Here is a 57671-nt window from a genome sequence, read left to right on the forward strand (position 1 = left end):
GGCATTGTTGACCAGCACGTCGATGGGGCCGACGTCCGCTTCGATCGCGGCGACAGCGCCATCGATGGCGTCGAAGTCCGTGACGTCGAGAATTCGTCCAAACGCGGCGTTTGCGGACAGGGCCTCGAATTCCCGCCTGGCCTCGGCACTTCTTACCGTGCCGACGACTTTGTGACCTGCCGCCAGCGCTTCGCGCGCGAGTGCGCGGCCAAAGCCGCTGCTGACGCCGGTGATGAGCAACGTTTTGCCGGATGTCATGAGAACCTCTCCCAAGTGTTGATTGGAGATTGCATGCTACGCTGATGGGAGCGGGGATTTAATCCGAATTCCTCGATATTTCTTGCATAAAACTATGAAAACCCGGGCCGCTTCGACGTCAGATTCAGATCTTCCTTTTCGCAGCCAGGAACGCATGGTGGCCTTGTTGGAAGCGTTGGCGCCTGACGAGGGCTACAACCTGACGGCGCTGCCCAGCGTGCGAATCTTGCGCTCGAACCGGTCGCTTTCGCGCACCCCTGTCTTGTATGACCCCGGCATCGTCATCGTCTGTCAGGGGCGCAAGCGAGGCTATTTCGGCGGCCAGCTTTACTTGTATGACGAGCGTCACTATCTGGCCGTATCCGTGCCGGTGCCGTTCAGCATGGAGACCGACGCAACCGAAGCGCGTCCGCTGCTCGCGCTGTATCTGCATCTGGATTTCGCATTGGCTGCGGAAGTGGCGGAGCGAATCGATCGCGAGTCCGCACCGGAACGCCCCCCGGCGCCGCAAAGCATGATGTCGACGCCGATGGACGATGTGATGCAAGCGTCTGTGCTGCGTTTCCTCGAGGCGATGCATCGGCCGCTGGAGGCGGCGGTGCTGGGCACCGGCCTGTTGCGTGAGCTGTATTTCCGCGCGTTCACGGGTGCCCAGGGAAACGCGTTGCGCGAGGCGTTGGCGATGCGAGGGCAGTTTGGCCAGATCGGTCGTTCACTTCGCCTGATTCACGCGAACTACGCGCAACGCCTGGACGTGACGCAACTCGCGAGCGAAGCGGGCATGAGCGTTCCGAGTTTTCACAGCCACTTCAAGGCAATTACGCAGGTCTCGCCAATGCAATACGTGAAGTCGACACGCCTTCATCAAGCACGCCTGCTGATGGTGCGCAGCGGGCTGAGCGCAGAGGCGGCCGGGCATGCGGTCGGCTACACGAGTCCGTCCCAGTTCAGCCGGGAGTTCAGGCGTCTGTTTGGTTCGACACCGGCGGCAGAGGCACGGCGCATGCGAGAGAGCTTCGCCATTCCCCCCGCGTTTGCGGATACGGCCTTTGTCTCGTCGCATTGATCTCGTCGGTCTCGCGCTATTTCGGTCACTTGGGCTGACGAAGCGCCGACGCATGGGCATGCGGACATGCGGTCATGCGGTCATGGACAGTCAGCGCAATGGCCGATGCATGCATCGGCCATTGCGCTTTACAGGTCCCAGTGCCGCAGATCGGGAGTGACGCGTCCCGGGGCCTGCAGCGCAGGTGCCAGCGCTGCGGCAACGGCCAACAATTGACGGTCAGCCAGCGGTGGTGCCATCAGTTGCACGCCAACGGGCATGCCGATGTCGTCAAAGCCGGCGGGTAGGGCGATGGCGGGCGTGCCCAGAAAGTTACCCGCGCGGCAGAAGCGGCCGATGCTGACGTGGGCGCTGTCGGCCGGATCAAGTGGCAAGGCGCCGTGGCCGGTGGCGGGCATCAGCAGTGCACCGCCGGGGCCGATGGCCTCCGTGAAGGCAGCGGCCACCAGCAAGCGGCGTGCAATGGCCGCTTCGTACTCGGCGCGGGAGGTTTTGCCGCCGGCCAGGATACGCTGGCGCACGACGTCCCACAGTGGCTGGGTCGCGTCTTCGGCGAGGTGGCCGTGCAGTTGAAAACCTTCGTATCCCAGGATCACCGAGTTCGCTTCGGAGAGTTCGCCGATGTCCAGTTCCGTTGACGGCATCCAGGGCTGCAACGTCCACCCCGCCGCCGTCAGGCGGGCGAGCGCTTCGTCCCAGACGCGCTGCGCGCCGTCGGACAGCGTAGCGGGAAAGGCGCGCGCGTCCAGCACACGCAGGACAGGTTGCGTCTGCGGTGTGACGGTCGGTAGCGCGTCGCGCAGGCCTTCATTGATGGCTGCGGGGACCTGCTGCGTCAACGTGTCGGCGGCGTCGGGGCCGGTCAGGATCGCGGTGAGCGCATGGGCGTCGGCGACATTGCGCGCGATCGGCCCGAGCACGTCCAGCGTGGGCGCGAGCGGCACAACGCCCGCACCGCTGATCACGCCGCTGGAGGGTTTGAAGCCCACCAGATGATTGAGCGTGGCCGGGGCGCGCACCGAGCCGCCGGTGTCACCGCCGATGGCGATTGGCGCCAGACCGGCCGCGACGGCGGTGCCGCAGCCCGACGACGAGCCACCCGGCGCGCGATGCAATGCGGCGTCCCAGGGATTCCACGGCGTGCCGCGCGTGGGATTCTGGCCGGCCAGACCGAAGGCGAATTCGGTCATGTGCGTCTTGCCCAGCACGACCATGCCGGCGTCGCGCATGCGCTGCACGGCGGTGGCTGTGGTTTCGCTGGTGATGGCCAGTCGACTGAGCGATCCGGCGGAGGCCGCGCTCCCGGCGACTTCGACGCTGTCTTTTATCGCTACCGGCACGCCATGCAGGGGGCTGGACGGACCCTTGCCGCCGGGGCGCAGGGCGGCATCGGCGGCGTCCGCCTGGGCAAGCGCCTGTTCGACAAACACCTCCGTGAAGGCATTGAGCGCGTCGGCGCGAGCGATGCGATCGAGGAAGTGCTGAGTGACTTTACGCGAAGTGATCTGTCCGCTTGCGATCTGGCCGGCGAGACAAAGGGCGCTTTGAAAATGAAGAGGTGCGGGAGATTCGCGCATAACAATTGGCAGGAAATCGAAACCCATCGCCCCGACGACGCGGGGCGATGGGCGGAAGGCTGATGCTGACGCGGGTTACTTCAGCGGTCGACCGTTGGTCTCCGGCATGCGGATGAAGGTGATCAGCGTGATGACCGCACCTGCCAGCACGTAGAAGAAGAACCAGCGCTCCTGCCCGATGCTTTGCAGCCAGGTCAGCAGATACGGCGTTGTGCCGCCCAGCAGCGCCACCATGAAGTTGTACGGTGCGCCGATGCCGACAGCACGCACGCGGGTCGGGAACTGTTCCGACATGATGGCGGGCGCAATCGACGTATAGAGTGCGTACAACACGAGGCCGAACAACTCCACCGCGAGGATGGAGGCGAAGGTCGGCTGCATGCTGGTGATGACCGGGTAGAAGAACAGCAGGTAGCCGGCGGCGAACACGATGAGCTGCGGCTTGCGGCCAATGCGATCGGAGAGCATGCCAAGCAGCGGATGCAGGAGCATGAACACGATCATCGCGATGGTGTTGGCGCCGAAGGCGACGCGGGAGTCGGCGTGCAACGCGCGGATCGCATAGGTCGGCACATAGGCGACGAACAGGTAGAAGGCGAACGTCGTCAGCACGGAGAAGCCGACGATGCGCAGCGTTTCACGCGGGTACTCGCGCAGCAGCGTGCGAAGCGGTTGCTTGACGGGCTGCTGCTTAAGCTGCTCGGCCGAGGCTTCGGTCTCGGGGATGGAGGTGCGAAGCCACATGCCGGCCACGCCGCCCAGTGCACCCAACAGGAACGGTATACGCCAGCCAAACTCCTTCATCTGCTCGGCAGAGAGATAGGTGGTGAGCCCCCAGCCGATTGCCGAGGCGATGAGAATGCCGGCGGCCGAGCTGAAGAAGGCGAAACTGGAGAAGAAGCCGCGGCGGTGATTGGGCGCCATCTCGGCGAGGAAGGTCGAGGCCGAAGCGTACTCGCCGCCCAACGACAGGCCCTGGATCAGACGCGCGATCACCAGCATCACGGGGGCTGCCAGGCCGATACTTTCATAGGTCGGCGTAACGCCGATGATCAGCGAGCCGCCCGCCATCATTAGAATAGTGGCGGCAAGCGCGGCCTTGCGACCGTAGCGATCGGAGAAGATGCCCAATGCCCAGCCACCGATGGGGCGCATGAAGAAGCCGACGGCGAAGATGGCGAAGGTGGCCAGCAGTGAAGCGGTCTCGTCGGTCTTGGGGAAGAATTGCCCGGAAAAGAACACGGCGAAAGACGCGTAGATGGTCCAGTCGAACCATTCCACGGCGTTGCCGATGCTGCCTGCGGCAATCTTGCGTGCGTTGGATGCCTCGGCCCGCGCCGGGAGAGCCATCGAGGTAGGTTGGGTCATGGGAAGGCCCTTGTCTCTGTGTGGTTGTTGAATTTTGTGCTAACAATGCCAAAATTCGTTGAATATCGACATTTGAACTGAATATTACATTGAATATGGACAACTGTGTGCGCTCCATGGCGGAAGACGGACATATCGACATCGACGCCACCGATCTGGCGTGCCTTGCTGCGCTGCAGGTCAACCCTCGCGGGACGTGGCGCGATCTGAGTTCCGCTTGCGACGTGCCGGAGCGCACGCTGTCGCGTCGGCTGCAGCGGTTGATGGAGGGCGGTTATGCCAAGGTGATCGGCGAACTGGACCCGGTGGCGGGCGGCAGCGGTCCGGTGCTACACGCCTGGCTGCAGGTGGAAAACGGCAAGGAGCAGCAGGTCGCCAGCCATTTGGCCAGCCTGCCGCAGACGCAGGTGGTATTGGCGACGACGGGGGCGTCGGACCTGTTTGCCGAAATCAATGCGCAGACGCAGGATCAGTTGTCGGATCTCGTGGTGCGCGTGCTGCCGCAAGTGCCGGGGCTGCGGCAGGTGGAGTCACGCGTCGTGATGCGTTCGTTCCGACGCGCGAGCCGCTGGCGAATCGACGGCTCGGTGCCGACGGAGCCGGTGCCGCCGGGGGATGGCCGTTACGTGCTCAATGACGATGAGGCCAGTTTGCTGGCGGTGTTGGCGTCCGACGGACGGGCCAGTCTTGGCGTGTTGGCAGAAGCCTGCGGGGTGAGCGAGCCCAAGGTGCAGCGGCTGATCAGCGGTCTGGTCGAGCGCCATGTGCTGACCTTCCGGGTCGAGCTCGAGCCTTCGTTGGTCGGCTATGGCGTCGAGGCCATCCTCTCAGTGCAGACTCGCCCGGGGCTGGCCGAGTCCATCGCGCGGGAACTGGCGCAGGACAAGCACACGCGTTGCCTGTTCGGCACCAGTGGTCACACACAGTTGTTTTGGCACGTGCTGTGCCGCGACATCCATGATCTGTGGACGGTTTCGACCGAGCGCATTGGTGCGCTGGAGGGTGTGCTGTCCTGCGATGTCAGCACGGTGGTCAAGGCCTACAAGCGCGCTGGGCGTTTGCGGCACGGGTTGCGGGTGGAGTAGGGCGGTTGGGGGCGGCAAGCAATGGCGCCCGCTTTCTCTCCGAAGCGATCATCCGAAGTCGGCGCGCTTAGGGGCAGCGCCAACCGGGGGCGAATGCCTCACCACACGCTTGCGTTAGGAAGCCTGCTGCCAAGACGGTTCTTCTTCACCGAATTCCCAAGTCTTGAGCAATACGTGCTGCTTCGTTTCATCAATTTTGTAGGCCACAAAGAAACCTTCCCATAACTGACTCCTGATCCAGCGAATCGCCATGGCGAAATCTTCCGGCGCCCATCCGGGGATCAAGTAGACGTAGTTGGCAGCGTTCGTGCCCACTTCGTGCGTAAACTTCGTAATGAATGTCTCTGCTTCTTCTTTGATCGACATGGCCATGCTCGGTTAAAGAGTCAAAAAAGCATTTTCCGTTATCGGACGGATCTGTTTGCGAACGATAGTGGATTCGACTGATCGATCACCACTCGCCGCTCACCGGGGGAAGTAATTTGGTCTTGAGAAAGTCGAAGTACTTCGAATCCTCGCGATCGAATATTTCCTTTCCGGCGCCCATATACGCACGTGCCAGTTCGTCTGCTGCTCGATCCACGTTTCCTAACTCGAAGTGGGACTGCCCGAGGCGCAAGTGCAGGAACGGATTGCCAATCCCGCCCACGCAGTGCATGGCGTCGCTCATCACGTCGCAGCACTGCTCGAAGCTTTTTGCGAAGAAATAAACATCACCCAGCCCGGCGAGAATGCCCACCGTTGCGGAGCACTCCTCTTTGGGCTCGGGAACGATGGACAGTGCCTGCGCGAAGCGCTCGAAAGCCCCCGTAAACTCTCCACCTTCGATCAGCGCATCGCCTTCGCCACACAGCGCTTTGATTTGGTTGTTCTGGTCTGGATTCAGGTCCATGTATTCAGGTGTCCAACGTTGAAGTTTGAATGCCTTCACCCGGTACGGCCGTTCAGGTGTGCAATAGTCTGCTATTCACTCACTGGCGCCGGTGTCCATCGAGGCGCGTCCCAATCGTCAACCGAGATCATCCACTCCAGGGCCCGGCGCCGCTCAGTTACCACGGAAAAATCGAAGTTGTCCGGGAGCGATTGTTTTGAGATCAGGCACTTATCCATTGCCCAGTGCAGGCAATATCCCAAGTCGAGAGACGCAACGATTTCGCCTTCATGAATTCGCTTGGCGCCACGTCGAAATCGCATTGACGATTCGGACGTCCGGAGGTCGGGTGTCAGTCGAACGAGGTCACTCGGACATGCGGACGCGAAATCGAGCGACGGATAGTATCCAAGGCTCCACGCCAGCGCATAGAGTGCCTCGACCTGAATCTGAAAGCGACGTGCATTTCCGCGAGGGGGCGCGTTGAGGAATTCGGATTCGGCACCCGTCAACGCACTATTGAGTTTTTCCTGGGCCAACCATTGCAATGCGTCGGATCTGGGGAAGCCGTAAGCCGTTGCGACGACGGCGCAAAGGGCAAGTGCGCGCTCGACGATCTCGTCTTCACTCCGAAACGAAGCCTTCGCAACTGCAAGAAGTGGCAGACCATCGGGAGACGGAAAACCCACTTCCCGCATGGTATCGGCCGTCGCATCACGAATGGTCTGAAGATTCATTAGCGCAAGCTCCCCGAACCGCCTATTCGAATCGAGTCGTCGGCTGCGGCGCCTACGCTCACGGATTTTTGTGGATCGTACCATCTGACGACACGCCGGAACCCCGTAAAACGACGGGGCCGAGGATCGTCCGGGGAAAAGACCCCTATCGCCCCTTCGGCGCCGTACCGCTCAACTTCATCCCAAGGCCACGCAGGAACACGCGGATGCCGTCGCACTTCCCCAGTTGCGGGCGATGGCGGAAGACGTCGTAGTTGGCCGCTTCGATCATGTCCAGAATACGCAGGCCGCCGTGGACCACGCAGCACAGTTCCAGCCCGAAGCGCCCCGGCACGCGGTTGGCGAGTGGTGCGCCACGCAGCATCATCTCCCTTGCAAAGTCGACTTCGTAACGCATGAGGGCGCGCCAGCGGTCGTCGAACGTCTGTGCGCCGATGTCGGCGTCGCTCACACCGAAGCGGGCCATGTCGTCCTGCGGCAGATACACGCGCGCCTTGCGCCAGTCGACTTCCACGTCCTGCCAGAAGTTGATGAGTTGCAGCGCCGAACAGATATCGTCGGAGCAGGCGATGTTCTCGGGGGTGTCGAGCTTGAACAGCGCGAGCATGATGCGCCCGACCGGATCGGCCGAGCGGCGTGTGTAGTCGCGCAGGTCGGCAAAGGTCGCGTAGCGTTTGGTCTCGATGTCCTGATCGAACGCGGAGAGCAGGTCGGAGAACGGCTGGACGCTGAGCCCATGCTCGGCGATCACGCGCGCCAGCGCAGCGAACAGCGGTTTGTCGGGCGACGTGGGCTGTCCGGCGGCAATCTTGTCGAGCTCGGCCTGATAGGCGACCAGGCCCGAATGACGCTCGGCGTTGGTGGCATCGCCTTCGTCGGCAATGTCGTCGGCCGTGCGGGCGAAGTTGTAGATCACGCCCACCGGCGCGCGCATTTCGGGCGGCAACAGAATACTGGCGACCGGGAAGTTCTCGTAGTGCTCGATCTTGGCGTCGGAAGTCATCAGGCGGGTGAGGCAAAGAGGCGGCGCCGTCGGGATCGGCGCGGGGCGCCGGAGATCCCGGACAGGCTCGGATAGCGGAAACCGGGACGAGCCGGAACCCCCGAGATTCTATGCTATCGTTCCAAATCCTGGCGGGAAAGTCGCGCCAATCCCCGGTATACTTCCCTCCTTGCAAGAATCCCCAGAGTTTTTCCGTGGTGTCACCCTGTTCCCCTGCACGACGAGGAGCCTCGTGAGCGTCGCCGAACCGATCGAAATTTCGCCTGAGCAAAGCAGCGCTCGTGTGGCCTCGGGCAGCAGTTTCTATGCTGCCATGCGCATTCTGCCGCCCGCACAGCGTGAAGGCATGTTCGAGATCTACGCCTTTTGCCGCGCCGTGGACGATATTGCCGACGACGGCGACGACACGTCCGCCAGCCGCATGGCGCGCCTGGCTGTCTGGCGCCGCGACCTGGCCGACCTGTACGACGGTCGCCCGACGCCGTCGCTCGCCAACCTTGCCCGCGTGGTCAAGCAATTCGGTCTGAAGCACGACGACTTCATCGCCGTCATCGAAGGCATGGAAATGGACGCCTGCGGCCCCATCGTCGCGCCCGACCTGCCTACGCTCGACCTGTATTGCGACCGCGTCGCGAGCGCCGTCGGCCGCCTGTCGGTCAAGGTGTTCGGCATGCCCGAGCAGGACGGCATCGATCTGTCCTATCACCTCGGTCGCGCGCTCCAGTTGACGAACATTCTGCGCGATATCGACGAAGATGCCGGCATTGGCCGCGTCTACCTGCCGCGTGAAACGCTGGCCGACGCCGGTATCGTGGGCGCCACGCCCGCCACCGTCGTCGCCGCGAATCTCGACCGGGCTTGCGCGCCACTCGTGGCCGACGCACATGCGCATTACGCCAAGGCACGCGCCATCATGGCGCGTTATCCGCGCCGCGTGGTCATTGCCCCCGCCGTCATGGGCAAGGCTTACGGTGCGATTCTCGACAAGTTGACTGCGCGCGGCTTTGCCGTGCCTCGCGAGCGCGTGCGTGTGCCGCGCTGGCGTCTCATTCTGATGCTGCTGCGGCAGATGGCCTTCTGATGGCGGGCACGGTTCACGTCATCGGCGCCGGCCTCGCAGGGTTGGCCGCCGCGGTCAGGCTTGCCTCGCGCGGCGTGTCCGTGGTGCTGCACGAAGCGGCACCGCAGGCCGGCGGCCGCTGCCGCTCCTATTTCGACCGCCAGCTGAATGCCGTGATCGACAACGGCAATCATCTGGTGCTCTCGGGCAACACGACGATGCGCGACTTCACGCGCATCATCGGCTCGGAACACACGCTGACCGGCCCGGATCGCGCCGAGTTCGCCTTCGTCGATCTGGAGAACGACGAACGCTGGACGGTGCGCCTGTCGGAGGGGCGTCTGCCGTGGTGGATTTTCGACAAGGGCGCACGCGTGCCCGGCACGACATGGTCGGACTACCTGTCGCTCGCGCCGCTGCTTCGCGCGGGGCCGGACGCGACGATGACCGACGCGATGAACTGCCCGCCCGCGCTGTACAAGCGGCTGATTCATCCACTGTTCCTTGCCGTGCTCAACGCAGATCCCGCCGAAGGGTCGGCGCAGATGGCGGCCGCCGTGATCCGCGAGACGCTCGCGGCGGGCGGCAAGGCGTGCCATCCGCTGATCGCCAGCGAAGGGCTCGACGTGTCGTTCGTCACGCCTGCGCTGGCCCATCTGGAAGCCAGGGGCGCGCGCGTGATGATGCAGCACCGGGTGCGAGCCATGCAGTTTGCAGCGGACGGCAGTCGTGTCGAGGCCATCGATTTCGGCGACGGGCCGCAAGCGCTCGCGGCGGACGACGCCGTGGTGCTCGCCGTGCCGCCGAATGTCGCGGCCTCACTGGTGCCGGATCTGACGACGCCGGACGAGTACCGTGCCATCGTCAATGCGCATTTCCAGGTGCCGCCGCCGCCGGGCTGCCCGCCGATGATCGGCGTGGTGAACGGTGTGAGCGACTGGATCTTCGCCTTCGACGGACGCCTGTCGGTCACGATCAGCGGTGCCGACCATTTGCTCGACGAGTCGCGTGAATCGCTGGCGCTTCGCATTTGGGAAGAAGTGGCGCGCGCCTGCCGGGTGCCGTCGACGCCGATGCCGGTGTGGCAACTGGTGCGCGAGAAGCGCGCGACGTTTGCGGCCACGCCGGCGCAGGACAAGCGTCGGCCGGGCGCACGCACACGCTGGCATAACCTCGCGCTGGCGGGCGACTGGACCGCCACCGGCCTGCCCGCGACGATCGAAGGGGCGCTGCGCAGCGGCAACCGGGCCGCCGATCTGCTGCGACCGGCCTGAACACGACGCGAACGCCGCGAAGTCGGCGACGCTTCTCGCACGAGCCGGGCAGAAGAACCCGGCACTATCGCAAGTCTGAATGTTTAACCGGCGCGCACGTCGCGCCGTCGATACGCCTTGAACGCCTTGAACAGGCAAGAACGCCATGGATACGATACGCGATGCTTCCGAAAAGGAAGCGCGACGCACGGCCACTGCCACGGCCGTGGACCTCAAACTGCATACTGAGCTTGCCCAGAAGGTGAGCACGGCAATGGCCACGCAGACGCTCGAGACGGGCATCGAGCGCTCGATCACCGCGCTGCTCGACCTGCAACAAGACGACGGTCACTGGCTTTTCGAACTCGAAGCCGATTCGACGATTCCGGCCGAATACGTGCTGCTGCGCCATCATCTGGCCGAGAAGATCGACCCGGAACTCGAAGCGAAGATCGCTGCATACCTGCGTCGCATTCAGGGCGAGCACGGCGGCTGGCCCCTGTTCCACAACGGTAAATTCGACATGAGCGCGAGCGTGAAGGCGTACTTCGCGCTCAAGATGATCGGCGAGCCGATCGACGCGCCGCACATGGTGCGCGCCCGCGAAGCCATTCTCTCGCGCGGCGGTGCACAGAATTCGAACGTCTTCACGCGCATTCTGCTCGCGCTGTACGGCGTGCTCGAATGGAAGGCAGTGCCGATGATGCCCGTCGAGATCATGCTGCTGCCGCAGTGGTTCCCGTTCCACCTCTCGAAGGTGTCGTACTGGGCGCGCACCGTGATCGTGCCGCTGCTCGTGCTGCAGGCCAAGCGTCCGCGCGCGCGCAATCCCAAGGGCGTGGGCATCGACGAACTGTTCATCGGCAGCCCGAAGGATGTCGGTCCGCCCAAGCGTGCGCCGCATCAGAGCCGCTTCTGGTTCACGTTCTTCTCGGGCGTCGATCACGTGCTGCGTGCGCTCGATCCGTTCTTCCCGAAGTCGCTGCGCGAGAAGTCGATCAAGCGCGCCGTCGATTTCGTCGAAGAGCGTCTGAACGGCGAAGACGGCCTCGGCGCGATTTATCCGGCCATGGCGAACGCGGTCATGATGTACGACGTGCTCGGCTATCCCGAAGATCATCCGAGCCGCGCGATCGCGCGCAAGTCGGTCGAGAAGCTGGTGACGCCCGCCGATCACGAAACGTATGTGCAACCGTGCCTGTCCCCGGTGTGGGATACGGCGCTCTCGGCGCATGCGCTGCTGGAGACGGGCGACAAGCGCGCCATCGAACTGGCGGGCAAGGGGCTGGAGTGGCTCATCCCGTTGCAGATCCTGGACGTGCGCGGCGACTGGATCTCGCGCCGACCGAATGTGCGTCCGGGCGGCTGGGCGTTCCAGTTCGCCAACCCGCATTACCCGGACGTGGACGACACGGCTGTGGTCGCGATGGCGATGGATCGCTACGAGAAGCTCGCGGGCACGTTCGAGAACGACAAGGTCGACGCGAGCGCGCGTCCGATGCGCCATGCGATCGATCGCGGCACCGAGTGGGTTATCGGCATGCAGAGCAGCAACGGCGGCTGGGGCGCTTTCGAGCCGGAAAACACGCACCTGTATCTGAACAACATTCCGTTCTCCGATCACGGGGCGCTGCTCGATCCGCCGACCGTCGACGTCTCCGCACGTTGCCTGTCGATGCTCGCGCAGTTGCCGACATCGCCGGAGCGCCGTGCGTCGGCCGATCTGGCGCTCAAGTACATCCTCGACGACCAGGAAGCCGACGGTAGCTGGTACGGCCGCTGGGGCATGAATTTCGTGTACGGCACGTGGTCGGCCATGTGCGGCCTTCAGGCGGCAGGGTTGCAGCCGGAGCATCCGGCGCTCGCCCGTGCGGCGCAGTGGCTCATCTCGATCCAGAACGCCGACGGCGGCTGGGGCGAGGACGGCGACAGCTACAAGCTCGAATACAAGGGCTACGAGTCGGCACCGAGCACGTCGTCGCAGACGGCCTGGGCATTGCTCGGCCTGATGGCGGCGGGCAAAGCCAGCGATCCGGCGGTCAAGCGCGGCGTCGACTACCTGCTCAATACGCAGAACGACGAAGGTCTGTGGGACGAGGAACTCTACACGGCAACGGGTTTCCCGCGCGTGTTCTATCTGCGCTACCACGGTTATCGCAAGTTCTTCCCGCTGTGGGCGCTCGCGCGTTACCGGAACCTGACCGTGCGCAACGATTGCCCGGTGCCTTGCGGCATGTAATGTCCGACCTCGCGCCCACTTCCATGACGCCACCCATCATCGTAGTGACCGGTATGCCGTTCGAGGCGCGCATTGCGCGCGGCGACGGCGTGCGCGTGGTTTGTGCGCAAAACCTCACGCTGGAAGCCGATCTGGAAGCGGCCATCGCCGAGAGCGGGGCGCGCGGACTGGTGAGCTTCGGTACCGCCGGTGGCCTGATTCCCGGCGTGAAGCCGGGGCAGTGGGTCATCGCGCACAAGGTGCTCGACATGCCGCAGCACGCGCGTGAGTCCGTCACGTCGATCCCTTGGGCCGAAGCGTTGCATCGCGCGATGCCCGGCGCATTGCGTGCCGATATGGCAGGCGTGACGGCGCCGGTCGTCAGTGCCGCAGACAAGGCTGCGCTGTTCCGCGAGAGCGGGGCGGCGGCGGCGGATATGGAGTCGCATATCGTGGCGCGCGTGGCGCAGGCGCACGAGTTGCCGTTCGTCGTGGCCCGCGTGGTGATCGACCCTGCCGAGCGGTCTTTGCCGCCGGCGGCGCTCGCCGGCATGCGCAGCGACGGCTCGACCGATATCCTCGGCGTGCTGCGCTCGCTGGCCGCGAATCCGATGCAGTTGCCCGCGCTGCTGCGTGTCGGTCAGGATGCCGGCCGTGCCAAACAGGCCATGCGTCATGGCCGCCAGATCGTGGCGCTGAAGCTCGGTGACGGGTTCGGTGCGGTGGCGGCAGGCATCTGAGCGCTGATTCGGTGCGAGGGCGGCAAGCGCCCGAAGCCGGTTGGCGGGAACGGTCGTACCAAGAAAAATGCCAGCATGTCATGACGGACAAGCTGGCATTTTCGTTTTCGCGGGATGTCGTTCGCTACGGGTTCAGGTGTCCGACGACTGCTGCCCGCGCGCTTGCGCGCGCCCCTTCCACATGCCGCCGCGACCGCGCCAGTGCTGCAGCGCCGAGTCGAACGTGAAGACGGTGTAGAGCGCTGCGACCAGCGGCAGCAGCGGCCCGAAACTCGACGGCTGGCGATAGAAGCGCAGCATTGGCAGGTACGACAGCGTCATGGCGAGCCATGCGAATAGCCCCAGCCACTGCGCGATGCCCGTGGCGAAGATCGTCATGGCCGGCGGCACGATGAAGGTGAGCAGCAGCGAGACGATCGTGCCCGCGAGCAGCACCGGCGAATATTGCAACTGCGCGTACGCCGTGCGCGAAACCATCTTGCGGATCTCACCGAGATTGTCATAAGGACGCACGCTCACCGCGCGTTCCGTCAGCCCCAGCCAGATGGCGCCTTGCTTCTTGAGCAGGCGTCCCATCGCGCAATCGTCGATGATCTCGTCGCGAATCGCTTCGATACCGCCGCCCGCTTCGAGCGAGGCGCGATGGATCAGCATGCAGCCGCCGGCGGCCGCTGCCATGCGCTTCTTCGGATCGTTGACCCACGCGAACGGGTAGAGCATCTGGAAGAACAGCACGAACGCCGGAATCAGCGTGCGCTCGAACCATGCCGTGCAGCGCAGCTTCGCCATGAGCGAGACAAGCACGCGGTTGTCGCCCGTGGCACGGGTGACCAGGCGGCGCACGTTCTCCGGCGTGTGGGCGATGTCGGCGTCCGTGTGCAACAGGTACTCAGGGGCGATGCCGTCGTCGTTCGTCGACGGATCGCTCGCGAACGCCACGCCTTGATTGACCGCCCACAGCTTGCCCGTCCAACCACCCGGCAACGGCTGTCCGGTGAGCACGTCGACACGGCGCGTGAAGCCGTCGGCGGCGGCGCGCGCCGCCGCGGCACGTGCGAGGTTGGCGGTGCCGTCGCTGCTCTGGTCGTCCACGACGACGATGCGCAGGCGTCCGGCGTAGTCCTGGCGGCACAGCGACTCGACGACCTGTCCGATCGACTCGGCCTCGTTGCGAGCAGGAATGACCACGGCGACAGCGGGCCAGACGTCGGGCGCGGGCAGGCGGTCTTCGTCGAGATCGTCACGCTCGCGCGCACGCCAGAAGCCGCCTTGCGAGCTCAACAGATAGATCCAGATGGCCAGCGAGAGCGCAGCGATCCAGGTCAGAACAGTCATGAGAGGTATCCAGCAGATCCGAACCAGGCGAGCGCGTCGCGCAGGCCGTCGGCATAGGGGCGAGCCGTGTAGCCGAGGTCGCGTCGGGCCTTCTCTGACGAGAAGAACATGTGATAACGCGACATCTTCAGACCGTCGACCGTGACGAACGGCTCCTTGCCGGTGAAACGCGCCACGCCTTGCGCGGCCATCGCGAGCGGATAGAGCGGCCAGCGCGGCAGGGCGACCTTGGGCGCCTTGCGTCCGACCATGCCGGCAATGCTCGCGAGCATGTCGCGCAGCAGGACATCGTCGCCGCCCAGGATGTAGCGCTCGCCGATGCGTCCACGCTCGAGTGCCAGCAGATGGCCTTCGGCGCAGTCGTCGACGTGCACGAGATTCAGTCCCGTATCGACGAACGCCGGGATCTTGCCTTGAGCGGCTTCGACGATGATGCGCCCGGTCGGCGTGGGCTTGATGTCACGCGGGCCGATCGGAGTGGACGGGTTGACGATGACGGCAGGCAGGCCGTCGCTGGCGATCATGCGCTCGACCAGGCGCTCGGCCGCGACCTTGCTGCGCTTGTACACGCCAATGGTCGTGGCTTCATCGTTCGGGGAGGTCTCGTCGACGGGGCCGGTGGCGTCGTGCACACGCAGCGTTGCCACGCTGCTCGTGTACACCACGCGCTCGACGCCGGCGCGCAGCGCGGCTTCCATCACCGTGCGCGTGCCGTCGATATTGGCCCGCATGATGTCGTTGGGATCTTTCGCCCAGAGGCGATAGTCGGCGGCGACGTGGAGCAGGGCATTGCACCCGGCGAGCGCACGCTGCATCGACGCGGCGTCGCGCATGTCGCCTTCGACGACTTCGACGGGCAGGTCGGCGAGGTTCGCGCGAGGGCTGGTGCCACGCACCAGCAGGCGAACCTCATGACCGCGCGCGAGCGCCGTACGTGCTACCGCAGAACCGACGAACCCGGAGGCGCCGGTGACCAGCACTCGCGACGGCATTTACGCCTTGGCCCGGCGCAATTCGTCGAGCTTGATCTCGACGTGCTTCGAGAAGACAAACTCCGCCGGACGCTGCTTGGCGAACGAGATGTCTTCGGCCATCGGGCCTTCGGTGCGAACACCCTTGAGCGCCACGCCAAGCGCGCGCAGCGGGTGCGACATGGTTTCGTTCACTGCGGTGGCTTCGAAGCCGCTGTGGACCATGCAGTCCGCGCACTTCTCGTAGTTGCCCACGCCGTACTTGTCCCAGTCGGTGGTGTCCATCAGTTCCGTGTACGTCTTGGCATAGCCTTCGCCAAGCAGGTAGCACGGACGCTGCCAGCCGAACACGGTACGCGTCGGGTTGCCCCACGGCGTGCAGTGGTACGAACGGTTGCCGGCCAGGAAGTCCAGGAACAGGCTCGACTGGCTGAACGTCCAGTTCTTGCCGCCGTCGCCGCGCTTGAGAATGTCGCGGAACAGTTGCTTGGTCTTCGAGCGGTTCAGGAAGTGCTGCTGATCCGGGGCACGCTCGTAGGCATAGCCCGGCGAGACGGTAATGCCGTCGAGTCCCAGATCCTTCGTCGAATCGAAGAACTTGGCGACCTTCTCCGGATCGGCGTTGTTGAACAGCGTGCAGTTGATGTTCACACGGAAGCCGCGCGACTTGGCCAGCTTGATGGCAGCCACGGCACGGTCGTACACACCTTCCTGCGACACGGCGGCGTCGTGCATTTCACGGTCGCCGTCGAGGTGGATCGACCACACGAAGAACGGGCTCGGCTCATAGTCGTCGATCTTCTTTTCCAGCAGCAGGGCGTTCGTGCACAGGTACACGAACTTCTTGCGCTCGATGATGCCCTTGACGATCTGCGGCATTTCCTTGTGCAGCAGCGGCTCGCCGCCGGCAATGGAAACCACCGGTGCGCCGCATTCGTCCACGGCGTCGAGCGAGTCCTTGAGCGAGACGCGCTGATTCAGAATCGGATCCGGATAGTCGATCTTGCCGCAGCCCGAGCAGGCGAGGTTACAACGGAACAACGGTTCGAGCATGAGCACCAGCGGGTAGCGCTTGTTGCCCTTGAAGCGTTGCTTCATCAGGTAGGCGCCAACATACGCCTGTTGCAGGAAGGGGATGGCCAAGTTCGGCTCCTGTTCGTGTTGCGTTAGCCAGCGACCGCGTGGCGCGCGGCGACCGGCTCGTCTTTGGTCAATTCCGACGGCAGGCGAAACTGAATGGTTTCTTCGATGCCGTCCATGAGAGTCACTTCGACGGTGTCGATGCGACGCAGCGCGTCGATCACGTCTTCGACCATGCGCTCGGGCGCGGACGCCCCAGCGGTAATGCCGATGCGGGCCTTGCCGCGCACCCAGTCCGGATTTAGCTCGGAGCCGTCGGCCACGAGGTAGCTCGGCAGCCCCATCTCGGAGCCGATTTCACGCAGGCGATTCGAGTTCGAGCTATTCGTCGCCCCGACCACGAGCAGCACGTCCACGCGTTCGCACAGTTCGCGCACGGCGGTCTGGCGGTTTTGCGTGGCGTAGCAGATGTCCTTGGTGTTCGGGCCGACGATATTGGTAAAGCGACGCTGCAGCGCAGCAATGATACCGCGAGTCTCGTCGACCGACAGCGTGGTCTGCGTCACGTACGAGAGCGGCGTATTGATGGCGAGCGGCAGCGCGTCGACATCCTCTTCGGTCTGCACGAGATGCACCGGACCGTCGATCTGGCCCATCGTGCCCTCGACTTCCGGGTGTCCCGCGTGGCCGATCAGAATGACTTCCCGTCCGGCGGAGACGTAGTTCTTGCCCTGGATATGCACTTTGGTGACGAGCGGGCAGGTGGCGTTGAGCACCTTCAGGCCGCGAATCTCGGCTTCCTGCTCAACGACGCGTGCGACGCCGTGCGCGCTGAAAATGGTGACAGCGCCGGCCGGGGCTTCGGACAACTCGTCGATAAAGCGCGCGCCCTTGGCCTTGAGGGAGTCGACCACATGCTTGTTGTGGACGATCTCATGGCGTACATAGACCGGGGCGCCGTATTTTTCCAGGGCACGCTCAACGATCTCGATGGCACGTATGACACCCGCGCAAAACCCGCGGGGTTGGGCAAGTAAGACTTGCATTCAGCTCTCCGGCTCAGGTCGGCCGGGATGGCGGTTCTATGAGGGTTCCATGCCGCGCACTGCTGGCTTCATGGAGCACGCGGCGCCAGTTGTGTTGGCAATTCGCATGCACCCGCGGGGGGACCGCCGTCCGGTCGTTTGACAAGCAGCGATTGTAACCGCCGCGGCCAAATATTGCTGGTCACCCCCTCGTAGGAGGCGGCAGTGTGTGTTGCAAAAAAGTTGACGATCCGGCCCGCATCCCGACGGGATTCGGGCCCTATCTGTCGTCAAATCCCTGCAGAAGCGGAAAACCTGTCGTCGTTGACGCCCGGGACTGGCAGTCCCATTTTTGGCGTTCGCCGCTAAGTCGTTGATTTTACTTGCCGAAACGCGCGTTCTTCTCGCGCAAATAGGTGATCAGGCTGTCGATGCCACCCTGGGCAATGCGCGCCTTGAACTGCGGCTGATACAACTGGATGAGCCATGCGTCGGCCACGTTCTCGCCCATCATGTTGATGTCGTAGATCTTCCAGCCCTTGTCCGTCTTGGCCAATCGATAGGCCACCGACAGATTGTCGCCCGTGCCGCTGACCGTGGCGCCAACCACGACGTCGGTGCTGCCTGCCGTGAGCTTGGCCGGGTCGAACTTGAACGAGATCTGGGTGCCGCGCACCTGCGAGAGCTGCAGGGCGAAGGTGTTCACGAGCAGTTGCTGGAATTGCTCGAAGACTTGCTGCTGCTGGGCGGGCGTGGCGCTGTCGAACGCCTTCGAGCCGACGGCGTAGCGCGTGGTGCGCAGGAAGTCGGTGTACGGCAGGAAGTCGCGCGCGACCACACGGGCCGTGGCGGTCACATCGCCGTCGCGGGCTGCAGGATCGGCCTTGGTGGCCTTGACGACCGTCTCGACCGCCGTCTTCACCATGTCGTTCGGATTGGCGCTGCTCGCCTGTGCCCAGGCGCCCGAGGTGCCAATGCCGCTGATTGCGACGGCAGACACCGCTGCCACCAGGAATTTGTTCATACGTCGCTTGTCTTCATGGGTTTGAATCAGGTAGGCCGTAGTGTAGTCCACGTGGCCTTCGCCGGGCCTTGTATACTGCTGCGATTTTGTAAATTCACCGTTTCTTCGTGATTCACTGGCTGATCGACGGACGCTGTCTGCGATTGGTTCCCCGGCATGCCCTGTCCCTGACGATTCGTTACAACTGTCGTGGGGCGGCAAACGGGGGCGGGGAGACCTCATTACCTTCCGGAACCGCTACATGCTGACTTCGCTCGTCGTGCGCATCGTCCGTTTTTCGGCGAAGCACGCGTACCCGGTCATCTTCGCTTCGCTGCTGCTCGTGATTGCGAGTTGTGTGTATGTCGCCAAGCACTTTGCGATCAACACCGACATCTCGAGCCTGATCGATTCGAATACGCCCGCCGCCGAGCGCGGCCGCGAGATCGATCGTGCCTTCCCGCAGAAGACCGACATGACGCTGGCCGTGGTGGACGCCCCGGCCGTGGAGTTTGCCGACAAGGCGGCCGCCGAGCTGGCCGCCCGTCTGGCGACGGAGACGGACGTGTTCCGCGCCGTGAGCCGCCCGGGCGCCGGCGAGTTCTTCGCGCACAACGCGCTGCTGTTCGCGTCGCTCGACGACGTGAAGTCGCTGACCGGCAAGCTCGAAGACGCCAAGCCGCTACTCAACCGCCTCGCACAGGACCCGAGCCTGACCGGCTTGTCGAACCTGCTGTCGGTCACGTTGCAGACGCCGCTGCTCACCGGACAGGTGAAGCTTGCGGACATGAGCCGCTTGCTGGGCAACGCGGCCGACACGACCGAGGCCGTGCTGGCCGGACGCCCGGCGGCCATGTCCTGGCGCGCACTGGTCGCGCCCGATACGGTGGCGCGCAGCTACGTGCAGGTGCAGCCGGTCGTCGACTACGCGTCGCTCGAAGCGGGTGCGAATGCCGCCACGCGCATTCGTGAAGCGGTGGCCGAACTCAAGCTCGGCGAGCGCTACGGCGCGACCGTGCGCCTGACCGGCTCGCGCCCGCTCTCGGACGAGGAGTTCGCATCAGTGCGTCAGGACGCCGGGCCGAATGCCGTCATCACGCTGCTGGCCGTGCTCGTCGTGCTGTGGCTGGCCGTGCGTTCCGGCAAGATGATTCTCGCCGTGTTCATTACGCTGCTGGCCGGTCTGGCGATCACGTTCGCACTCGGTCTGATGATGGTCGGCGCCCTCAACATGATCTCGGTGGCATTTGCCGTGCTGTTCGTCGGCATTGGCGTGGACTTCGGCATTCAGTTCGGGGTGCGCTATCGCGAGGAACGTCATCACCTCGAGGCACACGATGGCGCGTCGGGCGACGATGCGCTGCGCGGTGCGCTGGTCAACGCAGGCCGGGCGATCGCGATGCCCTTGTCGCTGGCGGCTGCCGCCACGGCAGCGAGCTTCTTCTCGTTCCTGCCGACCGACTATCGCGGCGTCTCCGAACTCGGCCTGATCGCGGGTGTGGGGATTCTGTGCGTAGCGTTTCCGTCGGCCATCACGCTGCTGCCTGCACTCATCAGCGTGTTCAAGCCGAAGGGCGAAGCCAGCCCGCCCGGGTTCAAGAGCCTGGCGCGGGTCGACGATTTCACGGAGAAGTACCGCAATCCGTTGCTCTACGGCACGCTGGCGCTGGTGGTGGCCGGGCTGCCGTTGCTCGCGCATCTGCACTTCGACTTCAATCCGCTGCATCTGAAGGACCCGAATACCGAGTCGATGGCCACGCTCATCGATCTGGCCAACTCGCCCGAAGCTGGGGTGAACGACGTGCAACTGCTGGCGCCGAATCTCGAAGCGGCCGACGCGTATGCCGCCAAACTGCGTGCCGTACCGGAAGTCGGTCGCGTGGTGACGCTCACGACGTTCATGCCGGCCGATCAGCCCGCCAAGCTCGCGCAGATCGCCACGGCGGCCGCGTCGCTGCTGCCGGTGCTCGAGCAGACGCCGCTCGCGGCCGGCAACGATGCCGCGCGGGTATCGTCGCTCAAGACCGCTGCCGGGCAATTGGAAGACGCTGCGCTCGACCATCCGGGCGAAGGCGCGAAGGAAGCGCAGCGACTGGCAACGGCCCTGCGCAAGCTGGCCGCCGCAGATACGGCCACGCGTGATCGCGCGCAGCGCGCCATCGCCGAGCCGTTGAAGCTCGCGCTTGGCCAGTTGCGCGACGCGCTGCAACCGCACGCCATCACGCGTGAGTCGCTGCCGAAGGACATCGTGTCGCAGTGGGTCGCTGCCGACGGGCGCGCGCTGGTCAACATCTCGCCGCATGTCGAGAAGGGCGCCGACCCGAGCGACGACGCGATGCTGCGCAAGTTCAGCGCAGCCGTGCTGGCGACGACGCCGGACGCCGTGGGCGGCCCGATCTCCATCCTGCGCTCGGCCGACACGATCATTCGTTCGTTCATCGAGGCCGGGGCATGGGCATTGCTGTCGATCACGATCTTGCTGTGGCTGGCGCTGCGTCGGTTCGGCGACGTGCTGCGCACGCTGGTGCCGTTGCTCGTCTCGGCGGCCGTCACGCTGGAAATCACGGTGCTGATCGGCTTGCCGCTCAACTTCGCGAACATCATCGCATTGCCGCTGTTGCTGGGCGTGGGCGTGGCCTTCAAGATCTACTACGTGATCGCATGGCGCAAGGGCCAGACGCATCTGCTCGCGTCGAGCCTCACGCAGGCCATCGTGCTGTCGGCCGCGACGACGGGCATCGCCTTCGGCAGCCTGTGGCTCTCGCATCACCCGGGCACGTCGAGCATGGGCAAGCTGCTGGCGCTCTCGTTGCTCTGCACGCTGATCGGCGCGGTGTTCTTCCAGCCGGTGTTGATGGGCAAGCCGCGCGAGAAGGGCGCGCCACCGCCGAAGTCGTGAGATCGCGAACGTCTCCGGCATCGTCGGAGCGACAACGAAAAACGGCACCGCGAGGTGCCGTTTTTTGTTGAAGGCCTGCCTGCCGGCGACCGTCTAGACCGCTTCGACCTTTCCGCCAAGGCGTTCGGCCAGTGCACGACGGATCGACGCAGCGATACCCGTGGCATCGAGCCCGACCGACGCAAGTTGCTGCGCGGGCGTGCCCTGATCGATATACGTGTCCGGCAGTCCCAGTTGCAGCACCGGCACCTGCACACCGTTGGCGTTGAGCGCTTCGATGCACGCCGTGCCTGCGCCACCCATGATCGCGCCTTCTTCCAGCGTGACGACGAGATCGTGCGTGCGGGCCATCTCAAGCACCGTGGTTTCGTCCAGCGGCTTGACGAAGCGCATGTTGACCACGCTCGCGTCGAACGCCGGCGCGACCTGCTCGGCCACTGCGACCATCGAACCGAACGCGAGGATTGCGACACGGCGTCCGGCCGGGGCGGCGCTCAGACGCCGCGTCTGCGCGCGACCCACGGGCAACGTCGACAGTCCGGCTTCCGTCGCAACCCCCGGGCCGGTGCCGCGCGGATAGCGCACGGCGCTGGGGCCGTCGATTCCGAGCGCCGTCTGCAACATTTGACGGCATTCGTTCTCGTCGGCCGGCGTCATGAGCACCATGTTCGGGATGCAGCGCAGATAGGCCATGTCGTAGGCCCCCGCGTGCGTGGCACCGTCGGCGCCCACCACGCCGCCGCGATCGATCGCGAAGACGACCGGCAGGTTCTGCAGCGCCACGTCGTGAATCACCTGATCGTAGCCGCGTTGCAGGAACGTCGAATAGATCGCGACGACAGGCCTGAGGCCTTCGGTGGCCAGCCCGCCCGCAAACGTGACGGCGTGCTGCTCGGCGATGCCGACATCGTAGTAACGCTCGGGGAATCGCTTCTCGAATGCCACGAGCCCGGAGCCTTCGCGCATGGCCGGCGTGATGCCGACGACGCGCTCGTCTGCGGCTGCCGCATCGCACAGCCATTCACCAAAGACCTGTGTGTACGTCTTGGCCGTCACCGCGCCCGGCGCGGCGGGGCGAATGCCCTCGCTCGGGTTGAACTTGCCCGGGCCGTGGTACAGCACGGGATCGGCTTCGGCGAGCTTGTAGCCTCGGCCCTTGCGCGTGACGACGTGCAGGAACTGCGGCCCCCTGAGTGCCTTGATGTTCTCGAGCGCGGGAATCAGTGCGTCGAGATCGTGGCCGTCGATCGGACCGAGGTAGTTGAAGCCGAATTCCTCGAACATCGTGCCCGTCGGCGAAACGATGGCCTTCGCGTGTTCTTCTATCTTGTGCGCCAGTTCGCGCATCGGCGCCGGTGCGTTGCGCAGCAGGTTGCGCACGCTTTCCTTGCCCGCCGAGTAGAACTGGCCGGACATCAGGCGCGTGAGGTACTGGTTGAGCGCGCCGACCGGTGGCGAGATCGACATGTCGTTGTCGTTGAGCACCACGAGGAACGGCAGGTCGTCGTACACACCGGCGTTGTTCAGCGCCTCGAAGGCTTCGCCCGCCGTCATCGCACCGTCGCCGATCACGGCGATCGCGTGGCGCTTCTCGCCTTTGACCTTGCTCGCCAGCGCCATGCCCAGTGCGGCCGAAATCGACGTACTCGAATGCGCCGTGCCGAAGGTGTCGTAAGGCGATTCATCGCGCTTCGGGAAGCCCGAGAGTCCCTGCCACTGACGCAGGGTCGGCATGGCCTCGCGGCGGCCCGTCAGGATCTTGTGCGGATACGTCTGATGGCCGACGTCCCACACGATCCGGTCGCTGGGCGTATCGAAGACGTAGTGCAGGGCGATCGTCAGCTCGACGGTGCCCAGGTTCGACGACAGGTGCCCGCCGGTGCGCGACACGTTGTCGAGCACGCAGGCGCGCAGTTCGTCGGCCAGACGCCGCAGATCGGCGCGCGAGAGCGCACGCAGTTCGGTCGGGGAGTGGATGCTGGCTAGCAATTCGGTCATGGCTGAACGTCCGTCCCCGCGCTTACTTCACGAGCCGCGCGAAGGAGGCCAGCAGGCGATCGATGTCGGCCGCCGTAAGGTTGCCCATTGTCGAGATGCGGAACAGCTCCTTCGACAGGCCACCCTGGCCGGCGTAGATCACGAAACCGTCGGCCTTGAGCCAGTCGTGCAGGCGCGGATAGTCGACGCCGGCCGGCAGCTTGTAGGCGCGCAGCACCACCGACGACTCGTTCGGCGACAGCACGCTGTCGATGCCGAGTGCGGCGAGGCCGGCGCGTGCCTGTTCTGCGAGTGCGCCGTAGTGCGCGTGGCGCTTCTGCCAGCCACCGGCGTCTTCCAGCTCACGAAGGGCTTCGACAAGCGCGTAGTACGCGTGCACCGACGGCGTGAACGGCGTGTTGCGCTCGGCCTGAAGCTTCGCGAGACGGGCGATGTCGAGGTAGTACGTGCGGCTGAACGCCTTGGCGAGTGCCGACTTGCGCACCATCACGAACGACACGCCCGGCACGCCGTGCACGCACTTGTTCGCCGTGGCGGCGACCGCCGCGATGGCGGTGTCGTTGAAGTCGATGGCTTCGGCGGCGAAGCTGCTCACGCCGTCGACCAGCAGATCGATGCCGCGTTCGCGGCATGCCTGCGCAATGCCGGTGAGGTCGTTCAGCCGACCGGTCGTCGTTTCGTGATGAATGATGGCGACGTTGGTGTACGGGCGCTCGCCGGCAGCGTCGAGCTTCGCGACGATCTGTGCGAGATCCGGCGCCTGCATCCATTCAAAATGGATGACGTCGTGATCGATGCGATATTGCTTGGCGATCTGAGAAATGCGCTCGCCGTACACACCGTTCTCGACAATCAGCAGGCGGCCGTTTTCCGGCACGAGGCCCGCGGTCATGCTCTCGACGGCAGCCGTGCCCGAACCGGTCATCAGCACCGGCGTCCAGACGGCCGGGTCGAGGCCGTACACGGCCGTCAGTCGCGTGCGTGCTTCTTCCTGCAGGTCAAAGAATTCGGGCTCGCGGTGGCACAGATCGGGTTGCAGCAAGCTCTTGCGAACGCGTTCGGTCAGGGTAACGGGGCCCGGATTCAGTAACAGCATGGCGAAGCTTCCTCGGCAGATAACGGTTTAGGGGGATGGCGGGGGAACGGGCTCAGGCCGAAGCCGTGGCACGTTGCGCAATATGATCCATCAGGCGTGCCTTGACGGCTTCGGGCGTGACCTTCGGGCGGGGCAGCCCGTCGGGCGTGCCGGGGCGCGTGGTCAGGCAGGCGAAGCGCGGGCCGTCGTTCAGGCTGGCGCTGCGGGCGTCGAACAATTGCTCGATGACATCGAGCGTATCGCCTTCCAGCGCGAGTGCATAGCCGCTGGCCGCGGCGACACCGGCGAACGAGACCGTCGGCGACACCGTCGCCTGCGCGCCGGTCGAATCGTGCGAGGCATTGTCCAACAGCAGATGCACCAGATTCGAGGGGCCGTAGGCACCGAGCGTCGCAAACGCGCCCATGCGCATGAGCGCGGCGCCGTCGCCGTCGAGGGCAACCACACGCAGGTCCGGACGTGCCAATGCGAGGCCCAGGGCGAGCGTTGTCACGCAGCCCATCGAACCGACCATGTACAACTGGTTGGCGCGGTCGTCCAGCGCGTAGAGTTCGCGTCCGCAGAAGCCCGTCGATGCCAGCACGACCGTGCCTTCGAGCGGCGTATGCGCGATGACGCGCTCCAGCGCGTCGCGGCGTGCGGGCAGTTCGGCAGGTGCCACGCCGCGCATGAGCGACACTGGCGCGGGTTGCGCCGGACGCGCCGGTCGCTCGGCCGGTTGCAGCGGGAAGGGCGCAACGCTGCCCTTTTGCATCACGAGTGCGTAGGGGCGACCGGTCTCGTCCATGTGACGTACGGCACGCTCCAGCGCCGGCGCGATGGCCTCCGGCTCGGTCGGGAACAGCTCCCAGGGCACTTCCATCAGGTCGAGCATGGCCGGGGTGATCGGTCCCATGAGCGCGTGCTGCGGCTCATCGGTAATGCCCGGCTGGCCGCGCCACGTCACGATCAGCAACTGCGGCAGACGGAAGGTCCATGTGAGCGACGTGAGCGGGCTCACCGCGTTGCCCAACCCCGAGTTCTGCATCATCGTGACGGAGCGCGCACCACGGCCTTCGCCGAGCGTGGCGCCCGCCGCGATGGCGACGGCGTCGCCCTCGTTGGCAGCCGACAGGTAATGCAGCGTCGGGTCCTGCAACACGTAATTGATGAACGGCGTGAGAAACGAACACGGCACGCCGGTGTACCACGTGAAGCCGTGCTTGCGTGCGGCCTCGACGAACTGTCCTGCCTCAATCACCTTGCGTCTCCGATGCGGCGCCGCTGAACGGCGTCTGGCCATGCGCGAAGTCTGCCGCACGGCGGAATTCTTCCATGTCGTTCACGCCGCGCCAGTGACCGTGCACGTATTGCACTTCGATCTTCGCGCCATCGGCTGCGAGGGCGTTGATCAGTTCGGGCATGCCAAGCTGGTCGAAGTCGGCGCGGGCTTGCAGCGCAGCGAAGACACGTTGCAGTTGCGCGCGGCCGTCGTCGCCCCGCACACCCAGCAGGCCGATCCAGCGGCCGTTCGGCGTGCGTCCGGCATCGGCGGCGTTGCCGCTGATCTTCTCGAGCAGCACTCGCTGGCCGAACAGGCCACGATCGTCGCCCGACGAGCAGTACGCGAAGTCGCGCACGCTGGCGTTGGCGGCATTGGCCGTGGTGGCGGCCGTGGAGTCGACCACGACGGTAAAGTCGGCATCGCTCTCGACCAGATCGCGCACGATGTAGCTGCGGAACAGCAGGTCGCCGTACGAGATAACCGTATCGTGCGTAAAGGCGTTGGCCACGCGGGCGAGTGAAGCCAGTTCGCCCGTCTCGGCATGACGCTCGTTGATCGCGAGCGTAATGCCTGCGGTGTCGATGGCGTCGGCGCGATAGCCACCGACCACCGTGATGTCGTTCACGCTCTGCTTCTTGAAGCCGTCGACCAGCCAGCGCAGCAACGGTTTGCCGGCGACCGGCAGCATGACTTTCGGGCGGTCGGTCGTCACGCTCTCGAGGTTCTTGCCACGGCTCGCGGCCAGCACGATCGCCGAACGCGGGGCGTTGGCGGCCGACAGGTAGCGGTCTTCGGCTTCGGTGTACTCGTCGGCGTCCTGCAGACGGAAGATCTCGTCGACGGTCGCGATGCGGTCTTCGACATTGACGAGGGTTTCGCTGCGGTGGATTTCGGCAGCCACGGCCTGCATGGCGGAGGTGGCCGAGCGAATCAGGTGGTTCGCCCAGATCACGACGCTGATGCCCGCTTCGCGGAACACATCCGTCGGGGTGCTGTAGTACTTGGTCGGCACGATCACCAGCGGGCAGCGGTTGTCCCACTCGCGGGCGAACTGCACGATTTCGTCGGCGCGCTTGAGCTTGCTGTGGATCAGGATGGCGTCGGCACCGGCCAGGCGGTAAGCCTCGGCGCGGCGCAGGGCTTCTTCCATGCCCCAGCCGGCGATCAGCGCTTCCACACGCGCGACGATGGAGAAATCGTCGTCGGCCTGCGAATCCTTGCCGGCCTTGATCTTGCCGCAGAACTCGTCGATATCGGCCAGCGGCTGGCGTTCGCCGCCGATGAAGCTGTTGGTCTTCGGGAAGACCTTGTCTTCGATGCACACGCCGGCCACGCCACGCTGTTCGAGCTTGCGCACGAGACGTCGCATGTTGTTGAAGTTGCCGTAGCCGGTGTCGCCGTCGAGCAGGATCGGCAGGTCGCTGGCGTCGGCCATGAATTCGAGATTGTCGACAACCTGCGTCCAGCTCGCTTCGTTGTTGTCGCGTACGCCGAACTGCGCCGAAATGGCGAGGCCCGACGCCCAGATGCCCTTGAAGCCCGCTTCGCGCACGATGCGTGCGGACAGGCCGTTGTGGGCTTCCATCAGGAATTCGAGCTGGTTGCTGCGCAGCATGGCGCGCAGTTGCGACGCGCGCGTGGCGGTCGGCGGCAGGGTGAATGCGTCGGGAGCGTTCATTCGGACACCATCGTGAGCGGTTCGAGCTGTGGCAGCACCTGATCGGCGGCGCGCTTCACATCTTCAGGGTAGTCGATTTCGATCCACGGGAAGCCCGTGACATCTGCCGTTTCAAACTGGGCGCCGCGCTCGAGCAGCAGATCGCGCACGGCTTCCTCGTGCGGCATCTTGGCGCGGCCCGATTCGACGTAATCACGCGTGATTTCCGCAAGGCGCGTGGCCGTTGCCTCATTGAAACGGAAAAAGCCGACGGATTCGCCGACGGTGTCGTACTGGAGGCCGACCATCACCTGCTTGCGCAGCTCGACGGGCACGCCGTCGCGCAGGCACAGCTTGACCGGCTCGTCGCCCACTTCGAAGTCGCGGTCGATGAGCAGGCGGTTCGCCGTCTTGCCCGCCACGAGGGCGTTGAAGATGCGCTGGTCGTAGAGCACGTCGGCATCCATCACGAGCACGTCGCCGCCTGCGGTCATGGCGTCGGCGGCAGTGTGCAGCGTGAGCACGCTGCCGAGGTGGAATTCGGGATTCAGCCGGATTTGCGGACGCGGCGTCCAGTTCAGACGGTCTAGTTCTTCGCTGACCTGCTCGTGATGGAAGCCGAGCGCGAGCACGACGTCGGTGATGCCGACTGCGGCCAGCATGCGCAGATGGCGCTCGAGCAGCGACATGCCGTCGAACTTGAGCAGGCACTTGGGCGACTGCTTGTCTTCGGGCTGGAGCAAACGCAGGCCCATGCCTGCGGCGAGAATGATGGCCCGCATGATTGATTTCCTTCTTTAAAGCGGTGCAGTATCCGTGGCAGACGACAGCGGCACGTTGTTTTGTGCGGCACGCTGGCGGCGCCAGCCACGTTCGGAGAAATGCAGATAGACGAGGCCCGGCACGCCGAGCAGAAGCTCACGCGTGCGCTTGGCCAGCGACAGGGCCAGCGCGGCATCGGCCGGCAGACCCACGAGCGGGGCGAGCAGCAGATAGCCGCCTTCCTGCACGCCGAGCGAACCCGGTACGAAGAATGCGGCACCGCGAATCGCCTGCCCGAGGCTTTCGAGCAACAGCGCGTCGACCCAGCTGACCGGGAAGCCCATGAAATGGCAGATCAGCCACACCTCGGCCGTGCCGACGATCCAGCCGACCAGGCTGTACGCGAAGCTGGCGAGCGCCTGACGGCGCTGGCCGTACATGCGCTGCACGATTTCGTCGACGGCGTCGGCCCGGTCGAGCAGGGACGACCAGTCGCGCTTGGACGACATCTTCGAGAGCATGCGAAACGCCCAGCCGAAGAGGCCGCGGCGTTGCGCGACATAGAACGCATAGAGCAGGGCGGAGATGAGCGCGGTGGCGAGCAGCATCGGCAGCCACAGGCTGCCGTCGGCGCCATGCGTTGCGCTGATGCCGAACACCGCCAGACCCAGTAGCGCGAACACCATCTGTGCCACTGCCTGCAGGGTCGTGCTCACGGTGATGGCCGCTGCGGCTTCGCGTCCGGCCATCCCGTTTTGCTTCATTTGACGCACCATCGCAATCGGCCCGCCGATCTGGCCCGCGGGCAACAGGCTGTTGACCGACTCACCAACCCAGCGGGTAAGCGTGGCGCGGCGCAGCGTGCAGGATTTCGACACGAGCACCTGAATGGCGGCGGCGTCGAGCACGAGTGGCACCACGTGGAAGGCGGCGATGGGCAGCAGGCCCCAGCCGGCCACGGCCAGCGTGGACATCACCGATCCCGTGCCCTGCCAGATCAGCAGAGCGACGAAAAGGGCGAAGCCGAGAGTGAGAGATACGATGGCAGTCCGGTTCATTTAGCGTTTCGTCCGTCCCAATACCTGACGAAACACTTGCCTGAATCCGAAGTAGGCGATGGCGTCCTTCATGTTCGAAATGAAGCGTTGCCATGCGCCCATGCGCGGGTCGGTCACGTACTCGAACGTGAGCGAAATACGCTCTTCGTTGTCGCCGAGCGGCGTGATCCGGTGATGCAGCTTGTCCCCGTCGAAGAAGACCAGGGCGCCGGGCGGGTACGCCACGGCACCGTCGATCTGCGTCACGCCCGGATTGCGCGTGTGAAGCCGGTACTCGAGCTTGCAGCTCGATTGATCCACTACGCCCAGCAGCAGCGTGTAGCGGCGGCCCTTGTAGTAGGAAGTGTCATAGTGCCAGCCGATGTGATCGCCCGGACGCGTGTAGTAATACAGCGCATACGCGTGCGGATCGTCTTGCGGCGACGGCAGCAGTTTTTCGCCGGCCAGACGCTCGAGAAAGCGCATGAGCGCCGGCGAACGATACAACTCGGCCACGAACGGGGCACGCTCGTCGAGCGTGTGACGGCTGACGCTGCCGCCCTGCTTGTGACCGGGGAGATAGTTGCGGTTGACGTTCGGCGTGACCGCGCGTGCCGCCGCGATCAGTTGGTCCGTCACCGATTGCGGCAGGAACTTCTCCATATAGACGAAGGCGTCCTGCGACTTGAATTCACGGGTGATGTCGTCGATCTCGATGGCGTCGAGCGTACGCTCGATCTCGGCGTCGGCCGCGAAGGCTGCCGGTGCCATCGGTGCCATCGGTGCCGTCGGCTCGAGCGGGGCGGCGCGATCCGCGCCGGTCGTGGCAGCCCCGGTCTTGGCGGGCAGCGGGCGGCGCATCACGCGCACATAGTCCGCGACGACGAGCAGGGCGAACAGCGGCGCGCCAATGGCAGCGGCGATCAGGAAGCCGCGCGTGCCGTCGAATAGCGTGACGAGCGGCATCAGGTACAGCACGTCTTCGGTCTCGAAACCGCCGACCGACGCCTGCTTCGTACCGGCCTTGCCCACGCGGTCCTCGATGCGCATGCGCAGGAAGAAAATCAGCGCCACGGCCACCCCGGCGATCCAGCCGAGCGCCGATGCCGACAGCGGCACGGGCAGCGGATACTGTCCCGGTGCGATGGCGTCCACGCCCATACCGATGCCGCCGAACAGCAGCACGGTCACGAAGGCGTCCGAAGCGAGGTCGTAGTAATGCCCGATCTTGCTGGTCTTGCCGCTGATGCGCGCCAGTTCGCCATCCGTATGGTCGATGAAGTTCGACAGGACGAGCAGCAGGGCACCCAGATTGGCCATCGCATAGCCGCCCTGGGCAAACGCCCAGGCGCACGCCAGCCCGACGATCAGGCGCAGGGTCGTGAGGTGGTTCGGCGTGACGCGGGTATTGACGAGCGGCGTGACGAACCAGCGTGCGAGCCGCGCGTCGTACTGACGGGGGCGCGGCGCCACGGGACGCGTGGTCTTGCTAGTGGCCGACGCAGCATCGGGCGCCGAAATGATTTTCGGTATCGTTTCCATGAGGGGGGAATATATACCCATAAGACGGTAATGTGCAGAGCACTCAAAACACCCGTACTGACCGTGACGACCTTGGGGATTCAGTGCCTTGACGCGCAAAAAACGTAGCGCGTTCCTATCTGCCGACCATTCCGAGGGGTCTCGCCAAATACGCTATTACTACCGTAGGTTATAAGCGTGCGAAGTTCGCGATTATATTCCGCAATACAGCATTGCGCTTTGTAGACGCCAGGCGGCGATTTGACGCAGCGCTTCCCGGATGTGACGAAAACGCGACTGATGGTCGGGATAGCGGCCTTCGGTCGATACGCGGATAATGGCGTCCCGTTCGTCCTTTTTGCGGCGTTATCCGACCGCATCTCTCCCAATGTCCCAAACGATTGCGATTCTTACCGGTGCGTCCCGCGGTCTCGGCGCTGCCCTGGCGCGCGGCCTGCTGGCCCCCGGCACCCATCTCGTGACGCTGGCGCGTCGCACGGACGACGACCTCGCCGCGCAGGCCAGCGCTCAGGGCATCACGCTCGAACAGATTGCGGTCGACCTGGCTGACACCACGGCCGCTGCCAACGTCGCCGAGCGCATTTTTGCCAAACTGCCGCGCGACGCCGGCCGGTACCTGCTGATTAACAATGCAGGCACGGTCCATCCGGTGGCGAATTCGGCCGCGTTGAACGATCCGGCCGCCATTGGCGCCGCGTTCGCGTTGAACGTGACTTCCGTGATGCTCCTGTGTGCGCGCTTTCTTGCGGCGACGCAGGGCCTCGAGGCCAAGCGCCAGATCGTGAACATTTCGTCGGGCGCCGGGCGCAATCCGAACGCGGGCTGGGCCGTGTACTGCTCGACGAAGGCGGCGCTGGATATGTATACGCGCGTCGTGAATGCCGAACATCGCGAACACGGCGTGCAGGCAGTGTCGCTCGCCCCTGGCGTGGTCGACACCGGCATGCAGGAGGCAATTCGCAGCAGCAACGTCGAAAGCTTCCCCGCATTGGCACGTTTCCAGGAACTCAAGTCGAGCGGGAAGCTGTCGTCGCCGGAAGACGTGGCGCGCCGCATCCTGGCGCTGACCGAGCGCGACGATTTCGGCCAGACGGAAATCGACGATATCCGGAACTACGCCTGATTCGGACTTGCGCACATTCGACACGGCTGCGCGCCATGCCGAAGGAAAAACACCGGGCAGCTAACGCTGTCCGGTGTTTTTTTGCGATCTCGATGATCCGATCAGCTACTGCTCGGTGCTGGTAATGAAAACGCAGCCGTTGCGTTCCGGCGCATACAGAATCAGCGTGGGCGCATGAATGTCGGCGGCGCGCTCACAGGCCTCTCCATACGAGTCGAACTGGACGGCCCACGCGCCGTTGCGTACAAAGCAGTGCGTGATGGTGTCGGTACGCCGATCGAATTCCTGCCCCAGAAACACGCCTTGCGTGTAGCACCAGACGACGAATCCGTGGAAATCGGCCTGCTCCGGCGCGCGAAAGATACGCCAGCGGGCATCCTGCCGACCCGCCTGACGCGCCATCGCGCCAGCGGCCCATCGTTCAAAGCCATCGTGTCGTTTGCGTTGCTCCATGTCGTCGTACCCCCTTTGGGTGAACCGCCCTCGAGGTGCCGGAATTCGACATCCCCGGACGCGCCCCCATAGTCGGAAGTTGTTCCCGGCATTTCTATCAGGCAATTCCGAAAGACCGCAGGGAATTTCTCCAAACGGGATGGGGCAGACGTGCTCAGTCGTAGTGAATCGCCAGCCAGACCGTGGTCTCGCCCTGTGCCGTCCATGCCACGCGGTGGCGTTGATGGGCCGGGATCGTCACGGCGTCGCCCGGATGGAGCGTGAGTGTCCGGCCTGCCGGATCTGCGGCATCCGGGGCGTCGGCGAACGCCAGGCCGGCGCTGCCGGACAGGACAACGACCCATTCGTGCTGAGGCTGGTCGTACCAGAAGCCCGGGGGCGAGGCCTGCCCCGTGGAGACAATGCGCTCGACGCGCATGCCCGGACGCGCGATCAGTGTGTCGAACTGTTCGGCGGCCGCCGGATCGGGCTGTGAAGGCAGGCCGGCGAACAGGTTCGTGACGGGGGGCAGACGGGTATCCATGCTTTTCATACGGACAGGCAGACCACGCTTGAACGGGGGATAAAAAGCATACACGCGGCGGCCTCGCTCCGGATCGTCGATGTCAGTCGTCGAGATTTTCGTGGACGGCGGCGTCACCGCGTCGCCAGTAGGCGGCGGCTTTCACCCACTTCGGGTTCAGTCCGCGCGTCTCCACGAGGTGGCGGCGCACCGCTTTCGCCACCCCCGCTTCGGCGGCCACCCACGCGTGCAGATCGCCCTTGGGAAGCGAGGCGACCTGCAGCGCGTCGATGAGCGCGGTGCTTTGTCCGGCGGGCACGCCTTCACGATAGATCCACTCGACGACGACATCGGCCTCGGTTGCAAAGCGCAGGCAGTCGGTCGGGCCGTCGACTTCCACAAATACGAACACGAGTGCACCGGCAGGCAACTCGGCCAGACGCCGGGAAATCGCCGGCAATGCCGTGTCGTCGCCGATCAGCACGTAGCCGTCGAAGTTCATCGGGATGATGAACGAGCCGCGCGGGCCGCCCACACCGAGCCGATCGCCGGGCTTGGCTGCGCGTGCCCATTGCGTCGCCGGGCCGGATTCATGCAGGGCGAAGTCGATGACCAGCGTTTTCGTTGCGGCATCGAAATGGCGCGGCGTGTAGTCGCGCATCACGCGCGGCGCGTCGCCGGGGGCCGGTTTGGACACGCCTTCCGGGCCGACCTGCGGCAGCGACAGTTCGCCGGTCTCGGGGTTCGGGAAGAAGAGTTTCACATGGTCGTCGAAACCCGGGCTGTGGAAGCCTTCGAGATCGTCTCCCCCGAGGGTCACACGCAACAGGTTGGGCGTGACGGTCTCGACATGACGCACTTCCAGCAAGCGCATGCGAAGTTCGTGGCGCACGCGCTGCGGCGTGCGATCGGGGGTGGCGTTCGGTGCAGCGTTATCTTGCATCAGAGTCGCTCCAGTTGTTGTGCGGCCGCGTCGAGAATGGCGGCAAACGCGTTGGCCTGCTCGGTCGTGAGCGGCTCGCCGCCCAGACGCAAATGCACGGCATATTTGAAGTTGTGCAGCGCCCGCATGACTTGCGGCGGCATATCTTCCGAGCGCTCGCGTCGCGTTGCGAGTCGCGCGAGCAGTTCCGTGACCGAGTCCTCGTTTTCGGCGAGATGCTCACGCCCGGCGTCGGTAATTTCGTACGACTTGCGCTGGCTGTCGCCGGGGGTTTCCTGCACTCGGATGTAACCCATCTCTTCGAGCAGTGTGAGCGTAGGGTAGACGACGCCCGCGCTGGGGCTGTACGTGCCGTTCACGCTCTCTTCGATGGCTTTGATGAGCTCGTAGCCGTGACGCGGTTGCTGCGAAATCAGATGCAGCAGCACGAGCCGCAATCCGCCGTGGCTGAAAAGACGGCCACCGCCGCGTCCGCCCCGGCCGCCGCGCTCGCCACGACCGTCTTCGCTGCGGCCGTGCCGGCCGTCACCATAGCCTTCGCCACCGCCGCGCCGTCCATGGCGTCCACCACGCCGTTCGTCGCCGAATTCCATTTTGTCCAGATCCAACGGGCCTCGGCCCATGAAATCGCTACGTGATCCACGCATGATGCGACTCCCTATTGATGTAGTTAAGACATGTTTACGATATATCTAAATTGCATCGAAAGCAAAATTATTTTCGAATAGACCCTGACGGGATCATGGGAGTCGCCTAGACGCAAGGGGTTCGGCGATATGCGGGAAGCGGGCAGATGGCGTTTCGACTATATCGAAATGCGCATTTCGATAGGGTAGGGGGTACTCAAGTCGAGCGAAGGGGGAAATCGACCCGCCGCTGGCGCATCTGTTGCGCACAGCCGGCGGAAGGAGGGGGGCGGCGCTTACGACAATTTGGGCAAATCAGTCTCGAGCCACTTTCGATACAGTTTGTTCAGTTCACCGTTGTTCGTATTGCGAGTCACGAAGTCGTTGACCGCAGCGAGCAGTTCCGGCTGGTTGGGGCGCATCGCGATCCCCATCGCCTGCTGCAGCAAATTGAATTTCGGTTCGAACTGACCTGGCGCACGCTGACGAATGGCGTTGGCGACCGTCACCGAGCAGCCGATGGCATCCACTTGCCCGGTGAGCAGTGCCTGCATGGCGGAGGCGTCGTCGTCGAATCGGCGAATTTCGGTGCCTTCGGGCGCCGTTTTGGTCACGGCCATGTCCTGCGTGCTCGCACGCGCGACGCTCACACGCACGCCCTTCAGATCGGCGGCCGACTTGATCGGTGCGCCGGTCTTGCCGAGCAGCACGATGGTCGCAGCCGCATACGGCTTGGAAAACTGCACCTGTTTCGCGCGCTCCGGCGTGATGGCAAGCGATGCGACGAGCACATCCACTTTTCCGCTCAGCAGATACGGGATGCGGTTCGGTCCGGTGACCGGCACGAGATTGACCTTCACGCCCAGATCTTTTGCGAGCAGACGGGCGACATCGGCGTCGTAGCCGTCGGGCTGCGCCTGCGCGTTCGTCGTGCCGTACGGGGGGAAATCGATGAGCATGCCGACATTGAGCGTGCCCTTCTTCTTGATGTCGGCAACGGTCTGCGCGTGAGCGGGCGTGGAGAAGAGCGACAGCGTGCTCGTGAGCACGCCGCCGAGCGTGCCGCCGAGCGAGCCGACGAAACCGGCAGGCATGGCGGCGACACCAAGCGTCGAGAGAAAGCCGCGACGCGAATGAATGTCGACTTCGCCGGGCGCCGTTCGTCGGCTGGCCGGATGCGATGACGAGGGCTGCTTTGGTACAGGCTGACGTGACAACTTGCGAGTCATGCTGGGTCTCCTGAAGCCGCGAAACCGTCGTCAGCGATGCCGATCCGCCGCAGGCGCGATCGGTCCCCGTGCTGGCCGACGGGTGTCCCGTGCGATGTTAGCGGCGCGCGGCGGACCCGTCCACTCCGAACAAACCCGAGCGAAACGCGTGCGAGAACGCGTGTGAAAACCCGGCGATCATGTGTGCGCTGCAGCGTTGGATGCCATCCCGAAAAGCTGAGGATGACGAAATCAACCGGAGAGATCGGCCCGGGCGTGTCGCCAACGAAAGCGACAGGCGAAAAAAAACGGTGCCGAAAATTCGGCACCGTATTCAGGCGCTGCCTGCAGGTCTGGCTTTTCACCCTGCCGTGAACGACACGGCAGCGCGAGCGCGAGACTTACTGTGCTGCGTCCTTCACCTTCTTCAGTGGGCGAACCTTCACGCGCACCGAAGCCGGCTTGGCCGGGAACCAACGCTCTTCGCCCGTGAACGGGTCCTTGCCGAAACGCTTCGCCTTGGCAGCGATTTGTTGCGACGTGACCTTGAACAGGCCGTGCAGCGTGAATTCGCCTGCGCCCTTCTTGTGCAGCGAGCTGACGATGGTGTTCTCGAGCGCGGCGAGCACAGCCTTGACTTCCTTCACAGCGACTGCCGATTGGTCGGCGAGGTGAGCTGCGAGCTGGGTCTTGTTCAGTGCTTCCTTGATCGGCGAAACCTTGCCGTTCGCGGCTGCCTTCGGGGCTGCCTTCGGAGCGGCCTTAGCGGCTGCCTTCGGCGCTGCCTTCTTCGCTACCGGTGCCTTCTTGGCGGCCGGAGCCTTTTTTGCCACAGGGGCCTTCTTTGCTGCTGCTTTCTTTGCCGTTGCCATATCGATCCAATCGATGAGAATAAGAAAGTGCCGTTGGAGAACGGCCACCCGAATGATACGTCTTGCTGCGCCGACGATTCTACCTAAGAAATCGCTTTGTGCGAGTGCTGCGCAAACAATGTTGCGCGCTTGCCGCACAAGGCTGAGCGCCTGATAGAGGCACTTTTTCCGCTGCGTTTCCCGATGTTTCGTCAGCCGCGTGACGGCGTTGGCTCGCCGTCACGATTTCGCCGTGCGATGGCGCTGCGCCTTGCGATGCATTTTTTTGGGGCGGTTTTTACGAGATTTTTATATCGTCGTCGCGCATCGCGCGCTGCAGCCATCGCCCGGAAACCCTCAGAAACGCTGCATTTCGCACGTTTCGCATCGACCGTCGCCGTTGCACCAGGCGTCGGTGAGCGTGGTGCCGTCGGCGCCAAAAGTGATGTCGTGTTTCGCGCCGTAGCTGCCCGCGAGTTGCAGACGATCGCCCGCGAGCGTGCCCTGTACCGTGGTGTGGACGTTCGGTTCGACGTCGTCGACGCTGCCGGTCACTTGCGCACCGTTGAGCGCGAGCGCCATCTGGCGTGTCATCGGGGAACCCCACAATTGCCACCACAGCGGTGCGTTCGTGCACAGGCCGCGCCAACGTCCCGACGGATTCACCACACGCGCCGACGCGCTCGTCTGGACAACGGCGCCCGGCGGAATGGGGGCCGTGATGATCGTGGTGCCGGCGGGCGCGGGGGCCTCGATGGCGGTCACGTCGCGCGCGACTTCCGGCGTTTCGGCGGCGGATGCATTCACCGCCTTGAGCCCGGCGGTGTCACCGATGGTGCTCGGCATGGGCGCCTCGGCGGGGGCGGCCGAGGGTTGTGCGGGCGGTGCAGCGGCCGCTGACGGTGCATAGGTGAGCGCATTGGGGGCAGGTGAAACAGCGGCGGGCGGCGCCGCGCTGAACGTACCCGGGGCACCGTCGACGCGCGCCATCTCCGGCGGCAGGCCGTCGTTTGGCACCGGTGCGGAGGCGGCTGCGCATACATGGCACGACATGCGCGACACGCTGTTACGTGTGAGCGGGCGTGCGGCGTAAAGTCGCTGGCCGCCTTGCGCACCGTCTCGCAGGATCGTGACGTAGGCTGTGTCGTCGAGCTGGTAGTCGACTCTGGCGCACGACGCCGCGTCGGTCATGAGCATGACGTCGGCCGAAAAGGCGCCGCTCGTGGCGCGCACGGGCAGGACCGACACCGACGCCGAACAGTCGGCCACGATCTGCGCGCAGTTGCACGCAACAGGCGTGCGCGAAGGCACGCTACCGGACTGCGCTTGCGCATGGGCTGCGAAGCCGAGCATGCCGGCAACGAGCCATCCCGTCGCAATCCTCAAAGAATTCAAACCCCGCATGATGTTTCCCCGAATGTGGCGGCCTATCCTATGCTGCGGATAGTCGATCAAAAGACGTCGGCTGACAAGAGCCGAAAGCAGCGAAAAGCAACGCGAAAAGGGCGCGCCATGACGCATCGAGGGACATCGCTGCGTCATGCAAATATGAGATTCCGCCCTTGTCGCGATATCGATAGTGCGGTCTACACTGTTGGCATCTGCCCCCTTCATTGCGTCTTCAACGTGCTTCGCGCCGTTGTTCACTGGAGAGATGCATGTCGTCCGATCGCACGAGTGAGTCCCGCACCACCGTTCGTCCCACGCCTTCCGACCCTGGTATTTCCGGTGCGTCCGCCATACCGTCTGCGAATCGCGTACTTGCGATGCTTGCGACGCTTTTCTTCGCGATGGGCCTCATCACGTCGCTCAACGATATTCTGGTGCCGCATTTCAAAACCGCTTTCGACCTGACGTTTCGCGACGCGGCGCTCATCCAGTCCAGCTTCTTTGCCGCGTACTTCGTCGTTTCGTACCCGGCGGGACAGTACACGGCGCGCGTCGGATACCGGCGCGCCCTGGCCAGCTCGCTGTGGCTGGCCGGCCTGGGGTGCGCGCTGTTCTTTCCCGCTGCGGCGCTCGTCTCGTATCCCTGTTTCCTCATCGCGCTCTTCGTACTGGCAAGCGGCGTGACGTTGCTCCAGGTCGCCGTCAACGCCTATGTCGAGACATTGGGCTCGCGCGGCGAAGCGGCCAGCCGCCTCACGCTGGTGCAGGCATTCAACTCGCTCGGCACGACCGTCGGGCCACCGCTCGCGGCCCTCTGGATCCTGGCGCCGCGGCCCGAGGAGATTGCCGGGCATGCCGTCGACAGCGTGCGTGGCCCCTACGGATGGCTCGCGGCGGTGTTGCTCGCGGGCGGCGTGGTGCTCTGGCGTCTGACGCTGCCGGAACAGCGCGACGGGCATGCGTCGCCACCCGGTGTGCTGGGCAACGTGCGCAGCTTGCTTGCGCACCGTCCCTTGCGTTACGGCATCGTGGCGCTATTTCTTTATGTCGGTGCGGAAGTCAGCATCGGCAGTTTCCTCATCGTCTACCTGACGAATACGGATACGGGGATTACCGGGCATGCGCAGGCGAGCCGGTATCTGCCGTTCTACTGGGGTGGGGCGATGGTGGGGCGGTTCATCGGCGCCTGGCTGCTGCGCAAGGTTTCGCCGGGCAAGATGCTCTGCCTGTGTGCGTTCTACAACCTGCTGCTGATTCTTGTGTCGCTGGCGGTGCCGGCGACGTTCGGGATGTGGCTGCTGCTGGCGTGCGGGCTGGGCAACGCGATCATGTTCCCGACGATCTTCTCGCTGTCGGTGGGCGGGCTCGGATCGCGCGTCAGCGAAGGCGGCGGGCTGATCTGCATGGCGATCGTGGGCGGTGCGGTGTTGCCGTATCTGCAGGGCACGCTGGCGGACGGTGCAGGCGTGGTGCTGTCGTTTCTGGTGCCGGCGTTGGCGTACACGTACATCGCGGGATTCGGAGCATGGTGCGCGCGCACCATGCCGGAATCCCGGGAGGCATCGGCTTAGCCCGCTTTGCCGAACGTGTAGCGGCCGAAGATGAACAGCACGTTGCCGTTGCCCTTGCCGCCGGGCACATACGCGGTGGCGACCGACGCGCGGCCGATGCCGATCTCGGCGAGCGGCAGCGCGCCGGGGAAGGGCACGCCACCGAGTGTGTCCGAACGCGACATCAGGAACACGGTATAGCCGAGGCCGAAGCGCACCGGGCCGGCATTGGCGACGTTCCAGATACGGCCGTAACCCGCCATGGGCGACCAGTCGTTGTGCGAATCCTTGAACGCCATGGCGTAAAGCATGCGCGAACCGTTCTTGCCGTCGGACAGCACGCGTCCGTAGCCCAGGCCCCAGGGGTTCTCGTTGTACTGGGAGATCTTGTCGGCGGTGTAGGCGAAGCGAAGATGGTGCGTGTGCAGCGGCACGTAAAGCTCGCTTGCCCCCTGGGTCGCCACGTCTCGCACTTCGTCGACGATGGCGCCGGTCCATGTGGAGATGGTGCCAGACGACTCAGGGGCGTTGTCGGCGTGCGCCGCTAGCGGCGAAAGGCAAGCCAGTGCTGCGCCGATCGCGAGCGAGTGATGGCGGCAGGCGCGGGAGAAGCGGGGGAGTCCGGAAGGTATGGCAAGCGATGCGAGTGAAATCGATGACGCGAGCCGCCCGGTGCATTGGGGGTTCGTAGGCATGGTTGCGAGAATCTTGTAGCGGAAAGCGGCCTGACGCCGCGAGACGCGTGTCGATCGTAAGCGTCGACCTCGCGCGGGTGAATGGGGTCTGCGTGCAACGTCGGCATCTGGCGCGTCGATGGCATGCGTGACCGGCATTCGCGAGTCTTCTAGACACGCGCTCGCATGCGAAAGTTCGCATCGTGGTCGATTTGTCCGGCTGCCCGCTGTGAGTGCATCAATTGACCTAACCTGCTGCGCCGCGAATAAATCCTTTCGCGTCAACGGGCTATCGCGGATATCGACGTGTTATTCACCGGGTTGTGAACATTTTCTGTGGATAACGCGCAGCCCTGCATGCAGGTTGCGCTGCCCGCTGTGTTGCACACCGTCATCATCGATGCGACGACCCATCGTGGCGCAGCAAATGCGCGCCACTTCTTTTCCGCGTCCGATCAAGGACTTGCGCTATCTATCCTGAAGTTGTCCACCGGCTTGCAAACAGATTCTGTGGATAACGAGGCATCTTCGAATCGACAGCCGGCCCGCGTCACGCCGCGTTTTGCAGCACATGGCTCAACTTTCGCGCGCGGCAATTCTTCCCTGACGAATCAGCAACTTGGCGCGCTTTTCCGCAAGTTATCAACGGGCTTGTGAACAAAAAATGTGGATAAATCGGTTGTCGATCAATATCTCAATATATGAGATCAATGTTTACATATTGACATTTTACTCGTCGCGGAATTACGATGCGGCTCATACCGGTGGACGGACACGTTCAGGAGACGACAGTGACAGAACGACGCAAACAGAAAGTGGCGATCATTGGCTCGGGCAACATCGGCACCGACCTGATGATCAAGGTGATGCGCAACAGCGAGCATCTGGAAATGGGCGCAATGGTCGGTATCGATCCGGCCTCCGACGGACTGGCGCGCGCGCAGCGCCTGGGTGTGCCGGTGACGGCCGAAGGCATCGATGGTCTGCTGGCCATGCCGGGTTTCGAAGACATTCGTATCGCGTTCGACGCCACGTCGGCCAAGGCGCATTCGCATCACAACGAGCTGCTGCAAGCGCGCGGCGTGCAGGTGATCGATCTCACGCCGGCGGCCATCGGCCCGTACGTGATTCCGTCGATCAACCTCGATGCGCATCTCGACGCACGCAACATCAACATGGTGACGTGCGGCGGGCAGGCGACCATTCCGATGGTCGCGGCCATTTCGCAAGTCGCGAAGGTGCATTACGCGGAAATCGTGGCATCGATCTCGAGCAAGTCGGCCGGCCCCGGCACGCGCGCCAACATCGACGAGTTCACCGAGACGACGTCCAAGGCCATTGAAGTGCTGGGTGGCGCTTCGCGTGGCAAGGCGATCATCGTGCTGAATCCGGCCGAGCCGCCGCTGATCATGCGCGACACCGTTTTCGTGCTGTCCGAGCCGGGCGACCAGGCCGCAATCGAAGCGAGCATTCAGGCGATGGTCGACAAGGTGCACAGCTACGTGCCGGGCTACCGTCTCAAGCAGAAGGTGCAGTTCGAGCTGTTCGACGCATCGCGTCCGCTCAACGTGCCTGGCCTGGGCAAGCTCACCGGCCTGAAGACCTCGGTCTTCCTCGAAGTGGAAGGCGCGGCACACTATCTGCCGGCCTACGCGGGCAACCTCGACATCATGACCAGCGCTGCGCTGGCCTGCGCCGACCGTATCGCCGCCACGCGCCTGGCGCTCGCGGCCTGAACGTCGCACGCGCTATCAGGAGACACACACCATCATGACGCAGAAAAAGCTCTATATCTCTGACGTGACGCTGCGCGACGGCAGCCACGCGATTCGTCACCAGTACAGCATTGCCAACGTGAAGGCGATTGCGGCCGCGCTCGATGCCGCGCGCGTCGATTCGATCGAAGTCGCGCATGGCGACGGCCTGTCCGGCTCCAGCTTCAACTACGGCTTTGGCGCGCACACCGATCTCGAGTGGATCGCTGCCGTGGCCGAGACCGTCACGCACGCCAAGGTGGCTACGCTGTTGCTGCCGGGCGTGGGTACCGTGCATGACCTGCGCGAAGCCTACGACGCGGGCGCCCGTGTCGTGCGTATCGCTACGCATTGCACCGAGGCGGATGTCTCGCGTCAGCACATTGCCTACGCACGTGAGCTGGGCATGGACACGGTCGGCTTCCTGATGATGAGCCACATGACCACGCCGCAGCATCTGGCGGAACAAGCCAAGCTGATGGAATCGTACGGTGCCGAGTGCATCTACGTGGTGGATTCGGGCGGCGCGCTGGGCATGAACGACGTGCGCGATCGTTTCCGCGCATTCAAGGACGTGCTCAAGCCCGAGACGCTCACCGGCATGCACGCGCACCACAACCTGAGCCTCGGCGTGGCGAACTCGATCGTGGCCGTGGAAGAGGGATGTGATCGCATCGATGCGAGCCTTGCCGGCATGGGCGCTGGCGCGGGCAATGCGCCGCTGGAAGTGTTCATTGCGGCGGCCTCACGTCTGGGCTGGAACCACGGCTGCGATCTGTACACGCTGATGGATGCGGCCGACGACATCGTGCGTCCGCTGCAGGACCGCGCGGTTCGCGTGGATCGCGAAACGCTGGCACTGGGGTATGCCGGTGTGTATTCGAGCTTCCTGCGTCACGCGGAAGCCGCAGCGTCGCACTACAACCTCAAGACGGTCGATATCCTCGTCGAGCTGGGGCAGCGTCGTATGGTGGGCGGTCAGGAAGACATGATCGTCGACGTCGCGCTCGATCTGCTCAAGCGTCGCGCCGCGTAATTTCGATTGGACGATGTGGCTTTAAAGCAAGGCAAGGCGTTCAAAGCGTATTAGTCGTTGGGAACGCATCACCCAGGTAGTGGCATCCTTGAAGTAGTCACTGTGCCGGCCCCTTCAGTGAAGGGCCGGCATTTTTTTATTGGGGGCGCTTATGTCGATGGCCTTTGTTGGGTGGAGTAATTGGCGGCTATCGGCTGCGAGAAGCCATTTCGGCAGAACCCCGACGACCGGAAATGACTACTTGAGCCCACCCGCAGCCCACCCGAGCTGACGGCTGATCTGCGCGGCGGCGTCCTTCACGCGCGGAACGAGTTCTTGCATGCGCTCGCGGCTCATGTATTTCGTCGTACTCGACACACTGATGGCTGCCACGATCCGCTGACTCGCGTCGTAGACAGGCGCCGCCACGCAGCGAATCTGCGGTGTGTCGTCTTCCAGATCGAAGGCATATCCCAGTCGCGCGTAGTCATGCATGCGGGCGATCCACGCCGCCGTATCGACCGGATGCGATGGCACCTGTGCCTGATAGTGTTCGAGCTGTGCGCGCCAGTCCTCTTCCGTCTGATCGATCAGCAGCGCCTTGCCCACGCCGGTTACGCAAATCGGCTTGCGTCCACCGATGCGCGAACTGATTTCCACCGCCCGCTGCCCGGGCAACTTGTCGAGATACATCACTTCCCAGCCGTCGGCGATCGCGAGATGCACGGTGTCCTGTGTCTCGCTGGCCAGAACTTCGAGCGCGGGACGGGCCACGCGCGGCAAGTCGATCTGGCGATAGGCGAGAAACCCCAGTTCGATGAGCTTGTTACCGAGCCGGTAGCCGCGGCGCGGTTCGAAACGCAGATAACCAGCATGCACGAGAGCCGATGCAATGCGGTGCGTGGTCGACGGCGTAATGCCGGTGTGCGCCGAGAGCGCGGGTACGGTGTCGACACCGTTGGCAACGGCTTCCACGATGTCGAGACCGCGAAAGAGCGTCTGGCTGGCGAGCGTGCGCGGCCGCCCGTTCGGTTCGCCGTGCTCGCCCGGTTCCTGGGAGGCCGCCGATTTGGGAGACTTCGACGTGGCCATCACGCCCCCCCGAGCGCGAGCAGACGCTCGTACACATAACACTTGAGCGCGACGTAATGCGCCGGGTCGAGCACAGGCAGTTCGATGCCGTGCAGATGGCCATCGTCGCCCTGTTGGACGCCGCGAATCGTGCCGGTCGCCTCGATGGGCATGTCGATGTCCCCCACGCGCACGCGAAACGCCAGTTGCAGGGTATCGCCGGGAGCGCCGAGCGGCGCATCGGCGAGCAGCGAGACGCCCTCGGCGCTCACGTCCTGCAACAGCGCAAGGTGGCGAGCCTCGCCCGCACTGGCCGAGACGACGAGCTTCGCGGGCACGCGCTGCGAGCGTCGCAACACCTTGCGACGAATCTGCGCCGGCGCCGAGAGCACCACGTAGTCGAACGGCGCACGCTCCACGCGCTCGACCGTACAAACGAAGTGATAGATGTCTTCACCGGAGAACGTCCACAGTTCGAGCCGCTCGCTCATCTGTAATGTCGGCGGCGCAGACCGTCCCGTGAGAGCAGTGACGAAGAGCATCTGATTCGGTGCGTGGCCGATGACACGTGTGCGGACTCGCTGCGAGCCGGCACCCGGCGGCAACTGGATCTGCAACCAGTCGCCGGGGCGCAGGTTCAGGTCGGCAAGGCTGTATTGAGGGGGCGTCGCGCCGGCACCTGCATTGTCAGTGAGTACTTGCGGGGGCGAGGCGGCGCTGTCTGCTGCGACATCGTCCTCACCGAGATTCGCCACGCGGTGCGGTGCAAACGACGTGAACAGCCAGTCGCGTCCGGCCTGCGTCGGCACGATGTCTCCCACGGCCAGCAGCGGTTCGCCATTGCGGTCGACGATGGCCCAGGGCAGCGCTTCGCCCAGCGGAATGTCGTCGGGCGAGAGCGGAACGAGAGGCAACGACGGTTGCGTACCGGCGGACGTGGCAGGCGCTTGTGCAGGGGTATTGGACATAAGGGCAGAGTAGACTCGGCGCGCGAATCGGCACGCGCATATCAGGTGTCCGAAAGTCTACCGCGACGCATCGGCACTTGGCGAGAGGCGACGCGCGATGTCTTGCACAAGCTGCGTAAGTGGGCGCTCGCTGGGGTGCGGTGGATGGACATCCCGCTACGCAGTAGAAGCCGAGCCGACGCGGCCCTCCCGCGTGGCCGCTCGACAAGATTCCGCATGTTCGTTGCCCTCTGCCTATAGTCGGCGCTTTGCCGGCGCGCCCGGCGACGACAGTGCGGGGGATGTCATGTGGGGTCAGCAGTGTGCGGGGGCAATCGGGTGGACGGGGGATTGGCGGACGCCTGCGGGCATCGAACCTGCGGGCATGCGGGAGGACACAATGGCCTGTCGCGCCGGGCAGGCGAGCCTTGCCGCGCAGATGTCGCGCGCAGCCAATGCGACAAGCCACGCACGATGGCACGTACCGTTGCCGGGAGATCCGATGGCGCGTGCCGTCGATCCGACGCTGGCGAAAGCCTTCACACGTGCGAGGGCAGGATTGTGGGCGACGACGGGCGCATGCCAGCACTTCTATCGCAAGGAGTTCGCGCTGGCCCATGAGCGCGACGCGCGACTGGCGCGGCGGCTGGGCGATGTCGAATCGATGTTGGCGCCTACTCACACGCATACGCGCGCACCTGAGGCACCCACGGTCGACACCATGCGCCAGGACATGACGCACTGGCTTGACGCGATCGTCGCCACCGGCAACCGGGGGTGGCATTTTCGCGCGGCGCGCGACGCCGTATCGCTCGCCGGCAATCTGTCGTTGCTTGCTGTTATCGCCGCCTGCTTTCACCAGCAGATGACGGCCGATGAAGCGACCGCAGCCACGGGGCGCGGTGTGGACGCGGCGAACACGCCGTTTGGCGTGCCTTGGGCCGATTGGACGCTGTTGGCCTTCGAGGGCGCCAAGGGCGTGATCACGCAATCGCTCGGCTCGCCGACGCTGATTCGCCATCATGCCGTGGACGAAGTGCTCAAACGTCTGGACGCCGGTTGCCGACTGCTCGAAGCGTGCGTGATGGGGCCGCCGTGGGCGGCTGCGTCGTCACATTCGTCGTGGCGTGACACGCTCGGGTCGCTGACACGGGCGCGCGACGTCGCCACGCTTTTCACGTTTGCGAACTCCGCAGTACCTCCCGCACGTCTGGGACTCTGGGTGCCGTCGTGGTTCTCGGGCACGTCGGACGAAACGCGTGAGCTGGGCGGCTATCGCGGGATCTTGCGCGTGGCAGGACTGATGCTCGATTCGTGCCGAGCCGTTACGAGCCTGCTGGGCACATGGGCGCGAAATCAGGCTTTCGTGTCCGATGCGCAGGACCTGACGCAACGCTGGCAACACCTCTGCCTACGTCTGGCGGACGTCCCGGAAAACTGCCACACGACTGTGCTGGAACGGGTCGCGCGTGTCGCGCAGATGTCCATGTATTGCGACACGGCGCTGCTCGCGAAAATTGCCACACATGACAGACTTCGCGAGCGCTTACTCACGTCGTGCGATGACCTGCAGGCGGATCAGATCTCGCTCGCGTGCCAGCAGTTCTCCGTGCCCTGTCATCCGTCCCGCGTCGATGGCGCGGACCATTTAAGCCTGCGTCCCGCGGAAAGCCCTTGGGGGCAGCGATGGGCCGAGGGGCGCTGGGCGAGCGTGGCCGTCACGCCCATGCGTGCGTCGTATCGCTTGCTGCTGTTGTACCAGCACTGGAGCGCGGCGTTGCTCGAGCGTGTGATGGGCGCGTCGTCGTGTCGCGCAGACGAGCGAACCACGGCGTCGCCAACGAGCGAGCCGGCCGGGATCGGGCGCACGCCGTCGGGCATCGCGTACTTCGAGCTGGAGTCAATGCCGGTCTCCGGTCGTGGCCGGACCGACGCGCGCTTGCCGGACACGCAAGTCTGACGTCGCGCGTCACGCCTTCATGAGTGCGTCGATGGCAGCGAGTGCGTTGCCCAATCCGTTTTCGGCGCGCATGGCCGCGCCGAGTTCGCTTGCGCGCGATGTTGTCGATGCGCGTTCGGCGAACGCGATGCCGGCTGCCAGATCCGGCGCCCGAAGTTTGCGCCCGTTCAGGGGCGCACCGGCCACGCCCGCGCGCCGGAGACGATCGGCCCAGAACGGCTGATCGCCGGCAAAGGGCATCACGACCGAGGGCACGCCTGCCCGACACGCGGAATGCGACGTCCCTGAGCCGCCGTGATGCACCACGAGCGACACGCGCGGGAACAGCCAGTCGTGCGGCGTGTCGCCGATGACGTGAAAATTCGACGGCAGCGTCGAGGTGTCGGCCCGGCTCCAGCCCGGGAAGAACACCACACGTCGCCCGTCGACTGCCGAGATCATCTTTGCGAGCAATGCCTCCGAGGCGAGTCCCGTCATGCTGCCGAAACCGATGTAGATGGGCGCCTCGCCAGCGTCGAGAAATTGCGTGAGCGATTTCGGCGGCGTCCACTGCGCGGAGGGGGCAATCCATTGCCCGCAGATTCGCGCATTCGCGGGCCAATCCTTCGGTTGCGGCACGAGGCTCGGCGAGATCCCGTAAAGCATGGCGTGCTCCGTCCACAACGCCTTGCGTGGCGGCAGACCGCATACGCTGGCACGCGCCGCGTTCGTCTGTCGACGGAAGGCTCGCCACAACATCTGGTTCACGAATTGCTGACTCGCGCGATTGAGGCATCGGGGCACCCGATTCGGCGGCAGGAACGGGGACGCGAATTCCGCAGTCGGCGAGATCGGGATGAGCCCCGTTCCAATGCACCGGATACCGAGATGCTCGGCCGCCGAGAGTCCGACGAAAGCCGCAAGACCCGACACGAGGATGGCGTCGCAGTCTTGCGCGGTCTCGACGATTTCACGCAGCCACGCCTGTGCGTGCGTGTTGGCGATATGGGCCAGTGCGCTCGCCATGCTGGAGAATCCGCGCCCGTCGTTGACCACACCGGAGATCGCCAGGTCGGGTTGCAGCGTGCCGCGAATGTCGCCGGACAGTGGCACGGTAGCGACACCAAGCTCGTTCGCCGCGCCGAGCGTCGCCCGATCGGCGAGCAGACAGGCGTCATGCCCGGCATCCATCAAGGCCCGGCAGAGCATGGCCAGCGGCCGGGTGTCGCCTTCGGTTCCATACGTTGCGACGGCAAATCTCATGATGTCTTCTTCGCGTCGTCAGAGTGGGGCCGCTTCGTCATCGGGGCGTATCGGCGGTGTCGTTCTTCAGCTCGTCGATCAGCGCGTCGCGCATCAAAGCGACGGGCTGCGCAAGTCGCTTCGGCAGCGCGCCATGCACGAGCCACACGTTCAGCCGGCTCTTGAAATCGGTGACGTCGAGCACTTGCAACGACTTGCGATACGGACTGCGCGCGAGCACTTCGGGGGCGGCGAGACCCACCCCCATGCCCCGGGCGACGAGCGATAGCTGCAACTCCGATCCGAAGGCTTCGACGGCGACGTTGAACGGCAGACCGGCGGCAGCCACCGCACGGCTCAGCGCCGAACGCATGCCGCAGCCGTCCTGATTGAGCACCCACGGGTGGCCGGACAACTCGGCCAACGTCGTCGGCGCTTTGGGCAACTTGAAGGCGCGAGGGGCGACGACCACCGTCGGCTTGTGAGCCAGCAGCGTGGCTTGCATGCCTTCGGGCAGCGGCACATGTTCGGGCAGCAACACGACGGCCGCATCGACCTTGGCGCGCTCGAGACTCTGAAGCAATCCCGGTGACCATCCGGCGGTCACGCGTAGCGTGAGCTTCGGGAAGGCGCTGCGCAGGCGGTCGACAGGTTGCGCCAGCGCAAGCTCCGAGAGAAACGGTGGCACGCCGATCTTGAATTCACCGGTCGGCTCGTTGTCGGGCGAGGCGAGCGCCATCAGATCGTCGACGGCACGCAACACGTTGCGCGCGAGCGCGTACACCTCATTGCCCGCCGCTGTCGGCTTGAGCGGTTTGCTCTGCCGGTCGAGCAGTTCCATGCCCAACATCTTCTCGAGGTTCTGCACCCGACGGGTCAAACCCGGCTGCGTCAGAAACAGTTTTTCCGACGCCTGGACCATCGATTCGCTTTCGACCACCGCCACGAAAGCCTGCAAGTCATGTGTGTTCAAAACAAACTCGCATAATAAATATGAACATAATTCAATTGTGGCATAACGTGTGCGTTCCTACAATCAGCTGCACCGTCACTTGCAGGAACCAACAACATGTCTGAAGCGTCTCCCGTCTGTCCGCAAAATCTCTCGGCTACGGCCGACACTGCGGCCATGGCGTCTCCCCCATCGACTGTCACCGACACGACCGATACCTTGACCGGTCCGCTGACGGTCTTCTTCGCGGCCACCGTTGGCGTGATCGTCGTGAACCTGTCCGCGGCGCAGCCGTTGACGGGCCCGGTCAGTCAGGCACTGCACCTGCCGGCCGAACTCTCGGGTCTCATCGCCATGCTGCCGCAGCTGGGCTATGCGTTTGGCCTGTTGCTGCTCGTGCCGCTGTGCGATCTGCTTGAGAATCGACGGCTGATCGTCAGAACCCTGGCCTGCTGCGCGGCATTCCTGGGTCTTGCCGCGTTGGCGCATTCGGGCTGGGTATTTCTGGCGTCCGTGTTTCTGGCAGGCGCGACATCGAGTGTCATCCAGATGCTTGTGCCAATGGCGGCGTCGATGGCGCCAGAGCGTCGGCGTGGCCGTGCCGTCGGCAACGTCATGAGCGGCTTGATGCTAGGCATCCTGCTCTCGCGCCCCCTGGCGAGTCTGGTCGCCGGTGCCTTCGGGTGGCGCGCCTTTTATGGCATTGAAGCGTTGGCCGACGCGCTGATCGCCGCCGTCCTGTACTTCCGTCTGCCGAATCGCACGCCACAAACCGGTGCTCGATATCCGGCACTGTTGGGCTCGCTCTGGACGCTGCTTTGCACGGAGCCGGTCTTGCGGCGTCGTGCCACGCAGGCCGCGCTGTCGCTCGGCGTGTTCAGTGCGTTCTGGACGGCTATTGCGCTGCGGCTCGCGCAGCCACCGTTTTCGCTCGGCATGCAAGGCGTTGCCGTCTTCGCGCTGGCTGGGGCGTCCGGCGCGATCGTGACGCCACTCGCCGGGTATCTCGGCGATCGGGGCGCGAGTCGCATCACGCAGGTCGTGGCGCATCTCGTCATGATTGCCGCCGTGCTCCTGCTCGGTGCTGCGGGCGCCGGCTGGGGCGGGTTCTCGCCCGAAGCGCATCCCATGTTCGCGCTCGCGCTGCTGGTGGCAGGGGCGGCGGCGCTCGATGCCGGCGTTATCACCGATCAGACGCTCGGGCGTCGCGCAATCAATCTGATCAATCCGGCAGCGCGCGGCCGTCTGAATGCACTCTTCGTCGGTATCTTCTTTGTGGGCGGGGCGATCGGGGCCATGTTGTCCGGCGCGGCGTGGGCTTGGGCCGGGTGGAGCGGGGTATGTGTCGTCGCGCTGGTCTTCGCGGCGGCTCTGTGGGTGTGCGGCTGGTGGGATCGTGATCGTCAGGCACGCGGACGATGAGGGCAGGGGGCGTGTACGACGTGTGCCGATCCGCGCCCCTGTCGTCAACCGTCGAGTCGCTCGCGAGGCAGCGCGATGGCACGCAGCATCTCGCGCGGGGTGACGCCAAGCTCTCGCTTCATCCACGACGCCATGTGACTCTGATGCGCGAAGCCGACGTCGAGCGCAATCTGACTGGCGCTGAGTTCGCCGCGCAGCAGCAGGGTTTTCGCACGTTCGAGGCGACGCAGCACGACGTAGCGGTGCACCGGCATGGCCATCGTCTCGCGAAACAGCACCTTGAAATGCGGCACGCTCAGATCGACCAGGGCGGCAAGCTCACTCAGTGACAAACGTGCGTCGAGATGCGACTCGATGTAGTCGACGACGCGTGCGGCGGCGCGGGCCGACAGCGTGCGGCGTTTGTTGTCGAAGGGTTCGGTGGCACTCGCGAGGCGCACGAGCATGGCCGTGCCGAGGCTCTCGGCGTAGAGCGGATCGGAGGCTTCCTCCGCTTCGAGTTCGGCGAGCATCGCCCATGCCAGATGCTGGAAGCGGGCGTCTCGGAATTGAAAGCGCGGCTGAATCTGTGCGCGCGATGGCGGCAGGCCCAGCTGGTCATAGGTCCGGCGAACGAAGTCGTCGGCAAACGTAATGCTCAGGATCGTGCAGTCGGCGTCGTCCGACCATTCGCCCGGCATGCCTGCGGGAATGATGTCGGCGTCTACATGCGACTGAATGCGCGCGGCGCGCGGGCCGCCGCACCGGCAAAGCGCCTTGACGGGTTTGCCGACGTGAACCCCGACGCGATGGTGGCCAATGCCGGGAATGCTGTGCAAGCCGGCGGCCACGCGGAACATTTCCGCGCCAAAGCCGGACCATCCCAGCGACGCGCTCGACAAGAGCCGTTGTCGCTGGCCGGAGTGTGGCACCAGCACCGCACCCAATGCGTTCGTTGCCTGTTTCATCGCTGTCTCGGGAGTCGTCGACGTGATGACGCATTCTCCTGCATTTTGTCCGGGCGTGCCCGTCGTCGAGCGCGCCGAAGTCCGGGCCGCACGCAATTCGTCATCCAAATCCGCTGTAAATCCTCCGAACCTGCGCGTTTGCCTGCGGGAGCACTCATAGACTTGGGATTCGTCGGAGCAAGGAGTGAGTTATGTACGTCATCTTTGGGGCGTCCGGTCAGGTCGGGCGCGCAACGATTACCGCGCTTCGCGGCGCAGGGCACGCCGTGCGTGCCGTGGTGCGCGACGCGTCCAGGGCGGAGCGCCTTGTCCGTCTGGGATGCGATGTCGTGGTGGCGGATCTCGACGACGCGGCGTCGGTGACGCAGGCACTGAGGGGCGCTCACGCGGTGCAAGTGCTGTGTCCGTTGCGTTACAACGCCCCCGATCTGGCTGCCGCGATGCGCCGAACGGTCGAAGCGACCGCCAATGGGCTTCGCCATTACGGGGGGGTGCCTGTCGTCGTGTTGTCGGATTACGGTGCACAGATCGACGCGGGGGCGGGCTTCGCAACGTGTTTCCACCAACTGGAGGCCGCGTTCGTCGATGCAGTCCCCCACGTGACGCTCCTCCGTTCGGCACAGCACATGGAAAACTGGGTGCGGTTGGTGCCCGATGCGCTGGAGACCGGACGCCTGCCGAGCCTGCAGCATCCGCTCGACGCGCCGATGCCGATGGTGTCGGCCGCCGACGTTGGCGCGGTTTCCGCGGAACTGCTGACGGCGGGACTTGCGCGCGAGGGCCGGCGCCTGGTGAGTGTGGAAGGCCCGCGACGCTTCAGCGCGCTCGACGTCGCACAACGACTCGGCGATGTCGCGCAGCGTGAGATCTCGGCCTTTGCGTTGCCACGCGATGCTTGGGAGCCGACGTTGCGAAGCGCCGGACTCAGCGCGAGCCTGATACAGCTGGTTATCGAGACGAACGATGCGCAGAACGACGGGCGCATCGACGTCGAACCCGGTAGCGAAAGACGCTTCGGTACAACGGATTTGCGCGACGTACTGGCTGCGCTGGTGGCGCAGCGCGTGTCGTCGTCGCCGTCCCGAAAAATCTCATAGGAGTGCGCGATGCACACGTGCCCCCTCGCAAGTCCCGGGCAGAAGCGCCTTGGTGCGCCTGCATCCCCTCGGCCCGTTTCGCATGACTCGTTGGCCTGGACGCTGTACGTCAGTCTGGAAGTGCTGGCCCATGGGCTGCGCTGGCATGGACTCTTGCAATTGCTGAGCGCAATTCCCGACAGTAATGAGGATTTCATCCTTTTCTAGTCCGAACGACGTGACGTAGGGCATTCGCCTTCAAACGCTTGACTCATCGCCTTCGGTGCGCCTGTCATTCGTTCGGCATCCGTCGAATGGATGAATGTCTTTTTTCGACAGTCGTCTACGCTGAATGACAATGGCCCGATGTCGTCTCGACATGACGGTCTTGCCTCAGGGTATCGACAGCCGGTAGGCCGACAAAGCGAAAGAGGACGACATCGTGAGGGCAAGGATTCGTGCGTTTCTGGCCGTCCTGATGGCCAGCGTCATGGTGCTGCTCCCGGCGGTCGGCAGCTCATCGTGCTTTCTCGTATGCGGCAGTAATCCGGTAACGAACCCTGTCGGCACGGCACTGGGCTACTTCACGCAGCCGTCGATCGACAACCTCGACAGCACCCTCGATGCGCGCGGAAAGGATCTCATTGCCCTGGCAGGAAAGGAACTCGATCGGGTACTTCAGGCGCGCATGGGCGATCTCGACAAATGGTCGAAGCTGACCATTGCCGACGCCAGCGCCCAGATCAAACTGGCCGCAAACGACGCGGAAAACAATCTCGACGACAAGCTGAACCAGCGAATCGCGCAGGTGCAGAGCGCCTTCTACGACCAGCAAGGGGTCTTTCGTCGCAACCTCTACTATTCGATTGCCCTGTTGCAGAAGTCGTTATTGCTGGTGGTGGGTGTCGCTGCGCTGTTGGCGACCGGCGTGGTGGCGGGGATCCATTATTTCGGCAGGAAGCGGGGTGTCGCTGTCGATCTGAAGCGTATGGCGATCGTTGTTGGCGGCATTCTCGCGGTGCTGGTCATCGCTATCGAGGCGGGCGGCTGGTATCTGCGGTGGAGCACGTTGAAGTCCGAGCGCGACGAGTTGAGCAAGGCGCTTTCCCCGGACGTTCGCGACTTCGATCTCGCGGCGTTCCGCGCCCAGCAGATCGCGATGCTGGTGCCGGCGGGGGCAAAGGACGAGCGCAATGCCCGGCGCGAGGAGCAAAAGTACGAGCTGATCCAGACGTTCTTCAACCAGCAACACCTGTTGAGGGGAAAAGATCAGCAGCGCGATTTCATTGCCCGGTTGCAAGCTGCCATCCAGGCGCGATGGGAGAGCGAGAAGACCGTCGACCGGGACCTGATGGCCACGCTCGCCATGGCGGCGTTCAACAGTGGCTACCGCACGCGGCAGGACGAGTTCATCGGCGCCCAATTGGCCGCCACGGCACTCACCGCGCATGGCGAATCGCCGCTGTGGGCGTCGACCTTCGAAAAGCCGGCCAAGGCGATTGTCGCGCGCTATCTGGAGCGCCCGTTGAGCGACGACGAGCTGGCGACGCTTTTCCCCGAGAACGCGAAAAACTTCCTGTTGGAGATTCCTTCGGCGCGCGTATTCACCGTTGCCGACAGTCGGCGCCTCGTGGGCGACGGTGCCGACACCTTCGCGACGCAGGTACGCGCGCATGTGCTGAAGACTCAGGCCCTCTATTTTCAGGTGGTGGCGTGGAATGGCGCGACACCCGGCACGGGCACCGGGCCGCGGCCGGGGCAGCAGAAGGTGATCGACGACATTAACGCCAACGAGGCGGAGTGGGCCGGTATTCTGGCATCGAAGACGGCCGATGCCGCGTCGATGACCGAGAAGGTCAAGTTGCTGAACCTGCCTTTCGCGGTGTTCGCCCGGTTGGCCGACTATCGTGATGCCCTGAGTGCAAATGCCATCAACTCGGCCGACATGCCGATTGCCGCGTGTCGACCAGCCACACCTCGTGTGCCGCGCGATGCGTTGCGAAGCCCGCAGACGCGCAGCATCGATTGGCGTCTTGCCGAGCCTCGCAATGCCGCAAACGTGAGCGCCACGGTCGTGAAGGTGCTGGCAAGCGACGGTTCCCTGTCCGAGTTGAGCGTGTTCGCCATGCGCCGCGGCGAGGAGGCGACGGTGACGTCGGGGGCGGAAGCGCTCTACAAGGCCGAGCGTGAGTTCATGTGGGCGCATCGGGCGCCGGGGCATGTGGATGTCGATTGCGACCTTCTCGCGGCGGATTACACGTGTCCGAAGCGGAAGGAAGTACGGCACGTTCCGACGGGGATCGGTGGTTTTCCGTGGGGCGGTGGTGGCGCCATCGCTGCCATTTCCGTGGATGTGGATGTCCCTGAGTGCCTACCGGACCAAGCCAGGATCGTCAGCACACAAAACCTCGTCGACGATCATCTGCGATCGTTCATCGAAAGCAGCGCGCGCATGGGGCTTGTCGCCTGCAAGGACGCGTCCTGCGCGCAGCCCCGGGACTATCTGCCGGCCTTTCGCGTCCTGCAAATGCGCTATCCGAACCTGACGTTCAAGGACGGCGCACCTTCGCTGTATCAGACCTATGCCTCGGCCCAATGGGTCGGCACTTTCTGAGGGATACGCCAATGAAGCGTCAATTCAGCGTATTGGTACTGACCGTCGCGACGTTGTCTCTCGGCGGCTGCTGGCCCTTCGATGATCCGGACGACAATCCTTGCGTTCAGAAGGGACAGGTCTGTTGTGTGGTCGATACCGGGCCGACCACGAATGTCCAGATGTGCAAGCCAACGGCAGAGGCTTGCCTTGCCGAGCGCCCCGCGACGGCCGTGGGGCCCTACCCACGCCCGCATACCGACAGGTCGACCAACATGTGTAAGTAGCGTGCGGCGTCGAGCCCGGTGCATTGAAAATAAACAATTAAGGCTGTCCATTGGATGATTCCTATCTTGTTGATTTTTAATGATTTTTCTGGGGTGGGGAATCGAGCTTAAACCTGTCCAACGCTCTTCTGAGGCTACTTTTACGCTAAGAATTGGCGTGTAAAGTTGTTCACCCTAGCGTAATCAATGACTTACGACGTACATCCACGATTCAAATGCGGGCGTCACGAACTATCGGCGGCGAGGATTTTCACAGCGTAAAGCTGTCCGCTTCGGGACGGACGAGGTGTCGAGTTCACCGCTTGAGCTCGGAGCGACAAGCTCAAGGTATAGCCGGCGTTCACTGGAACTGTGGAGCCGGCTAGAGGAATGCACCAACGTCGTGCATACCCGCGCGAGTACTAGAGATTGTCATTCAACCAGTCAAGGTTGTCTAAAAGCGACCGAGCCCTATCCGTGCCGGCAGGCTCCTTACTGCGCTTCAATGTTTTGACTTTTGCAGGGGCTTGCTGTTTTGGCCCATTTTTAGCTTGAATCTTTTTATACGCCGTGCGTTCGCTCGGGGTGAGGGATGCCAATAGTGCATTCTCATCTGTTGCTTGTTGTCGTTTTCGCTCGAAGTGCTCTTGTGCGTCGACTACTGTCGCCTGCTGCAGCGGTGACGTTAGCCGGTTCCTTGTCCTCGTATCGAGAGACATCGAGTCTTCCACTTCTTCTCGGAAGGTCGCGTAGTCACGAGAGTTGTAGGCTGCCTTCAGAGCGGACAAGTCAACATTCGACTGCGACCGGATTGCAGTGGTCGCAGCAACTGATAGTAAATGTGTTGCGGCGCGATTCACCCCGCCCGTCAACTGATGTATCGCTTCTGCATCGCTCGCCGCGTCGAAGACAAAGATGTCTGGCGCCACACGCTTCCACCATTCAATTTGTGTGACCCAGTCTTTACTGTCAGGGAGTTCTGGCTTGAGTTCGACGTGATTCTTAAGCAGGCGATGCTTGTCCTCGTTGTTCCGGTTCTTTAGCTTTCGCACAAGACTGTCGTTCGCGATGAACGCCCAGGGCAGTCCTATGAAGTATATGGAAAGTAACATCTGCGTTACTCTCGAGTTCGCGGTGGGCGATTGGGATACGAACTGGAACTCGTCCAGACAGAGGAATGACACACCGTCGCGAAATGCCTGTTTCCTAAGCAGTTGCTCCAGGCGTTTCGAACTACCCGGGCCTTGGTGCCGTGTGAGTTGCAACAAGAGGTCCCGTGTGGAGCTGCAATTGCCCAAAGTCACTACGCGGTGGCTCTCCAGTGGGAATACAGTTCCGTCGGAACTCGTAACTGTGGTGACTTTTGGCATGAGGCGAGTGAACGCCGAAAGCGTCGCAGATTTGCCGACACCCGCCATTCCGTGCAGGCATTGAGGGGTGCTGTACTCCGGCAGTGGTGAATCGGGACTGTAGACACCTTCAATATGTCTCAGGGATGTTGGATACATAGCCTGGCAATGTGCATGCGCGTGCGTAATCCATGTAAGAAGCACATCGACGCACTGTGAGCTAGGGTAGTAAATCCGCTTGAACTCCGCCTCAATTGCTAATTTGGCCTGCTCCGGCGACATTTCCCTAACGCCAATGAGCGGGTTGGGCATCAGTGAGGCTCTCTCAGCAATCACGGTTGGATTGAGAAGAGGGCGGAACCGCTCTATCCACGGTGTTGACGGCGGGCTGTTCATGCCGATTTCTTCCGGGGCGGAGATAGAAGTTTTCTTGCTTCCTTGGTTTCCTGCGTACTCTTCTTTGCGGCACCCCGTCGACGTTCACCCGCAGTCCACCTCTGGCCCGTGCTTTGTTCGAAGAGCTCTATCCCCTCGGCTATTGCCGCGCTTCGATGCTCTGATGCTAAGGAGTTTACTTGTGCACGTGCTTCCTTCCATTGCTCCAACTCCGCTATTGAGACGAACAGCAGAGATTCATCGTCGCGAGTTTTCAGCATGGCATCCAGGAGGATGATTGTGTGGTCAACTTCGACCCAGATATGCCGAAGACATAGGTCGAGCATGTAGCCTTTCAAGACAACTTGGCCTTGAGAACTCCGCGCGATTGTGTCGAGTAGCCCGGTTTCGCGGAACGCCTGACTGTCATGTCTCCGGTCATTGAAGTACACGCCGTCCTTCTTCGCGACTACTGAAATCGGAGTAAGAAATGAGCGTA

The 57671-nt window shown here is 64.1% G+C and carries 51 protein-coding genes and 1 pseudogene (2 of these 52 running past the window's edge); 17 read left to right on the plus strand and 35 right to left on the minus strand.

Annotated elements, in window-relative coordinates; genetic code table 11:
• Window positions 1-258: the 5' portion of an oxidoreductase gene (locus ABWO90_RS03640; RefSeq protein WP_353189836.1), read on the minus strand. It extends 576 nt beyond the left edge of the window; 258 of the gene's 834 nt are visible here — the first part of the coding sequence; the start codon lies at window positions 256-258; its stop codon lies beyond the left edge, outside the window.
• 154 nt (window positions 259-412) lie between these two features.
• Here ABWO90_RS03640 and ABWO90_RS03645 point away from each other — a divergent pair, with 154 nt between their 5' ends.
• Complete coding sequence (locus tag ABWO90_RS03645) at window positions 413-1324, plus strand: AraC family transcriptional regulator (protein ID WP_353189837.1); 912 nt, start codon at window positions 413-415, stop codon at window positions 1322-1324.
• Between the two features lie 128 nt (window positions 1325-1452).
• Here the strand turns inward: ABWO90_RS03645 and ABWO90_RS03650 are convergent, their stop codons facing one another.
• Window positions 1453-2901, minus strand: a complete 1449-nt coding sequence (locus ABWO90_RS03650) for an amidase (protein WP_353189838.1) — start codon at window positions 2899-2901, stop codon at window positions 1453-1455.
• A gap of 75 nt (window positions 2902-2976) precedes the next feature.
• A complete protein-coding gene (locus ABWO90_RS03655; protein WP_353189839.1) occupies window positions 2977-4269 on the minus strand; it encodes an MFS transporter in 1293 nt (430 codons plus the stop codon).
• A 95-nt stretch (window positions 4270-4364) separates the two neighbouring features.
• Here ABWO90_RS03655 and ABWO90_RS03660 point away from each other — a divergent pair, with 95 nt between their 5' ends.
• Window positions 4365-5354: an Lrp/AsnC family transcriptional regulator gene (locus ABWO90_RS03660; RefSeq protein ID WP_353189933.1), complete on the plus strand. Its 990-nt coding sequence runs from the start codon at window positions 4365-4367 to the stop codon at window positions 5352-5354.
• A 114-nt stretch (window positions 5355-5468) separates the two neighbouring features.
• Here ABWO90_RS03660 and ABWO90_RS03665 read toward each other — a convergent pair whose 3' ends face one another.
• The 4 genes from ABWO90_RS03665 to hpnC form a co-directional block, all read right to left on the minus strand.
• On the minus strand, window positions 5469-5720 hold the full coding sequence (locus ABWO90_RS03665) for a hypothetical protein (RefSeq protein WP_353189840.1): 252 nt from the start codon (window positions 5718-5720) through the stop codon (window positions 5469-5471).
• Window positions 5721-5805: 85 nt separating this feature from the next.
• A complete protein-coding gene (locus tag ABWO90_RS03670) occupies window positions 5806-6246 on the minus strand; it encodes a tetratricopeptide repeat protein (RefSeq protein ID WP_353189841.1) in 441 nt (146 codons plus the stop codon).
• Between the two features lie 71 nt (window positions 6247-6317).
• Window positions 6318-6962 (minus strand): DUF4272 domain-containing protein, encoded by a 645-nt coding sequence (locus ABWO90_RS03675; protein WP_353189842.1) that lies wholly within the window; start codon window positions 6960-6962, stop codon window positions 6318-6320.
• Between the two features lie 145 nt (window positions 6963-7107).
• A complete protein-coding gene (gene hpnC / locus ABWO90_RS03680; RefSeq protein ID WP_353189843.1) occupies window positions 7108-7965 on the minus strand; it encodes a squalene synthase HpnC in 858 nt (285 codons plus the stop codon).
• Between the two features lie 232 nt (window positions 7966-8197).
• Between hpnC and hpnD the strand changes: the two genes are divergently transcribed.
• From hpnD to ABWO90_RS03700, 4 genes are all read left to right on the plus strand, one after another.
• On the plus strand, window positions 8198-9046 hold the full coding sequence (hpnD, locus tag ABWO90_RS03685; RefSeq protein WP_353189844.1) for a presqualene diphosphate synthase HpnD: 849 nt from the start codon (window positions 8198-8200) through the stop codon (window positions 9044-9046).
• Window positions 9046-10299 (plus strand): hydroxysqualene dehydroxylase HpnE, encoded by a 1254-nt coding sequence (hpnE, locus tag ABWO90_RS03690; RefSeq protein ID WP_353189845.1) that lies wholly within the window; start codon window positions 9046-9048, stop codon window positions 10297-10299. Before hpnD ends, hpnE begins: the two co-directional genes overlap by 1 nt.
• Window positions 10300-10552: 253 nt before the next feature.
• The gene (shc, locus tag ABWO90_RS03695; RefSeq protein ID WP_353189934.1) at window positions 10553-12517 is read left to right on the plus strand and encodes a squalene--hopene cyclase; all 1965 of its coding nucleotides are present in this window, start codon (window positions 10553-10555) and stop codon (window positions 12515-12517) included.
• 23 nt (window positions 12518-12540) lie between these two features.
• Window positions 12541-13236, plus strand: a complete 696-nt coding sequence (locus ABWO90_RS03700; RefSeq protein WP_353189846.1) for a phosphorylase — start codon at window positions 12541-12543, stop codon at window positions 13234-13236.
• Between the two features lie 132 nt (window positions 13237-13368).
• On the opposite strand, the gene ABWO90_RS03705 is transcribed toward ABWO90_RS03700, so the two are convergent.
• The 5 genes from ABWO90_RS03705 to ABWO90_RS03725 form a co-directional block, all read right to left on the minus strand.
• Window positions 13369-14571 (minus strand): glycosyltransferase, encoded by a 1203-nt coding sequence (locus ABWO90_RS03705; protein WP_353189847.1) that lies wholly within the window; start codon window positions 14569-14571, stop codon window positions 13369-13371.
• Window positions 14568-15563, minus strand: a complete 996-nt coding sequence (gene hpnA / locus ABWO90_RS03710) for a hopanoid-associated sugar epimerase (protein ID WP_353189848.1) — start codon at window positions 15561-15563, stop codon at window positions 14568-14570. Before hpnA ends, ABWO90_RS03705 begins: the two co-directional genes overlap by 4 nt.
• Window positions 15564-16685 carry an adenosyl-hopene transferase HpnH gene (hpnH, locus tag ABWO90_RS03715; RefSeq protein ID WP_353189849.1) on the minus strand — a complete coding sequence of 374 codons (1122 nt, stop codon included), beginning with the start codon at window positions 16683-16685 and terminating at the stop codon, window positions 15564-15566. It abuts the gene before it with no gap.
• Between the two features lie 23 nt (window positions 16686-16708).
• Window positions 16709-17668 (minus strand): 4-hydroxy-3-methylbut-2-enyl diphosphate reductase, encoded by a 960-nt coding sequence (ispH, locus tag ABWO90_RS03720; RefSeq protein ID WP_353189850.1) that lies wholly within the window; start codon window positions 17666-17668, stop codon window positions 16709-16711.
• A gap of 358 nt (window positions 17669-18026) precedes the next feature.
• Window positions 18027-18671 (minus strand): MlaC/ttg2D family ABC transporter substrate-binding protein, encoded by a 645-nt coding sequence (locus ABWO90_RS03725; protein ID WP_353189851.1) that lies wholly within the window; start codon window positions 18669-18671, stop codon window positions 18027-18029.
• 241 nt (window positions 18672-18912) lie between these two features.
• Between ABWO90_RS03725 and hpnN the strand changes: the two genes are divergently transcribed.
• Window positions 18913-21549, plus strand: a complete 2637-nt coding sequence (gene hpnN, locus ABWO90_RS03730; protein ID WP_353189852.1) for a hopanoid transporter HpnN — start codon at window positions 18913-18915, stop codon at window positions 21547-21549.
• A gap of 93 nt (window positions 21550-21642) precedes the next feature.
• Here the strand turns inward: hpnN and dxs are convergent, their stop codons facing one another.
• The 8 genes and pseudogenes from dxs to ABWO90_RS03770 all read right to left on the minus strand — a co-directional run.
• Window positions 21643-23547 carry a 1-deoxy-D-xylulose-5-phosphate synthase gene (gene dxs, locus ABWO90_RS03735; RefSeq protein WP_353189853.1) on the minus strand — a complete coding sequence of 635 codons (1905 nt, stop codon included), beginning with the start codon at window positions 23545-23547 and terminating at the stop codon, window positions 21643-21645.
• Between the two features lie 22 nt (window positions 23548-23569).
• Entirely contained in the window at window positions 23570-24643 is a 1074-nt protein-coding gene (locus ABWO90_RS03740; protein ID WP_353189854.1) for a 2-aminoethylphosphonate aminotransferase, read from the minus strand.
• 52 nt (window positions 24644-24695) lie between these two features.
• Entirely contained in the window at window positions 24696-25883 is a 1188-nt protein-coding gene (aepY, locus tag ABWO90_RS03745) for a phosphonopyruvate decarboxylase (protein ID WP_353189855.1), read from the minus strand.
• Complete coding sequence (aepX, locus tag ABWO90_RS03750; protein ID WP_353189856.1) at window positions 25876-27585, minus strand: phosphoenolpyruvate mutase; 1710 nt, start codon at window positions 27583-27585, stop codon at window positions 25876-25878. The genes aepY and aepX overlap by 8 nt, the downstream gene beginning before the upstream one ends.
• Window positions 27582-28346 carry a phosphocholine cytidylyltransferase family protein gene (locus tag ABWO90_RS03755; RefSeq protein WP_353189857.1) on the minus strand — a complete coding sequence of 255 codons (765 nt, stop codon included), beginning with the start codon at window positions 28344-28346 and terminating at the stop codon, window positions 27582-27584. The genes aepX and ABWO90_RS03755 overlap by 4 nt, the downstream gene beginning before the upstream one ends.
• 15 nt (window positions 28347-28361) lie before the next feature.
• A complete protein-coding gene (locus ABWO90_RS03760; RefSeq protein WP_353189858.1) occupies window positions 28362-29384 on the minus strand; it encodes a flippase-like domain-containing protein in 1023 nt (340 codons plus the stop codon).
• A complete protein-coding gene (locus ABWO90_RS03765) occupies window positions 29385-30143 on the minus strand; it encodes a HalD/BesD family halogenase (RefSeq protein WP_353189935.1) in 759 nt (252 codons plus the stop codon).
• Between the two features lie 48 nt (window positions 30144-30191).
• Window positions 30192-30905: pseudogene (locus ABWO90_RS03770) on the minus strand (CDP-alcohol phosphatidyltransferase family protein); the annotation flags it as partial.
• 367 nt (window positions 30906-31272) lie between these two features.
• Between ABWO90_RS03770 and ABWO90_RS03775 the strand changes: the two are divergent.
• Window positions 31273-32028, plus strand: coding sequence for an SDR family oxidoreductase (locus ABWO90_RS03775; RefSeq protein ID WP_353189859.1), 756 nt, complete (start codon window positions 31273-31275; stop codon window positions 32026-32028).
• Window positions 32029-32133: 105 nt separating this feature from the next.
• Here the strand turns inward: ABWO90_RS03775 and ABWO90_RS03780 are convergent, their stop codons facing one another.
• From ABWO90_RS03780 to ABWO90_RS03795, 4 genes are all read right to left on the minus strand, one after another.
• Window positions 32134-32481 carry a hypothetical protein gene (locus tag ABWO90_RS03780; protein WP_353189860.1) on the minus strand — a complete coding sequence of 116 codons (348 nt, stop codon included), beginning with the start codon at window positions 32479-32481 and terminating at the stop codon, window positions 32134-32136.
• Between the two features lie 154 nt (window positions 32482-32635).
• Window positions 32636-33004, minus strand: coding sequence for a cupin domain-containing protein (locus ABWO90_RS03785; protein WP_353189861.1), 369 nt, complete (start codon window positions 33002-33004; stop codon window positions 32636-32638).
• Between the two features lie 82 nt (window positions 33005-33086).
• Window positions 33087-33926 carry a siderophore-interacting protein gene (locus ABWO90_RS03790; RefSeq protein WP_353189862.1) on the minus strand — a complete coding sequence of 280 codons (840 nt, stop codon included), beginning with the start codon at window positions 33924-33926 and terminating at the stop codon, window positions 33087-33089.
• Window positions 33926-34354, minus strand: coding sequence for a PadR family transcriptional regulator (locus ABWO90_RS03795; RefSeq protein ID WP_353189863.1), 429 nt, complete (start codon window positions 34352-34354; stop codon window positions 33926-33928). The genes ABWO90_RS03790 and ABWO90_RS03795 overlap by 1 nt, the downstream gene beginning before the upstream one ends.
• Here ABWO90_RS03795 and ABWO90_RS03800 point away from each other — a divergent pair.
• On the plus strand, window positions 34343-34564 hold the full coding sequence (locus ABWO90_RS03800; protein ID WP_353189864.1) for a hypothetical protein: 222 nt from the start codon (window positions 34343-34345) through the stop codon (window positions 34562-34564). The genes ABWO90_RS03795 and ABWO90_RS03800 overlap by 12 nt on opposite strands.
• A gap of 284 nt (window positions 34565-34848) precedes the next feature.
• Here the strand turns inward: ABWO90_RS03800 and ABWO90_RS03805 are convergent, their stop codons facing one another.
• The 3 genes from ABWO90_RS03805 to ABWO90_RS03815 form a co-directional block, all read right to left on the minus strand.
• A complete protein-coding gene (locus ABWO90_RS03805) occupies window positions 34849-35781 on the minus strand; it encodes a transporter substrate-binding domain-containing protein (protein ID WP_502922533.1) in 933 nt (310 codons plus the stop codon).
• 380 nt (window positions 35782-36161) lie between these two features.
• Window positions 36162-36632, minus strand: a complete 471-nt coding sequence (locus tag ABWO90_RS03810; protein WP_353189937.1) for an HU family DNA-binding protein — start codon at window positions 36630-36632, stop codon at window positions 36162-36164.
• A gap of 336 nt (window positions 36633-36968) precedes the next feature.
• Window positions 36969-38006, minus strand: coding sequence for a hypothetical protein (locus ABWO90_RS03815; RefSeq protein ID WP_353189865.1), 1038 nt, complete (start codon window positions 38004-38006; stop codon window positions 36969-36971).
• A 371-nt stretch (window positions 38007-38377) separates the two neighbouring features.
• Here ABWO90_RS03815 and ABWO90_RS03820 point away from each other — a divergent pair, with 371 nt between their 5' ends.
• The gene (locus tag ABWO90_RS03820; RefSeq protein ID WP_353189866.1) at window positions 38378-39571 is read left to right on the plus strand and encodes a sugar MFS transporter; all 1194 of its coding nucleotides are present in this window, start codon (window positions 38378-38380) and stop codon (window positions 39569-39571) included.
• On the opposite strand, the gene pagP is transcribed toward ABWO90_RS03820, so the two are convergent.
• Window positions 39568-40245: a lipid IV(A) palmitoyltransferase PagP gene (gene pagP / locus ABWO90_RS03825; RefSeq protein ID WP_353189867.1), complete on the minus strand. Its 678-nt coding sequence runs from the start codon at window positions 40243-40245 to the stop codon at window positions 39568-39570. The two genes, ABWO90_RS03820 and pagP, sit on opposite strands and share 4 nt — an antisense overlap.
• Window positions 40246-40581: 336 nt before the next feature.
• Here pagP and ABWO90_RS03830 point away from each other — a divergent pair, with 336 nt between their 5' ends.
• The 3 genes from ABWO90_RS03830 (at window position 40582) to dmpG (ending at window position 43014) form a co-directional block, all read left to right on the plus strand.
• On the plus strand, window positions 40582-40881 hold the full coding sequence (locus tag ABWO90_RS03830; RefSeq protein ID WP_353189868.1) for a hypothetical protein: 300 nt from the start codon (window positions 40582-40584) through the stop codon (window positions 40879-40881).
• A gap of 92 nt (window positions 40882-40973) precedes the next feature.
• Window positions 40974-41960 carry an acetaldehyde dehydrogenase (acetylating) gene (locus tag ABWO90_RS03835; protein WP_502922534.1) on the plus strand — a complete coding sequence of 329 codons (987 nt, stop codon included), beginning with the start codon at window positions 40974-40976 and terminating at the stop codon, window positions 41958-41960.
• Window positions 41961-41994: 34 nt separating this feature from the next.
• Window positions 41995-43014, plus strand: coding sequence for a 4-hydroxy-2-oxovalerate aldolase (gene dmpG, locus ABWO90_RS03840; RefSeq protein WP_353189870.1), 1020 nt, complete (start codon window positions 41995-41997; stop codon window positions 43012-43014).
• 237 nt (window positions 43015-43251) lie between these two features.
• Here dmpG and ABWO90_RS03845 read toward each other — a convergent pair whose 3' ends face one another.
• Both ABWO90_RS03845 and ABWO90_RS03850 read right to left on the minus strand, forming a co-directional pair.
• Window positions 43252-44085 carry an IclR family transcriptional regulator gene (locus ABWO90_RS03845; RefSeq protein WP_353189871.1) on the minus strand — a complete coding sequence of 278 codons (834 nt, stop codon included), beginning with the start codon at window positions 44083-44085 and terminating at the stop codon, window positions 43252-43254.
• Window positions 44085-45032 (minus strand): flagellar brake protein, encoded by a 948-nt coding sequence (locus ABWO90_RS03850; RefSeq protein WP_353189872.1) that lies wholly within the window; start codon window positions 45030-45032, stop codon window positions 44085-44087. The genes ABWO90_RS03845 and ABWO90_RS03850 overlap by 1 nt, the downstream gene beginning before the upstream one ends.
• Window positions 45033-45411: 379 nt before the next feature.
• Between ABWO90_RS03850 and ABWO90_RS03855 the strand changes: the two genes are divergently transcribed.
• Window positions 45412-46971: a hypothetical protein gene (locus ABWO90_RS03855; protein WP_353189873.1), complete on the plus strand. Its 1560-nt coding sequence runs from the start codon at window positions 45412-45414 to the stop codon at window positions 46969-46971.
• A 9-nt stretch (window positions 46972-46980) separates the two neighbouring features.
• Here the strand turns inward: ABWO90_RS03855 and ABWO90_RS03860 are convergent, their stop codons facing one another.
• Both ABWO90_RS03860 and ABWO90_RS03865 read right to left on the minus strand, forming a co-directional pair.
• Window positions 46981-48213 carry a glycosyltransferase gene (locus ABWO90_RS03860; protein ID WP_353189874.1) on the minus strand — a complete coding sequence of 411 codons (1233 nt, stop codon included), beginning with the start codon at window positions 48211-48213 and terminating at the stop codon, window positions 46981-46983.
• A gap of 37 nt (window positions 48214-48250) precedes the next feature.
• A complete protein-coding gene (locus ABWO90_RS03865; RefSeq protein WP_353189875.1) occupies window positions 48251-49165 on the minus strand; it encodes a LysR family transcriptional regulator in 915 nt (304 codons plus the stop codon).
• A 156-nt stretch (window positions 49166-49321) separates the two neighbouring features.
• Between ABWO90_RS03865 and ABWO90_RS03870 the strand changes: the two genes are divergently transcribed.
• On the plus strand, window positions 49322-50566 hold the full coding sequence (locus tag ABWO90_RS03870; protein ID WP_353189938.1) for an MFS transporter: 1245 nt from the start codon (window positions 49322-49324) through the stop codon (window positions 50564-50566).
• 44 nt (window positions 50567-50610) lie between these two features.
• Here ABWO90_RS03870 and ABWO90_RS03875 read toward each other — a convergent pair whose 3' ends face one another.
• Window positions 50611-51513 (minus strand): AraC family transcriptional regulator, encoded by a 903-nt coding sequence (locus ABWO90_RS03875; protein ID WP_353189876.1) that lies wholly within the window; start codon window positions 51511-51513, stop codon window positions 50611-50613.
• A gap of 191 nt (window positions 51514-51704) precedes the next feature.
• Here ABWO90_RS03875 and ABWO90_RS03880 point away from each other — a divergent pair, with 191 nt between their 5' ends.
• Window positions 51705-52610 (plus strand): NmrA family NAD(P)-binding protein, encoded by a 906-nt coding sequence (locus ABWO90_RS03880; RefSeq protein WP_353189877.1) that lies wholly within the window; start codon window positions 51705-51707, stop codon window positions 52608-52610.
• Window positions 52611-53031: 421 nt separating this feature from the next.
• Window positions 53032-55203, plus strand: coding sequence for a hypothetical protein (locus ABWO90_RS03885; protein WP_353189878.1), 2172 nt, complete (start codon window positions 53032-53034; stop codon window positions 55201-55203).
• Between the two features lie 667 nt (window positions 55204-55870).
• Here the strand turns inward: ABWO90_RS03885 and ABWO90_RS03890 are convergent.
• Complete coding sequence (locus ABWO90_RS03890) at window positions 55871-57193, minus strand: TniB family NTP-binding protein (protein ID WP_353189879.1); 1323 nt, start codon at window positions 57191-57193, stop codon at window positions 55871-55873.
• Window positions 57190-57671: the 3' portion of a TnsB C-terminal domain-containing protein gene (locus ABWO90_RS03895; protein ID WP_353189880.1), read on the minus strand. 1552 nt of this gene lie beyond the right edge of the window; the window shows 482 of its 2034 coding nt (coding positions 1553-2034); its start codon lies beyond the right edge, outside the window; it ends in the stop codon at window positions 57190-57192. The genes ABWO90_RS03890 and ABWO90_RS03895 overlap by 4 nt, the downstream gene beginning before the upstream one ends.

Source organism: Pandoraea pnomenusa (assembly GCF_040391475.1).
Taxonomy (GTDB): Bacteria; Pseudomonadota; Gammaproteobacteria; order Burkholderiales; family Burkholderiaceae; genus Pandoraea; species Pandoraea pnomenusa_C.

Coding starts and splice junctions, on each gene's coding strand:
- ABWO90_RS03780 (WP_353189860.1), bottom strand. CDS start 32,481: ATGGAGCAACGCAAACGACACGATGGCTTTGAACGATGGGCCGCTGGC.
- ABWO90_RS03790 (WP_353189862.1), bottom strand. CDS start 33,926: ATGCAAGATAACGCTGCACCGAACGCCACCCCCGATCGCACGCCGCAG.
- ABWO90_RS03830 (WP_353189868.1), top strand. CDS start 40,582: ATGCAGGTTGCGCTGCCCGCTGTGTTGCACACCGTCATCATCGATGCG.
- hpnA (WP_353189848.1), bottom strand. CDS start 15,563: ATGCCGTCGCGAGTGCTGGTCACCGGCGCCTCCGGGTTCGTCGGTTCT.
- ABWO90_RS03765 (WP_353189935.1), bottom strand. CDS start 30,143: ATGGCACCGATGGCACCGGCAGCCTTCGCGGCCGACGCCGAGATCGAG.
- ABWO90_RS03760 (WP_353189858.1), bottom strand. CDS start 29,384: ATGAACCGGACTGCCATCGTATCTCTCACTCTCGGCTTCGCCCTTTTC.
- ABWO90_RS03875 (WP_353189876.1), bottom strand. CDS start 51,513: ATGAAACAGGCAACGAACGCATTGGGTGCGGTGCTGGTGCCACACTCC.
- ABWO90_RS03880 (WP_353189877.1), top strand. CDS start 51,705: ATGTACGTCATCTTTGGGGCGTCCGGTCAGGTCGGGCGCGCAACGATT.
- ABWO90_RS03785 (WP_353189861.1), bottom strand. CDS start 33,004: ATGGATACCCGTCTGCCCCCCGTCACGAACCTGTTCGCCGGCCTGCCT.
- ABWO90_RS03665 (WP_353189840.1), bottom strand. CDS start 5,720: ATGTCGATCAAAGAAGAAGCAGAGACATTCATTACGAAGTTTACGCAC.
- shc (WP_353189934.1), top strand. CDS start 10,553: ATGGCCACGCAGACGCTCGAGACGGGCATCGAGCGCTCGATCACCGCG.
- ABWO90_RS03650 (WP_353189838.1), bottom strand. CDS start 2,901: ATGCGCGAATCTCCCGCACCTCTTCATTTTCAAAGCGCCCTTTGTCTC.
- ABWO90_RS03805 (WP_502922533.1), bottom strand. CDS start 35,781: ATGACTCGCAAGTTGTCACGTCAGCCTGTACCAAAGCAGCCCTCGTCA.
- ABWO90_RS03775 (WP_353189859.1), top strand. CDS start 31,273: ATGTCCCAAACGATTGCGATTCTTACCGGTGCGTCCCGCGGTCTCGGC.
- ABWO90_RS03800 (WP_353189864.1), top strand. CDS start 34,343: ATGCAGCAGCACGAGCCGCAATCCGCCGTGGCTGAAAAGACGGCCACC.
- ABWO90_RS03675 (WP_353189842.1), bottom strand. CDS start 6,962: ATGAATCTTCAGACCATTCGTGATGCGACGGCCGATACCATGCGGGAA.
- hpnN (WP_353189852.1), top strand. CDS start 18,913: ATGCTGACTTCGCTCGTCGTGCGCATCGTCCGTTTTTCGGCGAAGCAC.
- ABWO90_RS03890 (WP_353189879.1), bottom strand. CDS start 57,193: ATGAACAGCCCGCCGTCAACACCGTGGATAGAGCGGTTCCGCCCTCTT.
- ABWO90_RS03655 (WP_353189839.1), bottom strand. CDS start 4,269: ATGACCCAACCTACCTCGATGGCTCTCCCGGCGCGGGCCGAGGCATCC.
- ABWO90_RS03670 (WP_353189841.1), bottom strand. CDS start 6,246: ATGGACCTGAATCCAGACCAGAACAACCAAATCAAAGCGCTGTGTGGC.
- dmpG (WP_353189870.1), top strand. CDS start 41,995: ATGACGCAGAAAAAGCTCTATATCTCTGACGTGACGCTGCGCGACGGC.
- ABWO90_RS03755 (WP_353189857.1), bottom strand. CDS start 28,346: ATGCGGGCCATCATTCTCGCCGCAGGCATGGGCCTGCGTTTGCTCCAG.
- ABWO90_RS03820 (WP_353189866.1), top strand. CDS start 38,378: ATGCTTGCGACGCTTTTCTTCGCGATGGGCCTCATCACGTCGCTCAAC.
- ABWO90_RS03835 (WP_502922534.1), top strand. CDS start 40,974: ATGCGGCTCATACCGGTGGACGGACACGTTCAGGAGACGACAGTGACA.
- dxs (WP_353189853.1), bottom strand. CDS start 23,547: ATGACCGAATTGCTAGCCAGCATCCACTCCCCGACCGAACTGCGTGCG.
- ABWO90_RS03725 (WP_353189851.1), bottom strand. CDS start 18,671: ATGAACAAATTCCTGGTGGCAGCGGTGTCTGCCGTCGCAATCAGCGGC.
- ABWO90_RS03860 (WP_353189874.1), bottom strand. CDS start 48,213: ATGAGATTTGCCGTCGCAACGTATGGAACCGAAGGCGACACCCGGCCG.
- pagP (WP_353189867.1), bottom strand. CDS start 40,245: ATGCCTACGAACCCCCAATGCACCGGGCGGCTCGCGTCATCGATTTCA.
- ABWO90_RS03855 (WP_353189873.1), top strand. CDS start 45,412: ATGGCCTGTCGCGCCGGGCAGGCGAGCCTTGCCGCGCAGATGTCGCGC.
- ABWO90_RS03645 (WP_353189837.1), top strand. CDS start 413: ATGGTGGCCTTGTTGGAAGCGTTGGCGCCTGACGAGGGCTACAACCTG.
- ABWO90_RS03845 (WP_353189871.1), bottom strand. CDS start 44,085: ATGGCCACGTCGAAGTCTCCCAAATCGGCGGCCTCCCAGGAACCGGGC.
- ispH (WP_353189850.1), bottom strand. CDS start 17,668: ATGCAAGTCTTACTTGCCCAACCCCGCGGGTTTTGCGCGGGTGTCATA.
- ABWO90_RS03705 (WP_353189847.1), bottom strand. CDS start 14,571: ATGACTGTTCTGACCTGGATCGCTGCGCTCTCGCTGGCCATCTGGATC.
- hpnC (WP_353189843.1), bottom strand. CDS start 7,965: ATGACTTCCGACGCCAAGATCGAGCACTACGAGAACTTCCCGGTCGCC.
- ABWO90_RS03850 (WP_353189872.1), bottom strand. CDS start 45,032: ATGTCCAATACCCCTGCACAAGCGCCTGCCACGTCCGCCGGTACGCAA.
- ABWO90_RS03700 (WP_353189846.1), top strand. CDS start 12,541: ATGACGCCACCCATCATCGTAGTGACCGGTATGCCGTTCGAGGCGCGC.
- aepX (WP_353189856.1), bottom strand. CDS start 27,585: ATGAACGCTCCCGACGCATTCACCCTGCCGCCGACCGCCACGCGCGCG.
- hpnE (WP_353189845.1), top strand. CDS start 9,046: ATGGCGGGCACGGTTCACGTCATCGGCGCCGGCCTCGCAGGGTTGGCC.
- ABWO90_RS03810 (WP_353189937.1), bottom strand. CDS start 36,632: ATGGCAACGGCAAAGAAAGCAGCAGCAAAGAAGGCCCCTGTGGCAAAA.
- ABWO90_RS03870 (WP_353189938.1), top strand. CDS start 49,322: ATGGCGTCTCCCCCATCGACTGTCACCGACACGACCGATACCTTGACC.
- ABWO90_RS03660 (WP_353189933.1), top strand. CDS start 4,365: ATGGACAACTGTGTGCGCTCCATGGCGGAAGACGGACATATCGACATC.
- ABWO90_RS03740 (WP_353189854.1), bottom strand. CDS start 24,643: ATGCTGTTACTGAATCCGGGCCCCGTTACCCTGACCGAACGCGTTCGC.